This is a genomic window from Streptomyces sp. SAS_272 (assembly GCF_052543235.1).
Genome location: NZ_JBMNDR010000001.1, coordinates 279,472 through 333,472 on the forward strand (window position 1 = coordinate 279,472; position 54,001 = coordinate 333,472).

Sequence of the window (54,001 nt, forward strand, 5' to 3'; positions counted from 1 at the left end):
GTCGTCTTGGGCGGGGGCGGCACAACCGCAGCCAGCCTCCACGCCCTCCCCGCGCACCCGTTCCTCGCGGCGACCGGCCTGTACGCCGCCGCAGTCCTCGCCTGGGTGGCCCGCTGCTACCAAGCCGCCCACCACCGCCAGACCGCCGAGCATGACTGGGAGCGGCGCCGTGTAGACGGCGAGCAGCCTGCGCCGTTGATCCCGTGCTGCATGCTCGCCCGCCGCAGCGACGGTGCAGCGCACGACAGCCGCCGCTGCACGGACACGTTCCACCGCATCACCGCCAGCCTCGACCTCTGGAGCAACCCGTGAGCTATCCAGTCCTCTTCACCACGGCCGGCATGCGCAACTTCGCCGAGCTCGTAGACGCTGAACGACAGCGCCAGATCACCAAGTTCGGCGACCAGCATCATCCGATCGTGCAGGGCATGCACTCCGTCGCCCTGTTCGCGGACCTCGCCCAGGGCCTGCGCGGGCTGAACACCAACCCGAATGAGCGCTGCTGGATGACGATCCTCCTGGAGGAGACGTACGAGGCCGGCGCGGAATCCGACCTCGCGAAGCTCCGTGTCGAGCTGGTGCAGATCGCCGCGGTCTGCCAGGCGATCATCACCGACCTCGACCGCCAGGGGGACAAGCGATGAGCCAGCCCAACGACCGCGTCCGCACGCACATCAAGGCTCTCATGGAGGAGATGAAGCACCAGGCCACGAGTGGTTCCCCACACGTGCAGGCCTTCCTCTCCGGCATGCTGTCGGGCCTCGCGGCCTCCGTGGAGATCCTCGACGGAGGCACCGCGGAGGCCTCACTGGAGCGGATGGTGCAGCGGCTGTCGTCCGCCATCGGCGAGGCGTACCTGGCGGGCAACCTCCCACCCCGGCCGCCCGCCCAGGAGGACGAGGACGCCCGTCGTGCCGGGCGCCGGTCCAACATCCGCGAGCGCCTGGAGCAGCTCGGCCGGCGCGGCATCCTCGGAACCAGCGCGGCCGAACTGCTGCGCAACCAGGTCGAGGCCGAGATGCGCGAGGCCGACACCGCGCGCGCGGTCGCAGCCAGCAACCTGCGGCACGTGAAAACCCTCGTGCCCGAGCTCGAGGCCGCCCAGTCCGCCATCGAGCGGGTGCGCGCCCTGGCAGCTGACATGCACACCTGGTGCAGCCCCCACGGCATCGCCACCGACTACGCGAAGCGTATCGAGATGGCCCTCGACGCCCCCGTCACGACGGCCGTCACCAGCGTCAACGCCGACCTAGGCGGCTCGAAGGCCGCAGACCACGTCGGCCACGGCAGCCCCTGCGAGGAGCAGCCGGACCGCGCCTGCGCTGGCATCGACCCAGCCCAGCAGCTGCGCGACCAGATCGCCGCAGCCCTGTACGAGCGCGAGCGCCCGCCCCGAGACCCCGCCTGGCCCGACGCGTACGCAGCAGATCGCGAGGTGTTCGGAGACATGGCGGACGCCGTCCTGGCCGTCGTCCTGCCGGCCACCAGCTTCCTCGGCGAGCTCCACCCCGCCGCTCTCGTCGCTGACGTGAACCGCGTCATCGACCTGTACGAGCGCTGGTGCAAGGCCGGCCCGCCACCGCTCGGCACCTCGATCTCCCGATGGTGGGACAAACGACTCCTGGAGCTCCGGCACGCCGTGCTCGGCGAGCCCAACGGGGACCCGTCATGACGACCCGTCTGGAAGTCCTCGGCGAGGATGGCGAGTGGCAAGAAGTACCGGGCGTCGTCTCCGTCGAGCTCCACGCCGAGCTGGAGGACGCCGCCGAGCGCCAGGTGCTGAGCCTCGCCGAGGTACAGGAGCAGTACGCCCGGTTCGTTGCGGCGTTCGCTCGCCAGGTCGGCGCCCGGTACGCCCGGTGCGCAGCCCAGATCGTCGACCAGCTGCACGCTGCGACCGCGGCCGGACAGGCCTACGCTGCCGCGCTTCGGCCGACACCCGACCGCCCCGCTTGGCAGTCCCCGTACGGGCCCGCACGAAGGAGACGCTGACCATGGGATTCGGTAGCGCAGGACTCACCTTCTTCAACCCCGTCGCCCGCGCCCTCATCGAGGCCGGCGCACCCGACGAGGTGAAGGAGAAGACGCTCACCAAGCTGATCGCCGACCTCCAGGCCGAGGACTGGGACACCGAACTCGACAGCCTCCAGCTGTTCCTCGACGACCCGGCCATCGTCCGCGCCTTCGCCGCCAACGACATCACCTGGGAGCACTGACCGTGCCTACCCAGCAGTCCATGGACGCCCTGCTCGACGCCTATACCGCGCAGCGCGAGGCCCTCGCCAGGGTCCAGGCTCTCGCCGACGTCGTTCTGAAGGAGCCGCGATCTATCAACCCGGAGGGTCGTCTCGCGCGCGGCCTCGCACACCGCATCAGCGTGGCGATCAAGCCGACCACAGCGGAGCGGCAGTGCAGCTTCAACAAGGAGCACGGCGCCCACACCTGGCCCTACGGCCCTGGCGAGAACGCCGTCTACTGCCCAGGCCTGCCTCGCCCCTGAGCATGCAGAAGGGGCGCGCTTCACGTCTCGCCAGACCAGCGCGCCCCCGGCAGTGATCACCGTACCTCGAACGCCCCAGGAGTCACGATGACCACCGCCACCCACCTCCACACCGTCATCAACCACTGGACCGACCTCCAGGCCAGCCTCGGCACCCAGCAGGCCGACACCTGGCCCCCCGTCATGGGCATCGCCCGACTTCACGAACACCTCAAGGCCGACGACGAGGCCCGCGCACTCCGCGCCCTCGAGCGCTCACCGGACCAGATCGGCACCACCACCGCACCCCTCCGCATCGCCATCCTCGACACCATGACCAGCATCGACGCCTGGCTCATCGACACCACCGACCACATCGCCGGCGCCGTCCAGCGCCCCGCCGTCAGCCGCCCGCCCATCACCAACCGGACCGACACTGTCGGCCTCCAGCTCGCGGCGCTCGCCCTGGCCGACACCGCCGACGCTCGCCGCTGGTCGTACACCGACCCACGCCGGCGCAGCGCCCCGTTCGCCGCGGCCTGGCTCCTTGCCCGGGTTGAGGACGCTCCCGGGCCCTTCCGGATGCTGACCGGCGTCCAGCGCGAGGAGGTCCAGAGTGTGGCCGGCCGCGCCGCCCGCGCAGTCGTCCGTGCGCTCGAGATGGCCCGGCAGACACAGGTCCTTGAGCGGCCGTGTCCCAACTGCCGAGGAGTGCTGCGCATCGAGGGCGGCGACGGCCAGGCCCCTACCGTCCGATGTCGCGGCTGCGGACGAGCCTGGACCGGCGACACGGAGTCATAAAGGCCTGTCGCGCAGCCGAAACCGCCTCCTCGCAGGCGGACATATAACCGCTCTGAACGACGCGAGGTGCCGAGAGTTACCCCCAAAAGCTGCACCGCTGAAAGGCGATCGCGATGGGGTTGTCCCGCGCCGGAAGGACGCGTCCGTTGGTCCGTGTGCCGTCTGATCTGGGGTGTTCCCCGGATGGATGGTCAGGTCGCCTGACGCACCATCAGGAGATGTCCTGAATGCGCGGTTTGGGGAAAGTGTGGGATGAGTCTCAGAAGCCTTGATCGGGTTGGTGTTCGTACCTGCGCCCGCAGGAAGATTCATCCAACCGCAAGGGCCCGTCGGGGAGCTGTGAGAGGTCGCTCCGACGGGCCCTGGTGGGCCACCATCCCTGCAAGAAGACTGGACCCAGAATGGACCCTACACACGCCGCGTCCCAGCCGTCGCCGGTATCTGGCGCGACTCTCGTCACGTTGCTTGGGCTCGCCTCCGGGAACGCTGGCTTCATTGCCGGCCTCTTCGGCGGCATCGCCGGTGACCAGACCCTGTACGCAGCCACCGCAACCGGTTTCGCCGCGGCCGCCGTGTTCTTCACGATGAGCATGTCGATCGCCAAGTTCGTCCGCACTAACCGCACCTGACGCCGAAACCCGGGCTCGATCGACAGTCATCGGGACGAGCCGCCCGTCGCGACATCCCCGCGACGGGCGACTCCGTCGCAGCCGACATGCCTCAGTGCAAGGCGCCGTGACGCCCGTCGACACCCCGTCAGCGCTGGATCGTTGAACCCGTAGAACCACCCGCGCATCGCGCGGTACCGTCAAGGCGGCAGATGCCCCCCGCAGGGCGTCACCTCCAGGAACTAAGCGAGCCCCGGACGCGGAGACTGCAACTCCGGCCGAGGCTCTGACCACCGGAGAGTGACCTCCCATGGCTGAGCTGCACCCTAGTGCGCCCACCCGCCCCCGCACCATCCACCCCCGCGCCGTCGTGTCACTCGCAGTCACCGCCGCGGCCCTGATCTTCCTCCTCACTGGCGTCTCCCTCTGGCTCTCCTACGAGCACCTCCACGACGTCGGCGCCCGCCACGGCTTCGCAGACGACCCGATCCGCGCCTGGGCCTGGCCCGCCACCCTCGACCTGTTCTACGCCGCCGGCGAAGTCCTCATCCTGCGCGCGGCCCTCGCACGCCGCCTCGACTGGTGGGCCATCAGCCTGGTCATCTTCGGCGCCGGCGGATCCATCGCCCTGAACATCGCAGGCGTCGGCGAAGGCGCCCAGGCCCTCGACTACGTCGTCGCGGCCGTCCCGCCTGTGGCCTCTCTCCTGGCGTTCGGCGCGCTGATGAACCAGCTCTACCGCCTGCTCGCTGCTGTCGAGACGCCCGTCACGACGACCGTGACCAGCGTAGACCGGGTGAATGCACCCAACGTGACGGCCCCCGTCACGCCGCCGACCCCGCCCAAGATGCCCGTGCCCGCGGCCCCGCTTACCCCCGCGCTGTCGGCCGCGCGCCTGCCGCAGCCGGTTGTGCCCCGCGGCGCGCGCGTCCTGCCGATCGTGGCCCCGCCCGTCGCCCAGGCCCCGACCGTCCCGCAGCCTCCCGCGCCGATCCGGTACACCGACGCACGCTGCGCCGTGATCCGCGCCCTGTACAACACGGCCCCGCCGTCTCGCCCGGGCACGAAGGCGATGCGCGAGGCCCTCGTCGCGGCCGGCTACGAGGCCCCGTCCGACGGCGCGATCCGCGGCACCCTACGCACCGAGGTCGAGGCCCACGAGCCGCACCTCGCGCAGCTGCCGCCAGCGCCCGTCGCCATCAGCGCCTAGCCGTACGCCGCCGTGACCGCCGTCATCGGCGTGCTCTGCGCTGCGTGCGCACTCCTCGCGCTCGCCGGTCTGGCCCTGGTGGCCCCCAGCGACATCCCGCGGATCAACGGGACGGTCGCGCTCATTCTGACTTTCGCGGCGCTCGGCGTCGCCATGTACCGCTGAGGAATCCCGAATGACCCCGCTCGCCATCCCCGTCTACGGACTCGTCTCCCTCGGCGGCGTCACCGTCGGACTGTCCCTGTTCGCCTGGGACTTCACCCGCTGGTGGACTGCACACAAGAAGCGTCTCTCCCTCAAGGCCGTGCAGGCGCTCCTGCCGCAGCTGCTCTGCCTGGCGTACGGCGCGCTGCTCATCCTGTCCGCCGGCGGCATCATCGGCGGCCTCGCCGACTGGTCCCTCTGGGGCACCAACCAGGTCGGCGACATCGTCCTCGTCTACGGCCTCGGAGCAGCCACGCCGACCGTCACCCGCGCCTCGCACCTGGCCCTCACCCCCGGTGGACACGCGGCCATCATCATCATCACCGTCGTGATCGTCGCCGTGTGCAGCCGTCGCGGCTTCCGCTGGGACTTCGTCCGCCAGATCTTCGCCGGCATCGCTCTCGGCCTCGCCTCGAGCATCGCTGGAGTCGTGGGCTTCCTCGTCGCGCCCTCTTTGTCATGGGCTGGCGACTACGTGACGGGGCTGTTGTGAAGTTCCATGTGGTCGCCGAAGAGCCTGCCGAGCCGTCCGAGGACCCGGCGGGGGAGAGCGACGAACCGAGCCGCAGTTCTTTCGTGGCCCTCGTGGTGGTCGGCTCGGTGACGGCCTGGCGGATCGTCGTCGCCTTCCCCGAGGTGGCCTACGTCGTCGTCGGAGTCCTCGGCACCGTCGCCTGGCAGAAAGCCCGGGCATGGCAGGCCGGTCGCCGCAAGGACGAGAGCGAGGACCAGGAGGAGGCCGAGCAGCCCGACGTCGCCGCCGCCCTTCGCCGCCTCGTCGGCGACGACAAGGGCGTCCTTCTTACCCGCCTCCAGAAGGACCTGGGACTCCCCGACACCAAGGCTGTGAAGGCGCTCCTCAACGAGGCCGGCATCTCCTGGAAGCCTTCGCGCACGCGAGAGGGGAATGGGCCAGCCGTACGTAAGGAGGCCATCCCGCCCGCCCCTTCTCCCGTCGCTGCCGACTCTCACGGTGACGGTTGTTGTTGCAGGTCAGGCGGCAACGGCAACGGCAACAACGGCACCGGAGAGGGGCCAGGAGAGGGGATCCGTGTAGAGCGCACCGACGGCGGTCTCATCATCTACGACCTCGCCGACACCCACCGGCGCACCAGCACCGACAAGGGGGTGTCATGATCCTCCGCCTCATCCGCGCCGTCCACGAGTACTGCGCCAAGTGCGGCTGGTGGACCGAGAACTGCGGCCACTGACCCCCGGCACCCCCGGCCTCGTCGCGGATTCCCTCCCGCGGCGGGGCCGACGTACGCCACCATGGATCCGTGCCGACATCACTCCGGGCCACCGGCGCCGCCAAGGACATGACCCTCGACGAGCTCGCCGCATTCGTCGACGACGCGCGCAAGGCCGGCATCGCCGGCGACCGCAACGTTCGTGCCGAGCTGTCGTACAGCGGGAAGATCAAGGAAGTCGAGATCATCCTCAGCGAGAACGACGACTGAAGGAGTAGCGGTGCACTTCCCCACGACCGCCGAGCTGCGCGCCGCGTCCACCGGGCGTCTCTTCGCCCCGTACACCGCGTGCGTCCAAGCCCTCGCCGATGCCGCCGAACGCGAGGCCTTTGACCTCCAGTACAAGCACCTGGCCCAGGCCTTGCAGATCGACGAGGAGAAGGCGGCCAAGGCCCTGGCGGACGTTCGCGCGGCCGCCGCCGGATGGCTGCTGCCCGAGGCGCACATCTACGAGGAGGCCAGGCGCTGCCTCCACGACCACGTGCACGGCTTGCCCTACATTCCGTTCCTGCCCGTGCCGTCCGGCTTCTTCGCACGTCCGTGATTTCGTCGGGCTGCGCTGCCACACTAGGACTGCGCGACCACGCATCAGGTGCCCCGTGCCGGGCGCTCGGGCCCCATCGTTTCCCTCCGAGGCGATGGGGCCTTCGCACGACCCCGTCATGACGGCGCTGACGGGCGTCACGGCACCGGAGGAACGTCACAGAACCGCCACACCCGCACGACAGCACCACAACTGCCGCCATGATGCCCCTCTCGGACACACCGCCCTAGGGGAACCATGCGCATCCACCACGCCGCCGCTGCCGCAGCCATCGCAGCACTCGCCCTGACCGCCTGCTCCAGCAGCGACAGCAACAAGCCGGCCGACCCGAAGAAGCTCGACACAGAAGCTGGCTTCGCCTGCGACGACTTCGCCCACGGCTACAAGGCCGCCCAGACCACCCAGGCCCGCATCGACCTCGCGAACAAGGTCAACAAGTGGGCCCAGTCCAGCAAGACGAACGGCATCGCCGACAACGCAACCGTCCTCGCCCGAGGCTCCGAAGCCTCAGCCTCCGCCTGGCAGATCGGCGCCGATGCCTTCGCCCAGTCCTGCCTCGACGCCGGCTGGAAGTCCTGAACCGCATGACGTAGTTGCTTTCCAGGACCGAGTGATCCATCCTGGGCGCAAGTCCGGCGTGCCCGGACACTGAAACTTCGCAGCTCGCGCCCCGAGCGCACCACAGGAGGCCCGCCACCGCGCGGGCCTCTGCCATGTCCAGGGGGGTGACCGCCATGGGCGCCGCCAAGCCGGTCACCGACGAAGAGCGCCAGCGCGTACGCGAGCTGCACGCCGAGGGCAAAGGCCGCAACGAGATCGCCGAGATCCTCGGCCGCGGCGGCCGCACCATCAGCACCATCGCCAAGAGCCTCGGCCTCTCCTTCTCCCGGGCCGCCGAAGTCCGGCAGGCCACCGAGATCCGACAGGCCGACCTCGCAGACCGCCGCGCACGCTTCGCCATCGAGCTCCAGGACCTCGCCGAGCGGGAGATCAAGAAGATCAACCAGCCGCACACCTACTGGGACTGGGGCGGCAAAGAGCACGACTTCGACACCCACGACGCCCCAGAGCCCACCCCGGCCGACAAGCGCGCCTACATGGCTATGGTCGCGACCGCCGTGGACCGCTCACTGAAGCTTGCCCCACCCGAGCAGGACGCCGAGGGCCTCGCCGCGGTCGACGCCTGGCTGAAGGGGATGATGGGCGGCAGCTAGGGGGCGAGCATGTACGACGCCCTCGTCGGCAAGCAGCTGCGCTCCACCCAGCTCGCCACCGCCCGCGGAAACCTGTGGGAAGGCGCCGTCCGCTCCTCGAAAACGATCAGCTCGATCATGGTCTGGCTGCGCTACATCCGCACCGGCCCGCCCGGCGCGCTCCTCATGGTCGGCAAGACGGAGCGCACCCTGAAGCGCAACATCATCGACGTCATCGTGCAGATGGTCGGCGTGAAGCGCTGCAAGTTCAGGGCCGGGGCAGGCGAAGTCGTCATCTTCGGCCGCACCATCTATGTGGCCGGCGCCAACGACGAGCGGGCCGCCGACAAGATCAAGGGGCTCACGCTCGCGGGCGCCTACCTGGACGAGGTCACGACGTTCCCCGAGAGCTTCTTCTCGATGCTCGGCACCCGCCTCTCCGTCGAGGGAGCACAGTGGTTCGGCACCACGAACCCTGAAGGCCCGAACCACTGGTTGAAGAAGAAGTTCCTGGACCGCGCCCGCCTCCACGTCCGCCGCGACGGGTCCGAGGTGATGTCCGAGGACCCGAAGGCGCTCGACCTCCACCGGTTCTCCTTCAGCCTGCACGACAACCCCTACCTGCCGCCGGCCTACGTCGCCAACCTCAAGATCGAATATCAGGGTCTCTTCTACCGGCGGTTCGTCCTCGGCGAATGGTGCCTGGCCGAAGGTGTCGTCTACGACATGTTCGACGAGACCAAGCACGTCATCGACGTCGTGCCCGACGTCCGGCACTGGATGTGCGTCGGCCTGGACTACGGCACCATCAACCCCTTCTCCGCGGTGCTCCTGGGCGTCGGGACCGACGACCGGCTGTACGTCGCCTCCGAGTACCGGCACGACTCCCGCGTTGCACGCCGTCAGCTGACCGACGCCCAGTACAGCGTCGCAGTGCGGAAGTGGCTGGCGGAGTTCCAGCACCGCGGTCAGCAGGGCGTCCAGCCGCAATGGATCTTCGTCGACCCAAGCGCCTCCAGCTTCATGACGCAGCTCTGGTCCGACAACGTGCCAGGTGTGGCGAGGGCGAACAACGAGGTCAAGGACGGCATCCGCTCGGTTTCCGTGGCGCTTGGCTCCGACCTCCTGTATGTCCACCGCTCCTGTGCCGGTCTCCTCGCCGAGCTCCCCTCGTACGCCTGGGACGACAAGGCTGCGAAAGCCGGGGACGACGCCCCGCTGAAGGTCGACGACCACTCGGTCGACGCCCTCCGGTACGGGCTGCACTCAACCGCCCATGAGTGGCGGCACCTGGTCCGCGCGAACTTGGAGGTGGCTGCCTGATGGCCGCGGAACTCTCGATCCCCGTCTACCTGTCCCTCGGAAACAACGACCCGGGGCAGATTGGGACGATCGAACTCTCTGCGGATTCGGACGGGAAGATCACGCTAACCACGTCGCACATCGCCGCAGTGCTGCGCGAGGCAGTGGCCGCGATGGAAGCAGCAGCGAGGGAGGACAGCGATGCCGCTCCCAAGTAAGGGCACCCCCTGGCCGCCGATCCACCCCGCGATCCGCTCCGACCTGGAGGACTGGGCCGCCTGGCTCTCCGCCAACCCCGACCGGCTCGCCTACCGCTACCGCAACCGCGGCACCCGCTCGTACGCCACAGGCCAGCCCGGCCAGATCCAGAACCGGCCCTCCCAGTACCGCGGCGGCCTCGTCGGTACCATCGCCCGCTGGTTCTGGGGCGAGCCCACCCCCTACGGCGAGAAGCGCGCCAACCTCCACATGCCGCTCGCCCGCGACGTCGCCCGCACCAGCAGCGACCTCCTGTACTCCGAGCCGCCGGCCCTCAAAGTCAGCGACGGGAACACCACCGCTCAGGAGCGGCTCGAGCAGCTGATGGACCTCGGCCTGAAGCGCACCCTCATCGCCGCTGGCGAGAGCGGGGCCGCTCTCGGTGGCGCGTACCTGCGGATTGTGTGGGACGTCGAGGTCAGCGACCGGCCGTGGATCTCCCTCGTCCACGCCGACGGCGCCGCACCAGAGTTCGCGCACGGCGACGTTCTGAAGGCGGTCACGTTCTGGACCGTCATCGCCTGCGAAGGGCAGCGCGTCGTCCGCCACCTGGAGCGCCACGAGCCCGGGTTCGTGCTGCACGGCGTTTACGACGGCACCGAGGAGAATCTCGGCAAGTCCCGCGGGCTGGAGGAATTCGAGCAGACGAAGGCGTACGCGCCAGTCCGTCAGCTGCCCGCCGGGATGGAGCGGAAGCTCCTCGTCTCGTACATCCCGAACACGATGTTCGCCCCGGACTGGCGCGACATCCCCGGCGCGGCCGGATTGGGTACCAGCGACTACCAGGGTGCGGAGACGTTCCTCAGCTCGGTCGACGAGACGTACACCTCGTGGATGAGGGACATCCGCCTCGCCAAGAGCCGGATCATCGTCCCGGCCGGCTACCTGATGGCCAACGGGCCCGGGCTCGGGGCGGTGTGGGAAGACCGCGAGGTCTACGCGCCGTTGAACGTGCCGCCCAACAGCGAGCAGGCGATCACCCCGAACCAGTTCCTGATTCGCCACGAGGAGCATCGGGCCACGATCGAGGAGCTGGTGGGCAAGGTCGTCCGCAACGCCGGCTACAGCTCTGGCACGTTCGGCGACGACACGTCCGGGCCAGCCACCACGGCCACGGAAATCAAGGCACGCAACGCACGGTCGATGTCGACCCGGGCACGGAAGGCCGAGCTGGCCGTCCCCGGGATCGCGGACATCACCGAGGCGTACCTGATGCTCCTGGCGTCCGGGATGTTCCCAGGCTACGGCGACGTCGAAGTCGAGCGGCCGGACGTGGTCTTCCAGGACTCAGTCCAGGACGACCTGAAGACCCTCGCGGAGACCGCCGCTCTGCTCCAGCAGGCAGAGGCCGCCTCGACAGAGGTCAAGGTCGCGCTCTTGCACCCGGACTGGGACGAGCAGGAGCAGGCGGAGGAAGTCCGCCGGATCCAGAAGGAGACCGGCCGCCTGGTCGAGGACCCGCTCACCTTCGGCGCGGACCGGCCGCAGTTCGGCGAGCAGCCCCCAGACGACGGCGAGCAACCGGCGGAAGCCACCGCGGCGGCGGAGGCCGGTGCCGCGGAGTAGCGGGGAGGCGGCATGCCGGTCAGCCCGGACATGGCAGAGGACCTCGCGGCCGCCGTCTCCAAGCTGTACGAGCAAGCCGAACTCGCGGTGATCGACAAGGTGACGCGAGCTCTCGCTGAAGGTCTCGACTCGCCACTGTGGGCCGAACTCAAGCTCCGAGCTATCGGCCACCTCCGCACAGCGATCGAGGACGTCATCGCCGCCCTGCAGACTGACGCGGCCGGAGCCATCCACACGGCGGTCGCCGAGGCGTACAACCGCGGCACCCAGGCGGCCGTGGTCGAACTGGGCGCTCTCGCCCCGACGGTGGCGGTGATTCCGGCGGGCACCCGCGCGGTCGATCGGTTGGCTTCGGCGCTGGTGCAGGAGACCGGGGCGACGCACGTGCGGATCCTCCGCACGGGGATGGACGTGTACCGGCAGGTCATCGCCGAGGCCACGTCCGCGCCCCTGCTGGGAGCGTCCACGCGCCGCGGGACGGCTGAGCGGGCCCTGAACCGGTTCGCGGACCGCGGGGTGACCGGCTTCGTCGACCGGTCCGGGCGGGCATGGAGCCTCACCTCCTACACGGAGATGGCGACCCGATCCGCCCTCGGCCGCGCCGCCGTGCAGGCGCACACCGACCAGCTCGCCGCGTACGGGGTGGACCTGGTCATCGTTTCCGACGCCCCCGAGGAGTGCCCCCGCTGCAAGCCGTGGGAGGGCAAGATCCTCACCCGAGAAGGGCTTGGCGGGCCGCAGACGATCGAAGCCGAGCACGCCACCGAGGACGACCAGATGGTGTCCGTCCGCGTGGCCGGCAGCCTGCCGGAGGCTCGCGCAGCTGGGCTGTTCCACCCGAACTGCCGTCACAGCGTGGCCAGCTACCTCCCGGGCCTGACCCGCCCGCCGGCGCCGAAGGCTGACCGGACGCGAGCGACGTACGAGCAGTCGCAGCAACAGCGCTACCTCGAGCGCCAGGTCCGTGCCTGGAAGCGACGCGCGGCCGGCGCGGTGGACGACGGCAACAGGGCGAAGGCGAACGCGCGGGTGCGGGACTACCAGAAACGCATTCGTGAGCTGACCGCGGACACCGGCCTGCCGCGCAAGTCGCACCGCGAACAGATCGACGCGGCCGCACGGCCCGCGACAGCCGAGCGACCGGCCCGCCCGGCCCGGCAGGCCGTGCGCTGACACAGACTTCCGGCCGCCGCACGGCGCCCGGGCAACCCGAAACGGGAGAAGATCACCATGCAGGTCCCTTTCACGCGCTCGTCCTTCAGGCACCCGTTGGCGACGCACTCCGCACTGGACGTACTGGGCTACCGCCGCAACGGCGCGCCGATCTACGCCATCGCGGGTGGCAGCAGCGAGGGCGAAGGCGGCTCCGAGTCCGGCGGACAGTCCGGATCCGGTGAGTCTGGCGAGTCCGGGCAGGGCGGATCCGAAGGCGGCAACGCCGCGGCTGGGCAGGGCGGACAGCAGTCCGAACAGGGATCCAGCGAGTCCGGATCCGGTAAGGACGACGACTGGAAGGCACACGCACGCAAGTGGGAAGAGCGCGCCAAGGAGAACAAGGCCGAGGCCGACAAGGGCAAGGCCGCGCTCGCTGAGCTGGAGAAGATCCGGCAGCAGAACCTCAGCGCCCAGGAGAAGGCGGTCGAGGACGCCGAGAAGGCAGGCCGCACGGCCGCCGAGCAGGAGTCCGCGAAGGTCATCGAGACCAAGGACGCGACCATCCGCGACCTCACGGCCCAGCTCGCCGTGTACGGCCGGGCGGAGAAGCAGGGCGTGAAGGTCGCCCCCCTCCTCAACAGCCGCGCCTTCTACGACGCCCTCAGCAAGCTCGACCCGGCCACGTCCGGATTCGGCGACAAGCTCGATGCCCTCATCAAGGCCGAGCTGAAGGACAACCCGTCCATCGCCGTCCAGACCGCCGGCAAGTCCGGCCCCGACCTGTCCGGCGGCACCGGTGAAGGGGCCGCGAAGAAGCGTGGCGGCTCGCTCGCAGGAGCGATCGAGAACCACTACCAGACCTGATCCCGGAGGATCACCATGCCCGTGACGCTCGCTCAGGCGCAGCTCAACACCCAGGCGGACATCGACTTCGCCGTCATCGACAACCTGCGGCGCAACAGCTGGCTGCTCAACAACTTCGTGTGGGACAACACCGTCACCCCCGGTACGGGCGGCGGCTCCCTCACCTACGGCTACACCCGGCTCCTCGCTCCCTCGGCGGCGGCATTCCGTCGGTTCAACGAGGAGTACGTGCCGAACCAGGCCACCCGCGAGCGCAAGAGCGTCGAGCTGCACCCGCTGGGCGGAGCGTTCACGGTCGACCGCAAGCTCGCCCGCCTCGGCCCGGCCGCCTCGAACGAGATCTCGTTCCAGCTGGCGCAGAAGCTCACCTCGGTGCGCACCCGCTTCCAGCAGGAACTCATCCTCGGCGACACCGCCGTCGACGACGCCGGCTTCGACGGCCTGGACAAGGCGCTCGTCGGCCAGTCCACGGAGTACCTGCCACTCACCGAGGGCATCACCTCCGGCTACCTCGACTGGTCCCCGGCGACGGTGACGACCGAGGACATCGCCATGTCGGCGTTCGACGCCCTCGACGACTTCCTGTCCAGGATCATGGGCTCGCAGACCGGATCCGGCGACACCGGCGCCGACGGCTCCGTCCCTGCCGGCGTGAAGGCGATCCTCGGCAACACCAAGAGCATCGCCCGTATCCAGAGCCTCGCGCGGCGCGCCAACCAGTACACCTCCGAGAAGGACCAGTTCGGCAACGTGGTCATGCGGTACGGCAACTGGGTCCTCGTCGACCTCGGCGACCGCGCGGACGGCTCCGCCCCGATCATCCCGATCCGCTCTGCGGACGTCGACGGCGGCGGCGCGGGCGGCGTCATCACGGGCCTGACCGACATCTACGCCGTGAGCCTGGGCCTGGACGCCTTCCACGGCGCGAGCATGGCGGGCACGCCGCTCGTCGAGACGTTCCTGCCGGACTTCACCCAGCCCGGCGCCGTCAAGAGTGGCGAGGTCGAGATGGGCCCGGTCGCAGCCGTCCTGCGGAACACCAAGGCCTGCGGCGTCCTGCGCAACGTGAAGGTGCGGTGACCAGCATGAACAAGTTCCGGATCGAGGCCCCCGTCCGCTCCTACACGGGCGAGTCCGTCGGCGTCTCCTTCAACAAGGGCACCGGCTTCGTGGACGACTCCACCAAGGAGGGCAGGGCCGCGCTGGAGTACTTCCGCCGGCAGGCGTACGGCGTCTTCCCCGCCGACGGCGACACGGAGGAGAGCACCGAGATCGTCTCGCCCGTCGATGCGCTGACCAACCTCGGCCACGGCGCCGCCCCGTCGGTCGGCTTCGGCATGGGCGTCCAGACGGAGCCGGTCACGCCGGTCGACTACGACCCGTCCAAGCGCAGCCAGGACGACGTCATCGCCTACCTCGACCAGGTCAGCGACGAGGAGGTCGCTCGCATCAAGGCCGCCGAGGCCGCGGGCAAGGACCGCAAGCAGATCGCCGCCTACGAGCGGAAGACCACCCCGGTGCCGCAGGCCGGCGGGGACGACACGAAGGGACAGCCGGCATGACGCTGCTCGGCACGTTCAAGGGGAACCCCCGCAACGACCTCGGCTGGCTCAACTCCGCCGGCCGCCCGGACCCGGAGGTCGTCTTCCACCGGGCGAACCTGGCCCGCGTGGGCCTGGACGACGTCCCGGCCGCCGCCACCGGCGTAATGTGCTCGGTCGCCCTGTACCTCCAGGACGGGGACCTGATCTCCAACCTGACGTTCATCTCCGGCGGTACGGCCGCCGGAACGCCGACGAACTACTTCGCGGCGCTCTACAACGGGGCCGGCGCGCTCCTCGCGCAGTCGGCGGACCAGCTCACCGCGGCGTGGGCGGCCGACACCGCGAAGACGCTTGCGATGGCCACCCCGCAGCGGATCACCAAGAGCGGCATCTATTACGCGGCGCTGTCGGTGACGGCGACGACGGTGCCGACCCTGGTGGGGTCGCTCGGCGCGAAGCCGGTCCTCACCGGCGAGGGCAACCTTGCCCAGACATCGGGCTCTGGCCTGACGGCTACCGCCCCGGCGACGATCGCCACGCCCGCCTTCAAGCGGCACGTGCCGCTCGTCATCGCGACCTGAGAGGGGATCGGACATGCCTCTCTCCGGAACGATGCTCGCCGTCAGCGCCTTCGCGGAGCTGACCTCGGCGCTCGACCTGGGCACCGGCAGCGCGAAGCAGTCCCTGTCGCGACAGATGCAGCTCGGCAACGGCACCGCGGCGGGCAAGGCCGACCGCGTGTTCTCCGACCGGCGCACGCTGGCCGCGTCGGGGACCGAGGATCTCGACCTGGCGGGGGTGCTGCTCGACGCGTTCGGCAGCGCGATCACCTTCGCCCGGGTCAAGGGTCTGATCATCGCCGCGGCGGCCGGCAACTCCAACAACGTCGTCGTCGGCGCGGCCTCCGGCAGCCCGTGGGCAGCGTTGCTGAACAGCACGGGCACCCTCACCCTGCGGCCGGGCGCGTTCATGGCGGTCGGCACTGGCCAGGCGGACGCGACCGGCTACGCGGTCACAGCGACCACGGCGGACCTGCTGAAGATCGCCAACTCGGGTGCGGGGACGTCGGTGACGTACGACATCCACATCATCGGCGCGTCCACGTAGTCCGCATCTCTGCGACGAGGGAGGCCCTGGTGGTGGGCCTCCCTCTCGCGTTCCAGACCTACAGGAGGGCGAGAGTAGATGGCAGCGACGGGGTACGTCTCGCCCGACGGTGACGCCCGCAAGGTGAGCAAATCCGGCGACACGATGACTGGCGACCTGGTCCTGCCGGACGACACTCCGGACACCGCGCACTCCGCGGCATCCCGGGCGTACGTCGACGCGCGCACGGGGACGATCGGCGGGGTGACCGTGACGGGCACCCCGTCAGCCGGGCAGGTACCCACAGCCACGTCGGGAAGCGCCGCGTCGTGGCAGACACCAGCCGCAGGCGGGGGCGACCTCGTCACGTCCGTCAACGGGCAGCAGGGCGACGTCGTCCTCACCGCGGCCGCCGTGGGAGCGGACTCAGCGGGAGCAGCAGCAGCCGCACAAACCGCGGCCACATCAGCCGCCGCCACGGACGCCACGAACAAGGTCACCGCCCACGTTGCGGCCAACGACCCACACGGGGACCGCGCAGCCGCGTCGACAGCTCTCACCACGCACGCAGGACTGACAACGTCCGTGCACGGCATCGCGGACACGGCCGTCCTGGAGTCGACCAGCGGCGCGCAGGCGAAGGCTGACGCTGCGCAGTCTGCGGCCGCGAGCGCCGCGGCATCCGACGCCACGGCGAAGGTCTCGGCGCACACCGCGGCGGTGGATCCGCACGGAGACCGTGCATACGCGGACAACAGCAAGCTGGCCAAGGCCTCTAATCTCAGCGACCTCGCCAACGTCGGTACCGCGCGCAGCAACTTGGGCCTCGGTGGGGCTGCGACGCTCAGTGTGGGCACTGGCCCGGGCACGGTCGCCGCTGGCAACGACGGCCGTTTCACGGACGCCCGCACGCCTACCGCACACGCGGCCAGTCACGCCTCAGGCGGAAGCGACGTGGTTAGCCCGGCCAGCATCGGCGCACTCAGCATTGCCTCGTACGGCAACGTATGGGTGCCCTCGGATCACGGGCTGATCAGTTGGGCATTCGACCCGGCGGCCTCGTCGACGTCCGGCACCACCTTGTCCGCCGGGTTCATCTACCTCGTCGAGTTGGTGCTCAGGCAGGCCGCGACGATCAGCAAAGTGCACGCCGTGATCGGCACCGCGGGCGCCACCCTGACCTCGGGCCAGTGCCTGGCCGGGCTGTACGACACATCCGGCGTTCGGCAGGCCATCACCGCAGATCAGTCGACGGTGTGGAACAGCGCGGGCAACAAGGCCATGAACTTGCTGTCCTCGTACTCGGCACCGGCCGGGAAGCTCTACGTGGCGCTGCTGTTCAACGGGACCACATCGCCCACCTTCGCATGCGGGTCCACGCTCGGCGCCGCCTTCACGCCGGGCAACGCGAACTTGGCGAGCGGCTCGTACCGCTTCTGCCGCTCGGCCGCGGGGCAGACGTCCCTGCCCACCAGCGTGACTCTGTCCGGCTACACGCCGGACGCCAACAACGTGTGGGCCGCCGCGAGCTGACGTCACATCCACACAGGCCTCACGGACGGGACACCATGACCAGCATCGTCGCCGGGCAGACCGTGGCCCTGCTCTCCCAGTGGTACGCCTACGAGGGCGGCCCCCTCACCGACCTCGACGCCACGCCGACCATCACCATCACCAGCGTCGCCACCGGCACGACAGTCCTCGCCGCCACCACGGCCGGCGTTACCCACCCTGGCGCGGGCACCTACGGCTACTCGTGGACCCCGTCCACTGGCCTCGCTCCGGGCCCGTACCTCGTCCAGTGGAGCGGCGCCAAGGCAGGCAGCCCGGTCGCAGCGTCCGAGGTCGTCACCGTCACGGCCTCGCTGACGGGCCGGTCCTACGCGACGCCGGAGCAGCTCGCCGCATACCTCCATGCGGACGCCCCGGCGAACGCCGCGAAACTGCTGGAGGACGCCACCCGCGCCCTGGACGACGCACTGCTCACTGCGGTCTACGACGTGGACCCCGGAGGCTCGGCCACCAGCCCCGCCGTGCAAGCGGCGTTCGCTGAGGCGGTGTGCGCAATCGTCGAGTGGTGGGGCGAGACCGGGGACCCCGTCGGCGCGGACGGCGGATGGGACACGGTCTCGGCCGGCCCGGTCAGCCTCGGCCGCTCTGCGGGCAGCCAGGCGGCCACCCCGATCGCGGGTGGCAGCCTGCCACCCCGGGCGCTGTCCGCGCTCCGGCGGCTGGGATTCGACGTGTTCCGGCTCGGGGTGGCGACGTCGTCATGGTGAGGCAGATCCCCGCGTTCCTCCTGATCCACATGGTCACCGTCGAGGCGTACCTCGGCTCGTCCAGCAAGGGCGATCTGTACGGTCCGCCGGAGTTGGTGCGCTGCCTGGTGGACGAGAAGACCCAGCAGGTCACCTCTCCCGGCGGCCAGGAGGTTGCCTCCGGCTCCTCGTACATCACGGTTCCCTCGCACCGGCCGCCGCCCAACAGCCGCGTGACGCTGCCGGACGGGCGGGCAACGACGGTCATCACGATCGCCCGTGCCGACGGCGGCAGCCTGCCGGTCCCCTCCAACACGCAGGTGTTTCTCCAGTAGGGAGGCCCCATGGCGCGCACCTTCCGCCTCACGTGGCACGGCTCGGCCGTCGAACGTCAACTCCGCGAGGGCGCCGCCCGCGGCCTGCTGCTCGCCGCCGAGCACGTGCTGCAGCAGTCGCAGGAAGTCGTCCCGCTGGACGAGAGCCCCCTGATGCAGTCCGGGACTGCGAGCGTCGACGAGCCGTCGCTGACCGCGGCGGTCTCCTACGACACCCCGTACGCGGTCGTCCAGCATGAGCGCCTCGACTACCGGCATGCTCCGGGCCGCACCGCCAAGTACCTGGAGCGGCCGCTCAACGCGAGCCGGACCGAGGTCCTGGCGCTGATCGCCGCGCAGATGAGGCGGGCGATGCGGTGAGCGGATACACCAGCCAGCTGCTCGACGGGATCGCCGGTCTCCTCGCGGAGGCCGGCGTCGGGGTCTTCGACTCGGGCGCTGTCATCTCCGACCCGGACACGGGGATCTTCCGAGGCGTCATGCCCGACACCCCGGAGCGGGCCATCGGGATCACGGCCTACCCGGTCACGGATGACGACACCACGGACGCGGTCACCGGCGTGCAGCTGCGCATGCGGGCGGGCCGGGACCCGGACGCGATCGACGACCTTGCCGACTTGGTGTTCGACGCCCTGCACAACCGCCGCCAGTACCGCATCAACGGCGTGTACGTGGCGCTGTCGTGGCGGCAGTCGCAGGCGTGGATCGGCCAGGACGCCCACGGGCGCATGGAGCTGACCAGCAACTACTACTTCCGGACCGCGCGGTCCGGGACCCACCTGATCGACTAGGAGGACCATATGTCCACCCCCACCCCCGTGACCGCGCTCGCCCGCCGGTGGCGGCTGGAGCTCGACATGTCGGCCGCGAAGGACGGCTCGGACTGGCAACTCGTGGTCGGAGTCACGGACTTCAGCCCTGCCGCGGAGCCCAACATCGAGGACAGCTCGGACTACGACAGCGGCGGCTGGGCGGGCAACACCAAGACCGGCCAGAGCTGGGAACTGGGCGTCACGATCAACCGCAAGATCAACGACCAGGTGAAGGTGTACCACCCTACGCACGAGGTGTTCCGCCTCGCCTCGTACGCCTTCGGCTCCGCCTCTCAGGTCCACGTCCGCTACATGGACCGCGACGGCCTTCCCGAGGCGTACGAGGGCACCGCCATCGTCACGTGGGCGCCGTCCGGCGGCGAGTACACCGCTCTGGACCAGGTTGAGATGACCCTCACCGGCGACGGCCCGCTCGTCCCGATCACGAACCCGCTCAGCTGATGGCGGGCGGATTCGAGGCGCTCGACGACTTCCTCAGCGAGGGACTCGACCTGCCCGTCAAGGGCAAAGACGGCATCACCCGCGAATACCACATCGCCGACCCGTCGGCCGAGGCAGGCATCAAGATCGAGCGGATCACCTCGTTCGCGGCGCGGCTCGCCGCCGGGGGCGCCGCTCCGGACGGGCCCATCCTCGACGACGACGAGGAGCAGGACCTCTACCGACTGTGCCTCGGCGACGCGTACGACCAGCTCAGGGCCGAGACGTCCTGGTCCATGTTCAAGCACGTCAGCCTCACGGTGATGTTCTGGGTCACCACGGACGAAGAGACCGCCCAGAAGTACTGGGCCACCGGCGAGGCCCCGGGAAAAGCGGGACGGAACCGGGCGGAGCGCCGGCAGATGTCGCGCGCCTCCTCGGCAAAGGGTGTGGCGACCGGGACCCGGTCACCGGCCTCTACGAGTGGTACGAGGGCGGGATCCCAGCGTCGAAGCAGGGGCACAGGCGGACGGGGCCCCCGGCCGATCTGAGCTGGACCAGGCTCCTGCAGCAGTGGGTGCTCATCGAGGCCGACCTGCACCAGGTGTACGGCATCGACGTGGAGTCCGGCATCCTCCAGCGCCGCACCTGGCGCTGGCTGCAGCTGCGCATCATCGGCCTGCTCTCCACCGAGTGCCGACTGCAGCGCCACTTCAACCCTCCCGAGGAACCCCGCACCAACACCCGACGGAGGTGAGCTGTGGCGCTGACCGTCGGCGAGCTCAACGGCATCATCAGCATCGACGACCGCGCGGTGAACCCAGCCCTGCGCCGCACAGAGAACGCGCTGCGGGCCGCGGCCAACCAGATGGGCGACGACGCCACCCGTGCGGGCCAGCAGGCCGGGCAGCAGCTCGGCCAGGGCCTCGTGCGCGGCGCCGACGGCCAGTGGCGCAACATGCGCGGCGAGCTGGTCGACGCGGTCACGGCCGCCGCGGCCGAGGCTGAGGCCGCGGCTCACCGCGCCGGCCAGCGCGCCGGGCAGCAGCTCGGCGACGGACTCACCGACGGTGCTACGGCCGGCGCGGACGACGCGGTCGAAGCCACCGAGTCGAAGCTGGACAAGCTGAAGACGGCGGCGCTCGGCGTCGGCCTCGCCGCCGGTGCCGTCCTCGTCGATGCCTTCGGCCAGGCGATGGAGCAGTCCCAGATCACGGGCAAGCTCGGCGCGTCCATGGGGAAGACGCCGGCGGAGGCGCAGCGGTACGGGCAGATCGCGGGCAAGCTGTACGCGGACGCTGTGACCGAGGACTTCCAGGGCGCGGCGGACGTCATCGGCGCGGTCATGGCTGCCGGCCTGGTCCCGCCGGGCGCGACGAACGCGCAGATTCAGTCAATCGCCGCGAACCTGCACGACCTCAGCGACACGTTCGAGCTCGATCTCGGCCAGGCCGCGAACGCGGTCGGCCAGATCATGAAGACCGGCCTCGCGCCGAACGCCAAAACGGCGATGGACGTGATGACGCGCGGTATGCAGGTCATGGGTCCCCGGGCCGACGACCTGGCCGATACGTTCAACGAGTACAGCACCATCTTCCGGCAGCTCGGCATCTCCGCCGGGGACGCAACGGGGATCCTCGCGCAGGGCATGGCGGCCGGCGCGCGGGACACCGACGTCGTCGCCGACTCGCTGAAGGAACTCGTCCTGATCACGCAGAAGGGCGGGAAGGCGACCGACTCCGCGTTCAAGAAGATCGGCCTGTCCGGCAAGGACATGCAGGCCGCGTTCTCCAAGGGCGGCCCTGAGGCGAAGAAGGGCCTCGACCAGATCTTCGACGGGCTCCGCAAGGTGAAGAACCCGGCCGATCGCGCCCAGCTGGCCGTGACCCTCTTCGGCACCAAGGCCGAGGACATGCAGAAGGCCTTGTTCGCGATCGACCCGTCGAAGGCAGTCGACTCCCTAGGCCAGGTCGGCGGCGCCGCTGACCGGATGGGTAATGCGATCCGCGACAACGCAGCCGTGCAGGTTGAGCAGTTCAAGCGGCGCGCGATGCAGAGCATCGTCAACGTCATGGGCACGTACGTGATCCCGGCGCTGTTGAAACTGCCGGGCGTCGCGCAGCAGGTGGGGTCGGCGTTTCAGTCGATGGGCTCATTCATCGCCGACAACAAGGTCACCTTCATCGCGATCGGGTCCGTGATCACGGCGATCCTTCTGCCCTCGCTGGTCAGAATGGCCGCTACCGCCACGACCACGGCCGCAACTACCGTGGCCGCGTGGGCCGCTCAGGGCGTGTCGGCCCTCACCACCGCAGCCACGTACGTCGGCGTGAACGCCTTGATCATCGCGGGTTGGGTCCGGCAAGGCGCAGCGGCGGTACTGGCAGGTGCGCGCGTGGTCGCGACCTGGCTGCTGATGGCGGTCAGCTCGATGGCCAGCGCGGTCCAGATGGCCGCCGCGTGGGTGGTCGCGATGGGCCCGGTCGGCTGGGTCATCGCAGCGATCGTCGGCCTGGCCGCGTTGGTCATCGCCAACTGGGATGCCGTCAAGCGGTACACGGGCATCGCCTGGAACTTCGTGGCGGCGGTGGTCCGGGCCGCGGTCACGGCGACGGTCAGCTGGATCATGGGGCTCGCCGCCATCCCGGGAATGGTCACTGGCTACTTCGGGCGGATGAAGGACGGCGCGATCCGCAAGGCGTACGAACTGGTGGCCTGGGTGCGGGGCCTGCCGGGCCGGATCAACGGGGCCATGAGCGGTATGGGCACGCTGCTGGTGGCAAAGGGCCGCAACGTGGTCGAAGGCCTGTGGGCCGGTATCCAGGGCATGGGCCCGTGGATCTACAGCAAGCTCGTCGGCTGGGCCAAGAGCATGATCCCCGGTCCGATCGCGAAGGCCCTGGGCATCGCTTCGCCGTCGAAGGTCACGAAAGCACAGGGCCGTTGGATCGCCCGCGGTCTGATCGACGGTCTGACCGGCTCGTCGAAGCAGGTCAGGGCGGCGTCGATGAAGCTGGCCGACATCGTCCGTGACTCGGTGAACCCGCGGACGAAGCGGTCGAAGGCCTTGTCGACGATCAGCTCGACCACGAAGAAGCTCGTCAGCTTGGCCTCGGCCCAGCAGCGGGTCGCGACCCGGCTGAAGACCGCGCAGAAGACGCTGTCCACCAAGCTCGCCGCGCGCACCAAGCTCGCAGCCGACGTGTCGAAGGGCGTCCTCGACGCCGCGAACATCACGGCGCAGACCGGCAGCGAGGGCGACTCGGCGGAGTCCATCCTCGACGGGCTCCGATCGAACCGGAAGGCGGCCGAGCGGTTCGCCGCCGACCTGGCAAAGCTGCGGGCGAAGGGCGTCAGCAGCGACCTGATCGCCCAGATCGCACAGGCTGGCGTGGCACAGGGCTCGTCCGCGGCGGCGTCGCTCGCTCGGGCGTCCACCGGGCAGATCAAGCAGATCAACTCCGAGCAGGCCGGGCTCGTGAAGGCCGCCAACGCGGCTGGCTCGACAGCGGGCACGGCCATGTACGGGGCCGGCATCCAGGCGGCTCAGGGCTTGGTGAGGGGTCTGCAGTCGCAGCAGAAGTTGATCGACAGGCAGATGCTGACGATCGCGCGGTCGATGTCGAAGAGCATCCGCAAGGCGCTCGGGATCAAGTCGCCGTCGCGGGTGATGGCCGCGGTGGGCGCGTACACCGCGGAGGGCCTGCGGCAGGGCATCGAGTCGGGCCGCTCGGCGGTTAATCGCTCCATGTCGTCGCTCGTGGAGACGCCGGCGCCCGGTCAGTGGGCGGTGGATGCCCGCGCGCAGGGGACGGGCCGCGGCTTGACGCCCAAGGTCGTCCGGGTCGGCTCGGACGGCACCGCCTTCGGAGACCTGATGGTCAAGCAACTTCGTAAGAAGGTCGACCAGCTGGGCGGCAACGTCCAGTTCGTGCTCGGAAGCGGAAGGGGATAGGGCGTGGCGTTTCCTCAGGACGCGTTGGGGCTTCGCGGCTACCTGCTGATCAATGATCAGTGGGTCCGCGTGTCCCCGTCTCCCTACACACGGGAACCGATCACCCACAAACGAGGCCGTCCGTACCGCGCGAACGCCAGTGATCCCACCGAAGCCAGCGCCCTCTTCCAAAACCGGGACGGCCGGTACTCCCCGCGGAACGCGGAGGGCCCCTACTACGGGGCGCTCTCCAGAAACACGCCGTTCAAGGCGGTCATCCCGAACGCCGACGCGGTGCACCTGGCGCTGACCGGCGGCACCGACCGGGCCACCACGCCCAGCGCCACGGCCCTCAACATCACCGGCAACCTCGACGCGCGGATCGACCTGCGGCTGAACAACTGGCAGATCGCCACCGAGGTCGAGCTGTTCGGCAAGTATCTGACGACCGGCAACCAGCGGTCGTGGCACATGTCGATCAGCCCGTCCGGGTCCCTCGGCCTGCGGGTCAGCACCGACGGCGGCGTCGCCGGCATGTACTTCCCCCTGGTGCCGATCCCCCTCCCGTCATCGGGGCGGCTCACACTGCGAGCCACGCGCGACAACGCCACGGGTGTGGCCATCTTCTACACCGGCGCGTCCGTCAACGGGCCGTGGCGACAGCTCGGTGCCCCGGTCAGCATGCCGACAGGGACGATCTTCGCGTCGACGGCGCCCCTCACGATTGGCGACATCGACACCCTGGTCGCTACCCCAGCAGTGGGCGCCGTGTACGCGGCCCAGCTGCGCAACGGCATCGACGGCACGATCGTGGCGAACGTAGATTTCACCGCGCAGACGCCCGGGGCCGCCAGCTTCACCGACTCCACCGGCCTGGTGTGGACGCTCGCCTCGAGCGCGGCGCTGACGGCCGACGCCGACCGTTTCGAACTGGAAATCGCCGAGTGGCCCCCTGAGTGGTCGGCATCGGAGGCCGACGCGTGGACGTCGATCTCCGCCGCGGGCCTCCTCCGGCGGCTCGGTCAGGGACAGAAGCCGCTGGACTCGACGCTTCGGCGCAGGATTTCGAGCGGCACTCCGCTCGCGTACTGGCCGATGGAGGACGGGCAGAACGCCACCCAGTTCTTCTCGCCCACCACGGGCGTACGGCCGATCGTCACGACCGGCATGTCGATGGCCGCCGACGACTCCTTGGCCGGATCCAGCGCCCTGCCCACCATTCAGGGCGCGGCCACACTGTCCGGTACCGTTCCGGCTCCGGCGAGCCCGGCCGCCGCGTGGCACACCGAGTTCGTGTTCAAGACGCCCAGCAGCACAGGCCCGGCCACAGCCCGCACGCTGATGCAGTGGCAGGGCACCGGCACCGTCCGGCGCTGGCGGCTCATGCTCGTCGCCGGCGGATGCGAGCTCTACGGCTACGACGCCGACGACAGCACCGTCACCTCGAGCGTCCTGAGCCTGTCGACGCAGATCTACGGCGTCTGGTGCCGCTGGCAGCTGTACGCCGTCCAGAACGGGGGCAACGTCGACTGGTCCCATCGCTTTGTGCCCATCGGCGGCAGCGGATCCGGCACCGTAACCACCTCCTACGCGGGCACCCTGGGCCGGATCAACGGCATCTCCAGCCCGCCCGGCGGCTACTCCAGCGACCTCAACGGCACCGCCATCGGCCACGCCGCAGTCTTCCCGTACGCCAACGCCACCATCTACAACAGCGGCGACGTTGCGTTCAACGGCGAAACCGCGGGCGCACGCGTTCAGCGCCTGTGCAGGGAGGAGGGCGTCCCGGTCCTCGTCGTTGGGGACGTGGCCGGCACGCAGCCTGTCGGGCCGCAGCGCCCGGCCGTGCTGCTCGACTTGCTCCGCGAGGCGGCCGAGGCGGACGGCGGGATCTTCGGCGAGTCGAGGAACCGCGGTCTGATGTTCCGCACGCGGGCAAGCTTGTACAACCAGGAGCCCGCGCTCACCCTGGACTATGCGGCGAAGCAGATCGCGCCCCCGCTGCGGCCGGTGGAAGACGACCAGGTCCGCAACGAGTGGACGATCACCAGGGACGGCGGCTCGTCCGCGGTGGCTCAGCTGGCGACCGGCCCGTTGTCGATCGAAGACGTGGGCTTCTACCCGGACTCCAAGACCTTGTCGCTGTACTCGGACAGTCAGACCGACCACCGTGCGGGCTGGGAGCTGCACCTGTCGACGTGGGACGAGGCCATGTACCCCACGGTCACTCTCCGCCTGCACCGGCACCCGGAGTTCATCCCGGCCGTGATGGCCCTCGACGTCGGCGACAAGATCCGTCTCACGAACCTGCCGAAGCGCTTCGCGGGCGGCGGCACGGTCGAGCTGCTGGTCGACTCGTGGGAGGAGACGCTCCTCCCCAGGACGTGGGAGGTCACGTTCAACTGCTCGCCCGCCGGGCCCTGGTCCGTCGCGGAGCTGGCGGTCGTCGAGGACTTCGAGGACACCACCTACGAAGCCGCGTGGACGGACGGCGGCAACCTGCCGTGGGCGCGGTCGTCGGCGCAGGCGCACACGGGCACGTGGTCGCTGAAGTCGGGGGCGATCACCAACAACCAGACCTCCGACGCGGTCTTTCCGGTACCGGCCGGGAAGACGGAGCTGCGGTTCTGGTATTGGGCCTCGTCGGAGGCGGCTGGGTCGGGCTTCGAGGGCGATCGACTCCTCGTTCTCGTCGACGGCGTGCAGGTCCTGCGCGCGCAGGGCACGATCCCGTGGACGCAGGCCATCATCGACGTGACGGGGAAGTCGTTCGTCACCTTCCGCTACGCGAAGGACGCCAGCACGGCGGTCGGCTCCGACTCCGTTCACATCGACAACCTCAGCTACACCGGGCGCGGCCCGACCCGCCTGAACACCGACGGCTCCACGCTCCTCACGGCCGCGACAGCCACCGGGACGCAGCTGCTCGTCGGCTCCGCGCCAGGCCCGGAGTGGACCCGAAACCCCGTGCAGTTCCCCTTCAACGTGACGGCCGCCGGCGAGGAGATGCGGGCCACCGCTGTCGCATCGTGGGCCAAGGACGCATTCGGCCGCACCGTCTCAGGCGGCTGGGGGTCCGCGGACACAGGGCAGGTGTGGACCGCGTCCGGCGGCACCGTCGGCACCGACTACGCGGTGGGCTCCGGCTACGGCCAGCACATCCTGACCACCACCAACGCCTCACGCCGCTCGGGCGTCCCCCACACCTTCCCAGACGTCGACGTCATCGTGTCCATGACGACGTCGGCCGCAGCGACGGGCGCCAGCCTCTACGGGGGCCCCATCGTCCGGTATGTCGATGCTGACAACCTGTACATGCTGCGAGTCGAGGTCACGACCGGCAACGCGATCCTCCTGGACGTCAGGAAGCGGGTCGCCGCGGTCGAGACGTCGATCGGCACCTACACCACCAGCCTCACCCACGTGGCCGGGACGTTCCTGCGCTGCCGGTTGCAGGCCATTGGGAGTCGCATTCGGGCGAAGGTGTGGCCGGCCTCGGGAGCGGAGCCGATCGACTGGCAGGTGACCGTCACCGACTTCGACATCACGACCAGCGCCTACGTCGGCGCGAGGTCCATTGCGGCGCCGGGCAACACGAACGTCAGCCCGACCGTCCGCTTCGATGACTTCGAGGTTCTCAACCCCCAGCTGATGACGGTGGTGCGATCGGTCAACGGCGTCGTGAAGCCAGTCCCTGCCGACACACCCATCAGGCTGGCGCAGCCCGCCTATCTGGCGCTCTGAGATTGGAGATCGCATGGCGTTCCTTGCTGGTGAGATGGCTACAGCGGGCCGAATCAACCGGCTGCAGTCGGCGTCGTATGGCGCGATCGGGTCCGGGGTGGTGAGCGCGTCGAGCACGAACGTGGACGTGCCGTCGGCGACGGTCACGGTCACCACGGAGACCGCGGGCGCCCGGTACGTGGCCACGTGTGTGTGGGACTACAACACGCTCGGCATTCCGGGCGCATCGTCGACGGCCCGTATGGCGCTCGACGGGGTCGGGCAGAGCCCCTTGGCGACGTTCCGCGGTGACGCTGCGAGCGAGCGCGGCACGATCACCCAGACCTACCGAGGAACCCTCGGTGCAGCCGGGAGCTACACCTTCAAGCTCATCGCCAGCACGGCCACCAACACGGAAGTGCAGGGCGTCAACTGCTCTATCACCGTCGAGATCACAGAGGTCGCCTGACATGCCCTACCTGACCACGACCGGCATGCGGACGTGCTGCGAGAACGCCACCGACCCCTTCCAGCCCCCTGCCCCACCGCTGCTCCTCGGGGCACTTGAGACCAACGCGATCCCCGTTGACCTGTCCACGGCGAGGCCCGCGTCACCAACGACGTGGGCTACCCCTCCGGCACGAGGTACACGGTCGGCGTCGGCTGGCACCTGTGGATCTACGACTACACCAATCCGCTGAAGACGAACGGACCGTGGTGGCGGATCTCCCAATTGCGCGGCCAGAACGTCACCGTGGACATGCACCACATGACCCTCGCCGTCACCACCCTGGCAGACATCCCCGACGACTGGACCGACGGGCATCGCCCGGTCGTCGTCCTGCGTGCCGACGCCCACTCCACCGCCTGGCAGTCCAACGGCGGCGCGGACACCCTCACCGTGGACGCCGGCTACGGGCAGCTCATCGCCGAGCACCTCATCCCTGACGCCTGACCTCGCCTTACCTCGCCCGCCCGCCCGCCCGCCCCGCCCCGCCCCGCGCCGACCGGCCGGGGCTTTTCTCATTCTCTGGAGAGATCATGGCCGTGGAGATTCATCCCGCCACCGCGCAGCTGCTCGCCAACTTCCGGTACGACCACCTCCCCGCTGGCCTCCAGGCGGTGAGCAAGCCGTTCCATGACCTCGCGCACCGCATCGCCGAGACCCTCACGGGACCGGAGGTGACGCGCGCCCTGGGCGATCTGTGGGACGCGAAGAACTGGGCGGTCGTCGCCGCGAGCAACGCGGCCCTCGAGGGAACTCCGCCCGCGGCCGCCGCGCCGGAGATCGGGACCGTCGTCCTCTACCGGCTCACCGAGGGGGACGCCGCGCACATCAACCCCTGGCGCAAGGACTTCCACGACAGCGGTTCCGCCGACAGCCGCACGGGCTTCATCGGCCACATCGGCAACTGGGTCCAGGCGGGCGACGTCTTCCCCGCGGTCGTCGTCCGGGTGCACGCCGAGAGCACGGTCACCTGCAACCTGCGGGTTCTGCTCGACGGATCGGACGCGTACTGGGCAACATCGCGTGCCGAGGGCGAGGGCCTGGGCCAGTGGTCCCAGAAGGACGGCGCGCGATGAAGCTCGTCAGTAGATCCGCCTGGGGCGCGAGGCCGCCCAGGTACGACCTGGCGTACATCTCGTCCACGCTCGGCGTGAAGGTGCACTACGAGGGCACCTACGTCCCGAAGTCGCTGGCGGCTCCAGACGCGCACGGCTCCTGTGCCGGCCGGATGCGCGATCTCCAGGCCAGCCACATGGCGAACGCCAAGGAGAACTACTCCGACATCGCCTACTCCGCGGTCGTCTGCCCGCACGGCTGCGTGTTCGAGGGCCGTGGCCTGCATCGCCGGACCGGCGCGAACGGCAACCAGACGCTGAACGCCCAGGACTACGCGGTGTGCGCGATGCTCGGCGACTCCGGCCTCGTCCTACCGACGGACGCCCAGCTCGACGGCATCGTCGACGCCATCCAGTGGCTGCGCAACGGCGGCGACGCGGGGGACAGGGTGCGGGGCCACCGAGACGGCTACGCCACCTCGTGCCCGGGTGAGCCGTTGTACGCCTGGGTGCAGGCCGGCGCACACCGGCCGAGCGGTGAAGCACCGCAGGGGGGCAGCGGCGGCGAGGCCACCGGCGGGACGGTCGCCCGGTACCAGGTCGAGATCAACGGACTGAAGTACGGCTACGGGGCCACCGGCGCCCACATCACGGCCGTCGGTGAGACTCTCGTAGCGCGCGGCTTCGGCAAGCACTACCGCGTGGGCCCGGGTCCGACGTGGAGCGACGCGGACACAGAGAACTTCTCCGACTTCCAGCAGGCGCTGGGCTACAGGGGCACGGCTCCGCACCAGGACGCCGATGGCGTCCCGGGCCCGGTCAGCCTGCACCAGCTCCTCGGCAGCCTCCCCGGCAAGCAGCTGCCCTCGAGCACGCTGCCCCCGTTCCCGGGACGGAGCGCGTTCATCGTCGGCAAGACCAACCCGGCGGTGACGGTCCTCGACCGTGGCCTCATCCGCAAGGGCTTCGCCAAGTTCCACGACGGCAACGGCTACCAGCCTGGCCCGAAGTTCACCGAGTTCACCCGGCGGAACGTCCAGGCCTTCCAGCGATCGGTGCCCGCCCTCGCGGGCGGCGCCGACGGTTTCCCCGGCCCCGAGACCTGGCGCCGACTGCTCTCGTAGCCAGCGCCAGACCACCCCAGTCCTGATCATCGATCGCTTCGAGAGGAACCGACATGGCATCTCCGTCCGCCCCCATCGAGAAGAAGGTCAAGGCCTCGTCCGCGCTCGCTTACCTGGCGAGTCTCGCCGGGCTCGCCATCCTGGGCGGCGTTACCAACGACCCATCCCTGATCTCCGGCATGCCGGACGCGCTGGAGCCCTTCGTCCTGGCGCTCGTGCCGGCCGCCGCGGCCTGGGTCGCCGGGTGGGCGGCGCCGCACACTCCGCGCTCGGACGTCTGATGTGGGGCGCGGAGGCGCGGCAGGCGTTCTCGCACCGCCGCGCCTTCCTCTTCGTCATCGGCCTGGGCTGGGCCGGGTACGGCGGACTCGGCATCGTCGGCAACCCCCGCTACGGCAGCGCCCGCGGCCTGGCCGACCTCACCCAGCACATCCCCCTCGACGCCCTCGGCTGGATGTGGGTCGCCTGCGGCACCTTCGCCGCGCTGGCAGGCCTGCTCGTCAACTGTCCCCGGGCGCAGGCCCTCGGCTTCACTGCGCTCGGCGTCCCGGCCGGTCTGTGGGCTGGCGTCTTCACGGTGGCCGCCGCCGGTCCGTTCCCGCCGGCGGTCGGCTCGGCGTGCGGCTGGGGGGCGTACACCATCGGCGTGGTGCTGGTGTCCGGCATGGACGATCCGCCCCCGCCGTACCTGAGAAAGGGCAGGCGCTGATGGATGTGGGGGCACTGGTCGGCGGCGCGGTCGCGCTGGTGGTGGGGATGCTGTCGTGGACGCAGTCGCGGGCGGCCAACCGCCGCGCGGACTTTTCTGTGATCACGGAGCGGCTGGATCGGGAAGTGAAGGAGGAACGCACGCAGCGCAAGCTGTTGACCCGCGCCTATCTGGATCTGCACCAGTGGGCTCGCCGTGTCGGCCCTGGCACCCCGGCTGGTCCCGCGCCCGAGCCGCCTGCCGATCTCGACCTCACGCCCTGGCGGAACTGATTGTCCTGGCCCCCATCGCCTTCGGGCGGTGGGGGCCCTTTCGTCATGCCCGGGGGTTCACGGACCGCTGGGCGCGGGTGATGAGGGCCTGGGCGTCGCCTCCGTAGACGGCGGACTCCCGAAGGGTGGACCAAGCGCGTTCGTATGTGGACACGCTGTCGGCGTCGTCAAGCCAGATCTCCGCGTGCCAGTCCTCTGCGATGACCAGGCGGCTGTCGAGGATCCAGAAACCGTTGGCGGGCGGGATGCGCAGGCTGGCGGATAGCGGGATGATTCCGAGCTGCACAGTGTCCATCCCGATCATGCCTGCGAGACGGTCCAGTTGGGCAATGAGGACGGACGGGGCGCAGATCAGGGCGTGCAGCGCAGCTTCCCAGATCAGGGCGTGGAAGGTGTGGCCGCTCTGGTGGAGCCACTGCTGGCGCAGTATGCGGGTGCGGACGGCCTCGTCGGTGTCGCGCACGGAACCGTAAAGGTCGGCGTAGCGGAGGAAGATGGCGCGGGCGTAGTCGGCGGTCTGGAGCATGCCCGGGATGACCGCTTCTTCCCAGGCGTGGATCACCGTGGAGCGGTCGACTTCGATGTTCCAGACGTCCTGGACGGGGCGGTGGCCGGCGGCGAGCTGTCGGCGCCAGGAGCGGATGTGGGACTCGAAGCCCTTTAGCCGGGCGAGGAGTTCATCGGTGGCGTCCGGCTGGCGAACGGCTTCGGCCCACGCTCGCAGGTCGTCGGGAGCGGCGGTCTGGCGGCCGCCTTCCAGCTTGTATACCTTCGAGTGTGGCCACCCGAGTCGGGCGGCGAGCTGGGGGCCGGTGAGCCGGCCGACGGGCCCTGTGAGGCGGAGCTCGCGGAGGCGCGCTCCGAGTGCCTCCCGGGCCTGCTGGTAGTCCGTGCTCACCGGCGTTGCGCTACAGGGTGATGCCGAGCTGGGCGGCGAACTCTCGGCACGGCACGGCACCGTGCGTTGCCGCGTCCCGGAGCTGGCAGTGCCGCAGGACCTCGGCCGGTTCGGTGATGATCTCGACGTCATGGAAGACGTCGGCGTCATCGAAGCGCAGTCGGGCGATCAGGCGGCTGTCGAAGATCCAGAAGTCTTCGTCGCCCAGGAGGCGGGTCTCGGCCTCGCTGCGTGGCAGGCAGCGGATGTCCTCGCCGGCCGCGGTGCCGCGCGGGGAGTCGGCGAGGAGGAACAGCTGGCCCTCGGTCGGCGGCTCGTCGACGATCCGGACGCGTCCGATCTCCTTGCCGGCGATGACCTGGCGGCGGATGTTGCGTGACCAGTCGTCGTCGTAGTTGAGGGTGAGGGAGCCGGTCTCGATGAACTCGCTGTAGGTCTCGTCCTCGCGGTCGGAGGCGTAGCCGCGGCGGGTCTCCAGCCGCCAGGCCGTGTGCTCGAAGGTCTCGAAGAGGCGACCGAACTCCTCCAGCCCGATCAGCTTGGGCACGCGTTCCATCTCCTTGGGGCCGTGGTTGACGAGGAGCTCGCGCGGGACGACGACGGCTGCGTCGTCTGGGCCGAAGTGGCGGAGGCGCGCGAGGTCTTCGGGGTCCGTGAGCGGCGTCCCCTGCACGATCACGTCGCCGGATTCGGTGTCGGTGTGGACTGCCGGGCAGCCGCCGTTCTTGCTGTCCGTGCCGTTGAAGATGAGCCGTCGTGCCACGGTGCCTCCTTGGTGTGGGGCTGGTTGTCACCAGCATCACCGGGCGTGTGGTGCCGATCTACAGCGTCCGCGCCTTCGCGCGAGACCATGCGAGAACATCCAACAAGTCTGCGAGAACATTCGAGACCATCGCCTGTTCTGAGTCAACAGGGCCTCTCTACGTTGCTGTTCATGGCCACAGCCCCTGCACCGCACGCCACAGACGACGTTGATGCCTTCGCCGCCGTGGAGTCGCTTCGCGCGGCGCTCGACCAGGCCGGGATCGTGCTGCCGTCTCTTGCAGTGGATCCGGGCTCACCCGTGCTGCGCCTCGTCGATCTCGGACGGATCCGCGCGGACGTGGCATTACGACTCGCACACGCACTCCGGCGAGGGGAGCCCGCAGCATGAGCAGTTCCAAGCAGGCCGAGCAGGGCACGCCCACTACGGGCATCGTGACCATCCTGCCTGTGCCCCGGCAGAGCGGCCTCACCCCGGAGCAGGTTCGGGGTGCGTGCTGCGTGTGGTGCAGCGCGGACCTCACGGCCGCCGCGGTCGACCTCGGACGCCGATACGGGAGTTTCATGGGTGTTCGGGGGCCTTGGTTCCCCCGGGCCTGTGACTCCTGCACGCGGGCCCAGGCGCGCCGCGTCCACGACATCCACGTCGGCACGTGCGACCGCTGCTCGGGGCGGTCACACGTCCTCTGCCCGGACGGTCAGTCCCTGTACCGTCTGGCGCGCGAGGAGCAGGGATGAGCGAGAAGACCCGCAAGACGCCGGTGTCGCAGCCGCGGGTACCGAACGGGCACGGCTACTGCTGGAACGAGCACACCAGCGGCGTCCGCTGCTGCAAACCAGGCGGGCACAGCGGTCGGCACGAGTATCCCTACGAGCCGCGCACTACCTGGTGAGACCCCCGGTGCCGGCGACGGCGAGCAGTTCCGCCGGCACCGGGTCAGACGGCGGCCGTCCCTGCCACCCCCGTCGGGGGCGGCCGTCTGGGCCTCGACCGCTCCTGAAGGAGAGACCTCATTGACGTCGGACCGCCAGCGCGCTTGGGCGTACTCAGGCTTCACGCCGACCCGACGGGCCAAGGTCACTGCCCGGGAGCGCGATGACATCCGCTGCCGCGTAGCTGCTGGTGAAGGCGTGGCGGCGCCAGCCCTTGAGTACGGCGTCACTGCTGGCACCATCCGGCAGTACTCCGCGGGGACGCGTCCGCCTACCGAACGAGGTCGGCGAGCGGAACCCCGATGACGGCAGCGATGTCCAGGAGGGTGTTGAGGGTCGGGTTGGCTCGGCCGGCCTCGATGGCTTGGTAGTAGCTGCGGTTCATCGGGATCGCCAGAATGACGGCCTCTTGGGTGAGGTTGTGGCGTATGCGCGCGTCTCGGATCCGGTTGCCGATGCGCAGGCGCTCTTGGGGCCACGGGTCGTCTGGCGGGTCGCTGAGCACTCGACAAACGCTCTGGTGGGCTTGATCATAAGTCAGCCTGGTGACAACAGGCTTTTTAGGATCTTGCAATGGGGGCACGCGAGCCTACAGGTCCGCTCGGTCCCGCTTAGCCCTGCTGCGGTTGGCATATGCCGCAGGGCTCAAGGTACTGTCGCTAATCGAACGCGTGTTCACTCTTATGGGCGACTGACGGCTGTCGTCCGACAAGGGTTAGATGCAGGTAAGCCCTTGCTGTAAAGGCGTGTCGGGCCGTCTGATGTGGTGCCCCCTCGACGGTCCGACACTTGGGCGGCTCCTGCGCTCTGGCCGGTGGCGGCGCGGGAGCCGCCCGTCATTTGCCTCGCCCTGACCTGCACAGACGCCATGATCGTTTAGGTGATTTTTAGGGGACGGGCACGCGTAGTGAGGGTGTATTGAGACTGCGCATGGTGGTAGCAAGAGTGCAGCCATGAGATGCGGTCGGACGGAGAAGCGCGTTGTGGCCTGGCCTTCGGTGCGTCGACCTCGCGTTATCGATCAAGCCCGAGGCCGCGACACCCGCTCTTACAAGCAGGATGTCGGCGGTTCGAAACCGTCCGCGCCCACCAAGGACGACGTCCCGATCCTCGGGGTGTCGCCACCGAAGGCCCTCCGTTTCCCGGGGGGCCTTCGTCGTGTCCGGTCAGGTCTGCCCGGCGGCGGGGTCGGGGGGTGGGGCGGGGGCGTGCTTGAGCGTCATACGGGCCTCGACGCGGTCGGCCGCGGCGACCTCCGCCCAGAAGCGGTGGCAGGTCACGAACACCGCGAGCTCGTGCTCCCGCCGCCGCAGTTTCTCCACCTCGGCCTGCTCGTCCGCCGTCCAGCCGGGCGAGGCGGGCCGCTCGGCCTTGCGCCAGCCACCGGTGTCGCCGTAGCCGTCCAGGGGCTCCACCGACCAGGGAAGCCGCTTCAGCAGGGCCGACAGCTCGGCCCGGACCTGATGCAGCTCCTCCTGACCGGCGCGCAGGTCGCTGGGAAAGTCATAGGTCGTAGCCACACGCCAATGGTACGCCTGTTCGATTTTGAGTAGCGAGCTCCTTCGGGGTGTTCGTGTGAACGAGTGTTCGAATTACTTCGGTCGGCGGTCCTGTCCGAGCAGCGCGACGCCCGGCTGGTCCGTCTCCTCCGGTTCCGCGCCAGACGGTGGACGACCGCCCGGCAAGGCGCGGCGGGCCGTCGTGGGTAAGCACACACGCCGGAACGCGGCGGCTCACGAGCGACGTCGTCGCCCCCGACACTGCGCCGAGGGCGGAGGAGGGCGTGAATCTTCTGCCGTCGGTCGCGAACGGGGCGACGGCGGGACCGAGTTCGCCCCGGGACCTCATGATCGTACGTTCGACTTCGCCGTCCGCCTGCCGTGTCGTACCCCGGCCCTAGGATGACGGCCATGGACGACACGCGGGCGGAACAGGTACGGCTGGAGTCCTGGTCGCAGGGCGACTTCTGGCTGCTGCGGCGGACCAACAGCCCGGAGATGACCGACCACCTGGGCGGACCGGAGAGCGAGGAACAGCTCGCCGACCGGCACCGGCGATACCTGGAACTGCCCGCCGGGCGCATGTACCGGGTCGTGTCGGCGGCAGGCGGCGAGAGCGTCGGCTCGATCGGCTACTGGGCGCGCGAGTGGCGGGGCGAAGCGGTGTGGGAGACGGGCTGGGCGATCCTCCCCGAGTTCCAGGGCAGAGGGCTCGCCGCACAGGCCGCCCGGGCCCTGGTGGACGCCGTGCGGCAGGCCGACGGCGGCCGCCCGGCCCTGCACGCCTATCCCTCCGTGGACCATGCCGCGTCCAACAGGGTCTGCCGCAGAGCCGGGTTCACGCTGCTCGGGGAGGTCGAGTTCGAGTACCCGAAGGGGAACCGGATCACGTCCAACGACTGGTACGTCGATCTGCGCCGCCCCGCTCCTACCGAGGGTCGCCGGGCCGAATGACGTCCGGTCGGGCCGCGGCCGCTGTGTGCGCGTCCGTCAACTCCCGCACCAGGCGGGCCGTCACCGGCGTCGGCACCCCGTGCCGCTCGGCCGCACGCAGCAACGCCCCGCCGATCGCGTCGAGTTCGAGAGGCCGGCCGGCCTCGGCGTCGCGCTGCATGGAGGACTTCATGGCGGGGGCGAAGGCGTCGTAGCGTGCGAGGGCCGCGGCCGGGTCGACGGGTGCGCCGCAGGCGGTGCTGACGGCGGCGGTCTCCTCGACCAGCGCGGTGAGCTCCTCGCGATGCCGGGTGCGCACCTCGCCCAGGGGCAGCCCGTGGCGGGTGGTGAGCAGCGCGAAGGGCGCGAGGAACGACATCTTCGCCCACAGGGCGACGGTCTCGTCCGACAGGACGCGGACCGTCGGGCCGGCCGCCGTCAGCGTCCGTGCGAGCGCGTCGAGGCGTGGGCGCGGGACCGCGTCGCCGGTCAGGTCGATCTCCGCGAACGAACTCGCGTGCTCGATCACGCCCGGGGCGACCCGGGTCGACTCGACGCGGATGACGGCGGGGGCGACCCCGTCCGGGCGATGGTGCGCGCGCAGGGCGGCCGGGTGCTCGACGCCGTTCAGGAACGGTACGAGCAGGGCGCCCTCGCCGAGCGCCGGGGCGGGGATCCGGGCCAGGGCCGCGTCGAGCGCCGTGTGCTTGACGGCGATCAGGACCGCGTCGACCGGAGCACGCAGCTCGGTGTCCGCGTCGACGGGGGCGGTGAACTCGCCGAACGTGGCGCTGCGGACGCGGATGCCCTGCGCGCGGAGAGCCTTCGCGGTGTCCTCGCCGGCCAGGCACGTCACCCGCAGCCCCGCGCGGGACAGCAGGGCGGCCAGCAGTCCGCCCACCCCGCCGGGGCCGAGAACGGCGACGGTGCGTATGTCATGAGGCATGGTGCTGTCGTTCCTTTCGTCGGTCGGCCCCGCTGGAACGGTGGCCGCCACAGAGATGATCGTGGCACAGGAGGGGGAGGCGGGGGCAGACTGTGAGCATGTGCCGGAGTATCAAGACGTTGCGTCCGCCCGCGTTGCCCGAGGAGGCGACCGAGGACGAGGTGCGCGCCGCAGCCCTGCAGTACGTCCGCAAGGTGTCCGGTTTCCGGGCCCCGGCCGAGCACAACCGGGAGGTGTTCGAGCGGGCGGTGGAGGCCGTCGCGGCAGCCACGGCGGAACTCCTGGACGGCCTCGAGGTGCGCGGCGCGTCCCGCGGCGCCGCCGCCGCGCGGGCGTAGCCGGACCCTGGGCCGACCAAGCCGTCGGCCGTCCGCCGTCGCCCTCGGCTCTCGGCCGTCGGGCCCGGAGCGGGGCCGTTGGTGCGCCAGGTCGGCGTCGGCGTCGGCTTCGCGGTGCCCGGAGCCGGGGCGTCATGCCGGCTGGCGGCGCATGACGAAGGCGGGGGTGTTGCGTGTGCCCGGTCGGCTTCGGCTTCGCGGTGCCCGGGGCCGGGGCGTTATGCCGGTCGGCGGCGCATGACGAAGGCGGGGGTGTTGCGTGCGCCCGGTCGGCTTCGGCTTCGCGGTGCCCGGAGCCGGGGCGTCATGCCGGCTGGCGGCGCATGACGAAGGCTGCGGCGGCGCCCGCGCCGAACAGGGCGAGGACCGACACCCCCGTCGCCAGCCAGGTCGTGCCGAGCCAGTGAGCGCCGTAGTAGCCGAGGGCGGCGCTGTAGCCCGCCCACGAGAGGCCGGCCAGCGCGGACCACGGGAGGAACTCGCGCGGGCGGCGGTGCGCGGCGCCCGCGATCAGCGAGACGACGGAGCGGCCGGCCGGGGCGAAGCGGGCCAGCACCACCAGCGCGCCGCCGCCCCGGGCCAGTGCCGCGCCGAGACGTTCCTGCGCGGTGGTCAGCCGGCGGGAGCGGGAGATCGCCCGGTCCAGGCGCTCGCCGCCGCGCCAGGCGAGCCGGTAGGCCACCAGGTCGCCCAGCACCGAGGCGGTCGTCGCGGAGAGGATCAGGACCATGATGTCCGGCACGTCGTGCGGGACCTGTCCGGTCGCCGCGCCCGAGCCCGCCGCGGCGGCCGTGGCCGCCGTGATGACGAGCACCCCACTGGGCAGCACCGGCAGGAACACGTCGAGGAGGACCGACAGGCCCACCACCGCGTAGATCCAGGGGCTGCCGAGCAACGCCCCCACACTCTCGAACACCGCGAACTCCCCGTGTCTCCCCCGTGACGACCGACCGTGCCGCTGTGTCGCGGGGGAGCGGCAGGTGCGGCCAATGACAGCCATACAGCGTACGCCCGGGGTGTGACAGCGGATTCACGGGGGGCTCGTGGGTTCGGCGCAGCACGTTCACCCGCGGGATGCCCATGACCGCCCGGCGGACGTGCGACCGGGCGGTCATCGGAGGGGCGGTGTGCTCCTGGGGCGGGGCGGGCCGGTCGGGTCAGACGGAGACCGTGGCCTGCTGCGTCGAGGGCTCCCGCTTCGTGGCCGTGCGGCCCGCGACCAGGCGGTCCAGGCCCAGGGCGCCGGAACCGGTGAACACCAGCAGCAGGAAGGCCCAGCAGAACATCGCGGACGCCTCGCCGCCGTTCTCCATCGGCCACAGGGCGTTGGGCTGGTGCACCTTGAAGTACGCGTACGCCATGGAGCCCGAGGCGAGCAGGGCGGCGGGCCGGGTGCCGAGGCCGACCAGCACCAGGCTGCCGCAGACGAGCTGGATCACGGCCGCGTACCAGCCGGGCCAGGCGCCGGCGTCGACGGTGCGGCCGGCGGCCTCGGCGCCGAGGACGCCGAAGAGCGAGGCCGCGCCGTGGCAGGTGAAGAGCAGGCCGACGACGATGCGGTAGAGGCCGACCGCGTACGGCTGTGCGGTGTCGAGACGAGCGGACATGGTGGGGGGTGCTCCTTCGGTGTCGGGCGGGCCGGTCCTGAAAGGGGAGTGGACCGGACCCGTCGTCGGGGGGCGGCGGTACCGAACGAGCCGTCAACGCTAGGGGGGCCGATGGATGCTTGCTAGTTCAACTTCAGCCATCGCTGACGCATAAGGATGGCAACCACCTTACGGATTACCCTTTTTGACGGTTAATCAGGTGACTGTTCGTCACAAGCCGGCCTCATCAGGTGAGGTCGGATTCCTCCACCGTGGCGAGCGCCCCGTCCTTCTGCGCCTGCTCCAGCCGCAACCGGGCGGAACGACCGCGCAGGGTCAGCGACATGAGCTGGTTGCCGAACCACGGCCCGCCCTTCTTGCGCCAGCTGACGGGGAGCTGGGGGCAGCGGCCGTGCCGGCGCAGGCGCCTGCCGAGCGCGCGGGCCGGGGCGCTCCAGCCGAAGCGGAAACCCACCCGGATCGACAGGGGGACGGAGTTGTGGACGGGGGAGCAGGTGAGCTGCAGCACCCGCGCGTCCGGCCCGGGCGCGTCCCGCCAGCGCGCCTCGGCCACGTAGGCGTGGTGCACGTCCCCGGAGAGCACCAGCACACTCGCCGGCGCGTCCCTTCCCGCCCCCGTGTCGGCGATCAGCTCCGCCAGCTCGGCGAAGGACTCGGGGAAGGCCGCCCAGTGCTCCAGGTCCGCGCCGCGCCGCAGTCTCTCCCCGAAGCGGGCCCAGCGCGCACCGCGCTCGCCCCCGCACAGGGCCGCGTCCCACTCCTCTGCGTCGTGCACCAGATGCGGCAGCAGCCAGGGCAGCGAGGAGCCGATGAGGAGATGGTCGTAGGAGCCGGGACGGTCGAGTACCTGGGCGCGCAGCCACGCCCGCTCGCCTTCGTCGAGCATGGCGCGCCGGTCCTCGTCGAGGACCCGCGCCGCCCGGCTGTCGACGATCAGCAGCCGCACCCGTCCGAAGTCGCGCCGGTAGCTCCACCGCACCGACGCCGGGTCCGTGTCCGCCCGGTCGGCGAAGGCGCGCAGCACGTCGGTGCCGTCGGGCGCATCGCGTACGGCCGCGTAGAGCGGGTCGGCGGCCAGCTCGGCCGGGGACAGGTTCCCGAGGTGCTGGTGCACCCAGTACGACATCAGTCCGCTCAGCACCCGCTCGCGCCACCAGGCGGTGGCCCGCATGTCGGCCAGCCAGGCCGCGGAGGTGTTCCAGTCGTCGATCACGTCGTGGTCGTCGAAGACCATGCACGTCGGCACGGTGGACAGCAGCCAGCGCACGCCGGGGTCGCGCCAGGACTCGTAGTAGAGCCAGGTGTACTCCTCGTAGTCCGCGACCTCGGCGCCCGGCGGATCGGTCAGGCCGCGGCGGGCGTCGATCCGCTTCCGGGTCGCGTCGGAGACCTCGTCGGCGTACACCTGGTCGCCCAACAGCAGCAGGACGTCCGGGCGTTCGGCGGTCGGGTCGGCGGCGAGCCGCGCCGCCAGGCCGTCCAGGGCGTCGGGGCCGACCGGGTCGTTCCCGCCGGCCGGGGGCGCCGCCCAGCGGCAGGAGCCGAACGCCACCCGGACGGCGTCGCCGCCCCGCGCGCCGCTGACCACGTTCCCGTCGCCGTCGCCGTCGCCGTCGCCGTCGCCGCCGCCGTCGCTGCTGTCGCCGTTCCCGTCGCGTTCGGCGGCGGGGGAGTGGATCTCGGAGGGCGGGAAGGGGGAGTCGGGCGGCGGCCACACGCGCGCCCCGTCGAGGAAGACCTCGTAGGCCGTCGAGGTGCCCGCCGTCAGGCCGGTCACCTCGACCAGCGCGTAGTGGTGGCCCGCCACCTGGAAGGTGCGGGCGGCGCCGCCCGCACCGTCGGCGCAGCGCACCTCGGCGGCGCACGGACGGCTCGCCTCGACCCATACGGTCGCGGACGAGCCGTCGGCGTATCTCAGCAGTGGTCCCAGCCGCAGTCCGGCCACGTGATCGCCCTCCTCCGTCGCACCGTACGGTACGGAACGACGAGGGTCCTCGGGGAGTGCCGGGCGGCTACGGACCGGTCAGCAGCCGGCGAGGTAGCTCGTCAGCGCGCTCTTCTCGGCGGAGTCCACCGAGAGGTCGTAGTAGTACTTCACCTGTACCCAGGCGCGGACGTAGGTGCAGCGGTACGAGGTGACCGACGGCATCCACTCGGCCGGGTCCTGGTCGCTCTTGGACTGGTTCACGTTGTCCGTGACGGCGATGAGCTGCGGCCGGGTCACGTCGTTGGCGAAGGACTGGCGCCGGGCGGTGGTCCAGGCGCTCGCCCCGGAGTCCCAGGCCTCGGCGAGCGGGACCAGGTGGTCGATGTCGAGGTCGGAGGCGGCGGTCCAGGTGGCGCCGTCGTAGGGGGAGTACCAGCTGCCGCTGGTGGCGGTGCAGGCGGAGTTGGTGACGACGTTCGTGCCGTCCCGCTTGAGGATGTACTCACGCGTGTTGCAGGTGCCGCTGATGGTGATCCAGGTGGGGAACAGATCGCGGTCGTAGCCGGTGCGGTTCTCGGCCTTCACGGTGAGCGAGGCGAGGTAGGTGCGGGCGGTGGCGGCGGAGACCGGGGTGGGGAGGGCGGCGGAGGCGGTCGGGGACTGGAAGAGCCCGACCGAGGCTATGAGGGCGGTGAGGACGGCTGTTGCGCTCAGCCGTCCACGCGCGTAGAACTTCGACATGCGAACTCCGTTGGGGAGGCGGGGTGTTGCAGCACGGGCGTGGGAATGCTCGCGCCGCCGTGTTGCGGGGAGATGTGCGTCCGATGAGAAGCTAGTGACGAGTGCATGACACGACAAGGTCTACGGCGGAACGATCTCGTACACTGGACGGCGCAGAAGGGGAGTAGCTCTTCGCCGGACCGTCGACATACTGCTCAGCTCGTCTGAGCCGGCGCCCGGAGGCGAGTCCGTGAAGGCGGGCCCGCCAGCGAGACCTTCGGCAAGCAGTGCACATCCGTGCCGCACGGCACGGATGACGTGTGCTGCCGTGCCGAGGCGTCTTCGTGAGGATCTTCGCAAGGACTGCAGCACTCTCGGCGGGGCAGCCCCGACCGATAGAGGAACCTTGATCAGCATCACCGTGACGGCGCTCGTCTTCGGCGTCGTCTTCCTGGCCGAGTTGCCGGACAAGACCGCCCTGGCCGGACTCGTCCTCGGCACCCGCTACCGCGCCTCGTACGTCTTCGCCGGCATCGCCGCCGCCTTCGCCCTGCATGTCACGCTCGCCGTCGCGGCGGGCAGCGTGCTCACCCTGCTGCCGCAGCAGATCGTGCACGCGCTGACCGGCGTCCTCTTCCTCGGCGGCGCGGCCGTGCTGCTGCTGAAGAAGGACGAGGACGACGAAGAGGTCCGGCGGCCGGAGGACCAGTCCTTCTGGAAGGTGGCCGGCGCGGGCTTCATGCTGATCCTCGTCGCCGAGTTCGGCGACCTCACCCAGATCATGACGGCCAACCTGGCCGCCCGCTACGACGACCCGCTCTCCGTGGGCCTGGGAGCGGTGCTGGCGCTGTGGGCGGTGGCCGGCCTCGGCATCGTCGGCGGAAAGGCCCTGATGAAGCGGGTGCCGCTGACGCTCATCACCCGCATCGCGGCCCTGCTGATGCTGCTGCTTGGCGTGTGGAGCCTCTGGGAGGCGATCACCGGCTGAGGCCGAGGCCGAGGCCGAGGCTGAGGCCGAAGCTGAGGCTGAGGCCGAAGCTGAGGCGGGGTGCGGGGTGCGGGGTGCGGGGTGGGGGGTGCAGGCGCTGAGCGCAGGGCGACGAGCGCCGGCCCTGCGGGCGTGGGGCGCCGGGTGCGGGGGGTCGGGTGCGGCCGGGGTGGCGCTGGGGGGCGATTGTTTTGTACCGTGGGGGAACAAAGTGGCTCCCGCTCGTTTTCCCTGACCGGCGGGCGGGGCCGCCTTGTCCTTACGTCTCTGGAGCTGCTGATGCCGGCCTTCACCGCCCACGCCCTCCTGCTCGACATGGACGGCACCCTCGTGAACTCCGACGCAGTGGTGGAACGGATCTGGCGGCGCTGGGCCGACGAACACGGACTCGACGGCGACGAGGTCATGAAGGTCGTCCACGGCCGGCAGGGGCATGCCTCGATGGCCGTGCTGCTGCCCGGCCGGCCCATGCGTCTGAACCTCGAGGACAACGCCCGGATGCTGGCGGCGGAGACCGCCGACCTGGACGGCGTCGTCCCGGTGCCCGGCGCCCCCGAGTTCCTCGCCTCCCTGCGCGGCGTCCCGCACGCGCTGGTCACCTCGGCGGACGTCCCGCTGTCGACGGCCCGGATGGCCGCGGCGGGGCTGGAACTTCCCGAGGTGCGGGTGACCGCGGAGTCGGTGGGCGCGAGCAAGCCCGACCCCGAAGGCTTCTTGAAGGGCGCGGCGGAGCTCGGCGTCGACCCGGCGCAGTGCGTCGTCTTCGAGGACTCCGGGGCGGGTATCGCGGCGGGGCGCGCCGCCGGGATGCGGGTCGTCGGCGTCGGTCCGCGAGCGGCGGCACACGGGCCGGACGCGGTCGTGCGGGATCTCCGCGAGGTGCAGGTGGAGGTCGTGCCGGAGGCGGGAGGCGCGAGGGCGGCGGTGCGCATCCGGATCGGCTGAGCCCGTACGGTCCTCGGCCGGCCTTCGGGCGTCCTCCGCTTCCGGCCGGTGGCTACGGCTCCTTCGTCTCTGATTCCAGGCGGGCCCGGGTCACCGGGCCGTACACGCCCAGGCCGTCCTCCGTCGTTCCCCGGGACCACTGGTAGTTGCGCAGGGCGTCCTCGACCTCGCCGCTGAAGGAGCCGTCGGCCGCGCCGTCGTAGAAGAACGCCGCCTTCAGGCGCAGTTGCAGTTCGGTCACCTCGGGACCCTGGTCGCCGCGCCGCAGGGAGACGACGCCGACGGAACCGTTCTGTACCGCGTCGGCCGCCTTGTCGGGGCCCGAGGCGCGGGAGGCGTCGGCGGACGGAGTCACGGGGCTCGCCTCGGCCGACGGGGACGCTGACGGCGAGGCGCTCTCCGGTGTCGCGGACGGCGACGGGCGCTCGCTCTCGGGGGGCGGCGGCGGGGCATGGGAAGCGGACGGCGACGCGGAGCGGCTCGCCGACGGTGACGCGGAGGCCTTGCTGACGCTCGGGACGGGCACGGCGGCGCGCACGTCCTCGGGGGCGGCGCTCTCGCGGGTCGGCTTCTCGTACGAGAACAGTCCGGCGGCGAACCCGGCAGCCGTCACCACGGCGACGACGGCGCCGGTCGTCGCGACCAGCAGGACCCGGCGGCGGCGCGGACGGGGGCGCGCTTCCTCGTCGCCCGGGTGGGCCGCGCCGATGTACGCCGTCTCGAACAGCCGTAGATCGGTCGTGCTGGGCTCGGAGCCCGGGGGTGTGAGCGGAGTGGGCAGCGCCGTCGTGGCGCCCGGCGGCGGAACGACGGGGTCGACACGGCGCAGGGGCATGGTCGCGTCGGCCGGGACCGCCGCCATCGGCATCGTCACGTCGGTCGGACGGACCGCACCGGTCGCACGGGGTGGACCGGTCGGGCGGGGCGCATCGGTCGGACGGGGCGCGTGGGTCGCACCGCTCGTGTCCGGCGCGATCGTTGCGTCCGGTTCCGCTTCGTCGAGTTCCACGTATGGCCGTATGCGCAACGGATCGAAGTCCTCCGCGGCGGCCGCCTCGGCCGTGCGCGTCTCGCGCAGGGCGTCGGAGGCCCGCCGGGCGCAGGCGCAGGACGGGGTGTTGTCGGGCGCGCGGAGCGCTCCGCACTCCGGGCACGGCAGTCCCGGCCGTCCCGGCTGCCTCTGCCGCCCCGTCGGATCGATCACGTGTTCGGCCCTCCCCTTCCAAACTCCAGAGATTATGCAGATCCTCCACACAACCGGTCACCCACGGCCCCCGGAACGTCGAATTCCGTTAGGACTCGGGAGGACTCAAGAGGCCATAACGGGTCACACCGATCACGATGGAAAGGGTCACCGAGCCTCAGGAGGCATCCATGGCGTTGGACGCGCACAGCCGTACGGCGGATCCGCGTCAGGAACACGTGTCCGGAAACGTTCTCGTCTCGATCGGCGCCCTGCTGCTCGGCATGCTCCTCGCCGCCCTCGACCAGACGATCGTGTCGACCGCCCTGCCGACGATCGTCAGCGACCTCGGTGGTATGGAGCATCTGTCCTGGGTGGTCACCGCGTATCTGCTCGCGTCGACGGCCGCGACCCCGTTGTGGGGCAAACTCGGCGACCAGTACGGGCGCAAGCGGCTGTTCGAGGCGGCGATCGTCCTCTTCCTGATCGGTTCGGCGCTGTGCGGAATGGCGCAAAACATGCCGCAGTTGATCGCCTTCCGCGCGCTCCAGGGCTTGGGCGGCGGTGGCTTGATGGTGCTGTCGATGGCGATCGTCGGCGACATCGTGCCGCCACGCGATCGCGGTCGCTACCAGGGCCTGTTCGGCGCGGTGTTCGGCGCGACGAGCGTCCTCGGCCCGCTGCTGGGCGGCCTGTTCACCGAGCACCTGAGCTGGCGCTGGGTGTTCTACGTCAACCTGCCCGTCGGCGTCGTGGCCCTGGCCGTCATCGCGGCCGTGCTGCGCATCCCGCGCAGATCGACGAAACACGTCATCGACTACCTGGGCACGTTCCTCATCGCCTCCGTCGCCACCTGTCTGGTGCTGGTGGCCTCGCTCGGCGGCACCACCTGGGACTGGGGCTCGCCGCAGATCGTCGCGCTGGCGCTGCTGGGGGCCCTGCTGGCGGTCGCGTTCGTGGCCGTGGAGCGGCGGGCGGCCGAACCGGTGCTGCCGCTCAAACTGTTCCGCGTCCGCACCTTCACCCTCTCCGCCGTGATCAGCTTCATCATCGGCTTCGCGATGTTCGGCGCGATGACCTACCTGCCGACCTTCCTGCAGGTGGTGCACGGCGTCTCGCCGACCATGTCGGGCGTGCACATGCTGCCGATGGTGGTCGGCATGCTGCTGTCCTCCACGGGTTCCGGCCAGATCGTCAGCCGCACCGGCCGCTGGAAGGTGTTCCCCGTCGCCGGCACCGCCGTCACGTCGATCGGCCTGCTCCTGCTGCACCGGCTCGACGAGCACAGCTCCACGTTCGAGATGAGCGTCTGCTTCTTCGTCTTCGGCCTGGGCCTCGGCCTGGTCATGCAGGTGCTGGTGCTGATCGTGCAGAACGCGGTCCCCTACGAGGACCTCGGCGTCGCCACCTCCGGCGCGACCTTCTTCCGCTCCATCGGAGCCTCGTTCGGCGTCGCGATCTTCGGCACGGTCTTCGCGGCCCGCCTCGGCGACAAACTCGCGGCCGCCTTCGCGGGCGTCCGCCTCCCGCCCGGGGTGTCGGCCGACGCGCTCGAGTCCGACCCGCGCGGCATCGCAGGCCTGCCGTCCGACCTGCGTCCGAGCGTCCTGGACGCGTACGCCTCCGCGATCACCGACGTCTTCCTGTACGCCGCGCCCGTCGCCGTCGTCGGCTTCGTCCTGGCCTGGTTCCTGCGGGAGGACCCGCTGCGCGCCTCGGTCACCGCCCCCGACGTCACCGAGACCCTCGCCAGCAACCCGGTGGAACGCTCCTCGTACGACGAGGTGTGCCGGGCGCTGTCCGTCCTCGGCACCAGGGAGGGCCGCCGCGAGATCTACCGGACGATCACCGAGCGCGCCGGCTACGACCTCGTCCCCGCCGCGAGCTGGCTGCTGCTGCGCATCAAGCGGTACGGCAGCGTCGAGCCGTCGATGGTGGCCGAACGCAGTTCCGTCCCGCTGTCGGTGGTCGTCGAGGCGGCCCGGCAGATCGAGGGACGGGGTCTCGTCGTCCGCCGGGGCCTGGACATGGTGCTGACCGACGAGGGCCGGGTGACCGCCGAACGGCTCGCCGCGGCCCGTGAGGATTCGCTGGCCGAGCTGCTCGGCGACTGGTGGGGACCGGACCGCCCCACCGACCTGGTCCAGCTGGTCAGGGAGCTGACCGGCGAGCTGTGCGGCTCGGACCGGGAGCAGCCGCACGACGAACGGCCGGTGAACAGGGTCAAGTGAGCTGCGGGGAAAGGGACTTCTCGAACCAGTGGTCGGCGTAGGGGTCGTCGTTGTACGGCTCGGTCTCGGCGTATCCCAGCCGGGCGTACAGGGCGCGGGCCTCGACCAGGTCGCCGCGGGTGTCGAGCACCATCCGGTCGGCGCCGAGCGCGCGGGCGGCGTCCTCGGCGGCCCTGACGAGCAGCGGGGCGCCGCCCCTGCCGCGCAGACCCTCCCGCACGAAGACCCGGGTGAGCTCGGCCGTCGACGCGTCCAGCAGCCGTACGCCCGCGGTGCCCGCCGGTTCACCAGCGTACCGGCCGATCAGCAACTGCCCACCGGGCGGGGAGAGTTCGGCGCCGGAGTGGGCGGCGACCTCCCGGTCCAGCTCGTCGAGTCCGGTGCGGCGCCCCTCGTGCAACAGGTAGTAGCGGTCGCTGACTTCGGTGTAGTACGCCCGCCAGAGCGCCACGGCGTCGGGTGAGTCGAAGGGCTCGGGGGCGACGGTCCACGGCGTCGGCGTAGGCGTCGGGGACGCCGTCGACGTCAGGGACGGGGACGGGGTGAGGGTCGGAGCCGGGCCGGGGGTGGAGGTCGGGGCGGGGGTCGGGGTCGTCATGCGGACATTGTCGGGAGGCGGTCCTGCCTCCCCGCAAACGGTTTTCCCCGGCCTGAGCAGCAGCCTGACCGGCTGTCGGAGGTCCGTTCGGAAGACCGTAGGGGCCCGCGCGGAGCCCGTTCCCGGGCCCGTCCCAGGCCCGCTCCCCGGTCCCGCGTCGTTTGGGAGGGGCCGTCCGGGCAACCCGAGTCTGGAACCGGCCCGTGGGGCCGACACACCGGAAGGCAAGGCATGTCCACAGGAGTGATCATCGCTCTGATCGTGGTCGTGGCGGCCGTAGTCGCCGTCGCGGCCGTCCTGGCCGTGCGGGCCCGCGGCTCGCACGGCGGACGCAGCCTGAAGCACCGCTTCGGGCCCGAGTACGACCGGGCGGTGGCCCGGCACGACGGAGACGTCAAGGCCGCGGAGCGGGAGCTTGACGCTCTCGTGGAACGGCACGGCGGGCTGCGTGAGCGTCCGCTGGAGGCCGCCGAACGCGAGCGCTTCGAGGCCCGTTGGACGACCGCCCAGGAGCGGTTCGTCGACTCGCCCCGGGAAGCGGTCGCCGAGGCGGACCGGCTGATCGCGGAGGTCGCCGGCGCCCGTGGCTTCCCGGACGGAGGCCAGTACGAGGAGCAGCTCGCCGCGCTCTCCGTCCACCACGCACACCGCGTCGACGGCTACCGCCGCGTCCACCGCGTCGCCCAGTTCTCCGCAGGCGGCGACGGCACGCGTCACCCCGGCTCGGCCGACGTCCCGGGGACGGCCGGGCAGGCGCCCGGCACCGAGGACATGCGGACCGCGATGGTCGAGGCCCGCGCCCTCTTCGACGACCTGGTCGGCCCGGCCCGCCACCACACCGGCCACGACCGCGCGGCACAGCCCGCGACCCGGGAGCGCTCCGGCTCCGGCCATCACCAGCCGTGGGGCTTCCACCGCCACCAGACCAAGGAGGGCTGACCGTCATGCCGGACATGACACCGAGCACGGGCACCGGCCCGGAGAACCGCGGCCCGGCCGACGACCGCCGGTCCGCCACCCGGCGCGGCGACACCCTGCCGACTCCCGAGACGGCCCCGCCGGGCGAGACGAACCGGCCCGACGGAGCCGTACCCCCGAACGAGACGGCCCTGCCGAACGAGACGGCCCTGCCGGGCGAGACGGGCAGGCTGCCGAGGAAGACGACGCAGGACCGCGGTCAGGCGGCGACGACGGCCCCCGCCGCACCCCACCCGACAGCACCACCCGCCTCGCCCGGCACGACCGCCTCGTCCGGCACCACCAGCACGCCGGGCACGGTCGGCGCCGGCGGCGCGTCCGGAGTGACGGCGGGTGCGGCGGCCGTGGAGCCGAAGCCGCTTCGCCCCGACCCGGGTGCGTCCGCGAACGGCGCGGACGGAACGGGCGTCGCCCGCGGTACGGGTACCGGCGGTACGGGTACCGTCGGGTCGGCGGCCGGGACCGGTGAGCGGACGGCCGTCCCCGGTCACGACGACGGCTCCACCGCCTCGTCCCTCCTCCCGGACGAGGAGTGCGACCGGATCGCCACGCGTCTGCGGCATGCAGTCGTCGGGTTCGTCGACGGCCCCCGGGACGCCGTGGTGGAGGCCGACGAGGTGCTGGAGGAGCTCGCCGGACGCCTCACCGAGGCCGTGGACCGCCGCCGCCGTACCCTGCGCGGCTCATGGCAGCAGGAGGGCGGCGGGAAGACGGGCGGCGGCAAGGAGCGCGGGCCGGCGGCCGCCACGGCCGTCGACACCGAGCAACTGAGGCTGGCCCTGCGTGACTACCGTGAACTCACGGAGCGGCTGCTCCACCTCTGACCGCTCCTGCGCTGCTGCCGCTCAGTCCCGCGGCACGTCCCCGGCCGCCGCCCGGCGCTCCCGCCACTCCTGTACGACCGCTTCGACGTCGTACGGTTTCATGCCCAGCGGGGGGCCGGGCGGCGGCTTGAACATCATGTCGCGCAGTTTCACGTTGACGTCCGTGACGATCTTCCGGACGAGGCGTTCCGACGGCGCCGCGTACGCCGCCGCGAGCGCGTCCTCCGCCTCCTTGCGCAGGGCGAGGGTCGGCGGCAGCACGGAAAGGCCCTCGCGGGCCATCTTCCTTTTGATCCACCACAGTTCGTCGTACGAGGTGTCGGTGACGGCCGGCAACGGCTTTCCCGCGCCCGGCAGTCGGTCGAACTCGCCGTGCCGCTCGGCGTCGCGGATCTGCTTTTCGACCCAGGACTCGAACGGGACACCCGGTGGCTTTCGCTCGGTCATGCGTCCATTGTGCCGGACGTGGTGGGCCCGGGCGATTTATCATGCGGCGGCTGTACACGCACACTTAGGACACAGGACGCCGACAGGCATGCCGAAGACATCTCAAGGGGAGCGCACGTGCTCGAACTGACCATGGCCACCGTCTCCGGGACGGAAGAGGGCGCCACGGCCGGCATGCTGATGGCCGACTCGCCGAGCGACCCCGGCGCCGTGCTGCGGGTGGGCCGGGACAGGTCCGTGTGCCGTCTCGCGACCCCCGACGACTGGCTGTTCGTCTCCCGGGTGCACCTGGAGTTCCTGTGCGGCCCCGACGGCGCCTGGCAGGTGTCGTGGCTGCGCGGCTCGCAGGACGAGCCCTCCTCCGAGGTGCGGCTGGTGATCGGGCAGTACACCCAGTCGCTCGTGTACGGCGGGACACTGCCGCTGGCGGGATCCGGCGAGATCATCGTGTACGACCGGACCGGGCCGCGCAGCGTCAACGTGGGCTTCTATCACGAGGGTTGAGCCGCCGCCCCCGCCGTCGCACCACCCGGCAGGGGTCGCGGAGCGGCCGCGGAAGGGCTACGCCAGGACGCGCGCCAGCGCGAAACCGTCGTAGCCCTTGGCCCCCACCGTCTGGATCGCCGTGCCGCTCAGCCTCGGATGCGAGCCGATCAGCTCGATCGCGCCGCGGGTGCCGCGCACGTCCTCGGCGTCGCTGTCCGCGTCGGCGACCCGGCCGCCGCGGACGACGTTGTCGACGACGATCAGACTGCCCGCGCTCGTGAGTCTCAGCGCCCACTCCAGATAGTGGACGTTGTTGGCCTTGTCGGCGTCGATGAAGACCAGGTCGAACGGGGGCGGGTTCTCGTCCGCCAGTCGCGGCAGCAACTCCAGGGCCGCGCCGACCCGCACCTCGACCGCCTTGTCGAGGCCCGCGCGGGCGATGTTGCGGACGGCGACCTCCGCGTGCCGGGCGTCGTACTCCAGGGAGACAAGCCGGCCGTCGGCGGGCAGCGCGCGGGCCAGCCAGATCGTGCTGTAGCCGCCGAGTGTGCCGATCTCCAGGATCTGCCGGGCCCCCTGGACCTCGGCGAGCAGCTGCAGCAATTTGCCCTGGTTCGCCGTCACGCTGATGTGCGGCAGTCCTGCGGCGTCGCTGTCCCGCAGCGCGGCCGCCATCACCTCGTCGTCGGGGGCGAGACGGCCGGTGAAGTAGGCGTCCACGGCGTCCCAGACCTGCGACTCGCTCATGCGCTCAGCCTCTCGTGTGCCTGACGTGCCGGGAGGCATGTCGGTGACAAATGGTTAGACGCGCTAACAAGCCGTGTCAACGACGCCCGCCGCGGACGACGTCCTTCCGCCCGCGCCGCACGGCTCCACACGGCTGAATTCACCCCTTCGGAGCAGGGGGCGCGGCCGGCTGCCCGCCGGTCTGCCCCGGGGGTCGCCCGAGGTGCCGCCCGGGGTGCTGTGAGGCGCCGCCCGAGGCGCTGCGGGCTGCCGCCCGAGATGCGGCGAGGTGCTTGCCGGTGCCGCCCGGGGTCGCCGCCCGCGTGCGGTCGCGGCACGAGACGCGGGGGAAGCGCCGCCGTAAACACACCGCACCTCGCATCACCCCAGCACTCTCCGTACCCCTCACGACACATGAGGTGCCACGAAGGTACGGCGTGCGGCCCCTTTCCGTCCGCGCGGTGATCCGGATCCCGCCCCTCGCGGAGGCGACCGGTCCGGTGGACGCACTATCCTCTACCGGGCAAAAGGAGAGAAATCGTCGGAAGAACAGGGGGCCGACGTCTTCGTGTCTGCGGGGGGAGACGTGCGCCTCAGGAGAGGCGCCGGACGATCCCGCGCAGCGCGCGTGGACGAACGGGCGGGAGGCCACAGAGCGTGGCGAATGCGGAACACAGCGGGCGGACGGCGGATCCCTTCGAACCGGCGGCCGGCAGCACCGACCCGGCCGGGACGCGTCTGCGTGCCGCCCGCCTCGGCCTCTGGCTGGTGGCGGCCCTCCTCGCCGTACGCCAGGCGGCCGTCGTCCTCGGCACCCCACGCGGACAACGGCTGACGGACCTGGAGGCCTGGGTCGGACCCGACGGCGTGCTGCACGCCGACGGCTCGCTCTACGGCTCCACGCGCTTCACCGGCACCCCCTTCGGCGGGCTGGTCCTCAAACCCCTCACCCGGGCGGCCGAACAGGCTCTCGGCTGGGGCTGGACCTTCGGCACGCTGCTGCTGGTCGCCGCCCTCGGCGTGATCGCCGCCCGCAACCTGCCCCGGCCGCTCGGCAGACGGACCTCGCTGCTCGCCGCCCCGGCCGCGACCAGCCTGCTCATGCTGTCGCTGCCCGTGCGCAACGCGTTCTGGCTCGGCCAGACCAGCATCGTCCCGGTCCTGCTCGTCGTCCTCGGCTGCTTCGTCGCACGGGACCGGCGGGCCACCGGCGCCCTGATCGGCGTGGCCGCCGCCCTCCAGCCCGCGGTCCTGCTCTTCGCCGCCCTGCTCTGGTTCACCGGCCGCCGCCGCGCCGCGGCCGCCTCCGTGGCCGCCTTCACCGCCGTCACGCTGCTCACCTGGGCTGCCATGCCGCACGACTCGTACGTCTACTGGGTGCACCACATGGCGGGCACCGGCCTCGGCGGCGAGGCGGACGGCCTCGGCAACCAGTCCCTGCACGGCGCCCTGCTGCGCCTCGGCCTCTCCGGGCCGCTCGAGATCGGCCTGTTCCTGTCGCTCGGCGCGGCCGTCGCCGTCCTCGGCGTGCGCCGGGCCGTCCGCTACGCACGCGACGGCCAGCTGCTGCTCGCGGTCGCCGTGACCGGCTGTGCGGCGATCGCCGTCTCGCCCACCACCTGGCAGCACCAGCTGCTGTGGGTGCTGCCGGCGGTGGTCGGCAGGGTCGGCCGACGCGCCTGCGACCGCCATGTCTGGCCGGTGGCGGTCATCGTGGTCATGACGCTCCCGGGGGACATGCTGCTGCCCCACACGGCGGCCCTGCACCCGCTGCGCGACAACGCGGTGCTGCTGGCCGCGGTCGCCGCCGCCACCGTCGTCCCGTTCCTGCCGCGGACGTCCCCCTTCCACCGGACGCCCGTTCCGGCGGGGCACGTCCCGTCGGTTCCCGCGCGCTGGGCGCACGTGCCGCTGCTGCCGTTCCTCAAACGCCTCCCGACCCGCCCCAATCTGCTGCTGGAGCTGCTGCTGCTCCGTGTCACGTACGCCGCCTACCAGCAGGTCCGGCTCGCGGCGACCGGCGGCACGAACTCGGGCGGACGGGCGCGCGCGGAGACGCACGGACAGCAGATCCTCGACAGCGAGCGGTTCCTGCACCTCGACGTGGAGCGCGCCGTCAACCACTGGGTGACGGGCGTCGACCGGCTGCGGGACTTCTTCGACTTCTACTACACGTCCTTCCACTTCGCCGTCCCGCTGACGGTCCTCGCGGTGCTGTACGTGCGCCGCCCGGCCGACTACCGCTGGGCCCGAGCGTCCCTCGGCTTCGCGACCCTGCTGGCCCTGGTCGGCTTCTGGCTCTACCCGTTGGCCCCGCCCCGCCTGATGCCCGGCCTGGGCGTCGTCGACACGGTGCACGGCGTCCAGGACTTCTCCAAACCGGACTACGGCACCCTCACCGCGCTGACCAACCAGTACGCGGCGATGCCGTCCCTGCACTTCGGCTGGTCCCTGTGGTGCGGGCTGGTCATCGCGATCGTCGCCCGCAGACGGTGGGTGAAGGCCCTCGGCCTGCTGCACCCGCTCCTCACCGTCGCGTCCATCGTGGCCACCGGCAACCACTGGGTGCTGGACGCGGCCGGCGGCGCGGCGGTGGTGCTGGCCGGCTTCGGCCTGTCCTACCTGCTGATGGGCCCCCGGGCGCAGTCCGCGACGGCGGCTGCGACGACGGCGGCCACGGCGGGGTCGGCAGCGGGGGCAGCGCCGAAGGGAGCGCTGGAGGCGTGGCCGGCGGCTACGACGGCTGCGGCTGCGGCGGCGGCGGCGGTGAAGGCGAAGTCAAAGGTCGGGTCGGAGG

The 54,001-nt window shown here is 70.9% G+C and carries 66 protein-coding genes and 1 pseudogene (1 of these 67 cut by a window edge); 54 read left to right on the forward strand and 13 right to left on the reverse strand.

The window, feature by feature from the left end; all coding sequences use genetic code 11:
- The 42 genes and pseudogenes from ACN6LD_RS01255 to ACN6LD_RS01460 all read left to right on the forward strand — a co-directional run.
- Positions 1–312, forward strand: a pseudogene (locus ACN6LD_RS01255) (hypothetical protein); the annotation flags it as partial.
- Complete coding sequence (locus ACN6LD_RS01260) at positions 309–644, forward strand: hypothetical protein (RefSeq protein WP_445042239.1); 336 nt, start codon at positions 309–311, stop codon at positions 642–644. The pseudogene ACN6LD_RS01255 and the gene ACN6LD_RS01260, both read left to right, overlap by 4 nt.
- The gene (locus ACN6LD_RS01265) at positions 641–1,672 is read left to right on the forward strand and encodes a hypothetical protein (protein ID WP_445042240.1); all 1,032 of its coding nucleotides are present in this window, start codon (positions 641–643) and stop codon (positions 1,670–1,672) included. The genes ACN6LD_RS01260 and ACN6LD_RS01265 overlap by 4 nt, the downstream gene beginning before the upstream one ends.
- The gene (locus ACN6LD_RS01270) at positions 1,669–1,992 is read left to right on the forward strand and encodes a hypothetical protein (RefSeq protein ID WP_445042241.1); all 324 of its coding nucleotides are present in this window, start codon (positions 1,669–1,671) and stop codon (positions 1,990–1,992) included. Before ACN6LD_RS01265 ends, ACN6LD_RS01270 begins: the two co-directional genes overlap by 4 nt.
- A gap of 2 nt (positions 1,993–1,994) precedes the next feature.
- Complete coding sequence (locus ACN6LD_RS01275; RefSeq protein ID WP_445042242.1) at positions 1,995–2,216, forward strand: hypothetical protein; 222 nt, start codon at positions 1,995–1,997, stop codon at positions 2,214–2,216.
- Positions 2,217–2,236: 20 nt separating this feature from the next.
- Entirely contained in the window at positions 2,237–2,500 is a 264-nt protein-coding gene (locus tag ACN6LD_RS01280; protein WP_445042243.1) for a hypothetical protein, read from the forward strand.
- A gap of 87 nt (positions 2,501–2,587) precedes the next feature.
- The gene (locus ACN6LD_RS01285; RefSeq protein ID WP_445042244.1) at positions 2,588–3,280 is read left to right on the forward strand and encodes a hypothetical protein; all 693 of its coding nucleotides are present in this window, start codon (positions 2,588–2,590) and stop codon (positions 3,278–3,280) included.
- Between the two features lie 461 nt (positions 3,281–3,741).
- Positions 3,742–3,909, forward strand: a complete 168-nt coding sequence (locus ACN6LD_RS01290) for a hypothetical protein (RefSeq protein ID WP_445042245.1) — start codon at positions 3,742–3,744, stop codon at positions 3,907–3,909.
- A gap of 289 nt (positions 3,910–4,198) precedes the next feature.
- The gene (locus tag ACN6LD_RS01295; protein WP_445042246.1) at positions 4,199–5,098 is read left to right on the forward strand and encodes a DUF2637 domain-containing protein; all 900 of its coding nucleotides are present in this window, start codon (positions 4,199–4,201) and stop codon (positions 5,096–5,098) included.
- Positions 5,099–5,110: 12 nt separating this feature from the next.
- A complete protein-coding gene (locus ACN6LD_RS01300; protein ID WP_445042247.1) occupies positions 5,111–5,263 on the forward strand; it encodes a hypothetical protein in 153 nt (50 codons plus the stop codon).
- 10 nt (positions 5,264–5,273) lie between these two features.
- The gene (locus ACN6LD_RS01305) at positions 5,274–5,795 is read left to right on the forward strand and encodes a hypothetical protein (RefSeq protein ID WP_445042248.1); all 522 of its coding nucleotides are present in this window, start codon (positions 5,274–5,276) and stop codon (positions 5,793–5,795) included.
- Positions 5,792–6,439 carry a hypothetical protein gene (locus tag ACN6LD_RS01310; RefSeq protein WP_445042249.1) on the forward strand — a complete coding sequence of 216 codons (648 nt, stop codon included), beginning with the start codon at positions 5,792–5,794 and terminating at the stop codon, positions 6,437–6,439. Before ACN6LD_RS01305 ends, ACN6LD_RS01310 begins: the two co-directional genes overlap by 4 nt.
- 143 nt (positions 6,440–6,582) lie before the next feature.
- Entirely contained in the window at positions 6,583–6,762 is a 180-nt protein-coding gene (locus tag ACN6LD_RS01315) for a hypothetical protein (RefSeq protein WP_445042250.1), read from the forward strand.
- Between the two features lie 10 nt (positions 6,763–6,772).
- Entirely contained in the window at positions 6,773–7,096 is a 324-nt protein-coding gene (locus ACN6LD_RS01320; RefSeq protein ID WP_445042251.1) for a hypothetical protein, read from the forward strand.
- A 237-nt stretch (positions 7,097–7,333) separates the two neighbouring features.
- The gene (locus ACN6LD_RS01325) at positions 7,334–7,675 is read left to right on the forward strand and encodes a hypothetical protein (protein WP_445042252.1); all 342 of its coding nucleotides are present in this window, start codon (positions 7,334–7,336) and stop codon (positions 7,673–7,675) included.
- Positions 7,676–7,830: 155 nt separating this feature from the next.
- The gene (locus tag ACN6LD_RS01330; RefSeq protein WP_445042253.1) at positions 7,831–8,310 is read left to right on the forward strand and encodes a helix-turn-helix domain-containing protein; all 480 of its coding nucleotides are present in this window, start codon (positions 7,831–7,833) and stop codon (positions 8,308–8,310) included.
- Positions 8,311–8,319: 9 nt separating this feature from the next.
- Complete coding sequence (locus ACN6LD_RS01335; RefSeq protein ID WP_445042254.1) at positions 8,320–9,612, forward strand: PBSX family phage terminase large subunit; 1,293 nt, start codon at positions 8,320–8,322, stop codon at positions 9,610–9,612.
- The gene (locus ACN6LD_RS01340; RefSeq protein ID WP_445042255.1) at positions 9,612–9,809 is read left to right on the forward strand and encodes a hypothetical protein; all 198 of its coding nucleotides are present in this window, start codon (positions 9,612–9,614) and stop codon (positions 9,807–9,809) included. The genes ACN6LD_RS01335 and ACN6LD_RS01340 overlap by 1 nt, the downstream gene beginning before the upstream one ends.
- Entirely contained in the window at positions 9,793–11,415 is a 1,623-nt protein-coding gene (locus ACN6LD_RS01345) for a phage portal protein (protein WP_445042256.1), read from the forward strand. The genes ACN6LD_RS01340 and ACN6LD_RS01345 overlap by 17 nt, the downstream gene beginning before the upstream one ends.
- Positions 11,416–11,427: 12 nt before the next feature.
- Positions 11,428–12,588 (forward strand): phage minor capsid protein, encoded by a 1,161-nt coding sequence (locus ACN6LD_RS01350; RefSeq protein ID WP_445042257.1) that lies wholly within the window; start codon positions 11,428–11,430, stop codon positions 12,586–12,588.
- Between the two features lie 57 nt (positions 12,589–12,645).
- The gene (locus ACN6LD_RS01355; protein WP_445042258.1) at positions 12,646–13,434 is read left to right on the forward strand and encodes a hypothetical protein; all 789 of its coding nucleotides are present in this window, start codon (positions 12,646–12,648) and stop codon (positions 13,432–13,434) included.
- Positions 13,435–13,449: 15 nt separating this feature from the next.
- Positions 13,450–14,514, forward strand: coding sequence for a major capsid protein (locus ACN6LD_RS01360; RefSeq protein WP_445042259.1), 1,065 nt, complete (start codon positions 13,450–13,452; stop codon positions 14,512–14,514).
- Between the two features lie 5 nt (positions 14,515–14,519).
- Complete coding sequence (locus ACN6LD_RS01365) at positions 14,520–14,996, forward strand: hypothetical protein (protein ID WP_445042260.1); 477 nt, start codon at positions 14,520–14,522, stop codon at positions 14,994–14,996.
- On the forward strand, positions 14,993–15,559 hold the full coding sequence (locus ACN6LD_RS01370) for a hypothetical protein (RefSeq protein WP_445042261.1): 567 nt from the start codon (positions 14,993–14,995) through the stop codon (positions 15,557–15,559). The genes ACN6LD_RS01365 and ACN6LD_RS01370 overlap by 4 nt, the downstream gene beginning before the upstream one ends.
- A 13-nt stretch (positions 15,560–15,572) precedes the next feature.
- A complete protein-coding gene (locus ACN6LD_RS01375; protein WP_445042262.1) occupies positions 15,573–16,085 on the forward strand; it encodes a hypothetical protein in 513 nt (170 codons plus the stop codon).
- 78 nt (positions 16,086–16,163) lie between these two features.
- On the forward strand, positions 16,164–17,597 hold the full coding sequence (locus ACN6LD_RS01380) for a hypothetical protein (protein WP_445042263.1): 1,434 nt from the start codon (positions 16,164–16,166) through the stop codon (positions 17,595–17,597).
- 35 nt (positions 17,598–17,632) lie between these two features.
- Positions 17,633–18,343 (forward strand): hypothetical protein, encoded by a 711-nt coding sequence (locus tag ACN6LD_RS01385; protein ID WP_445042264.1) that lies wholly within the window; start codon positions 17,633–17,635, stop codon positions 18,341–18,343.
- Positions 18,337–18,657: a hypothetical protein gene (locus ACN6LD_RS01390; protein ID WP_445042265.1), complete on the forward strand. Its 321-nt coding sequence runs from the start codon at positions 18,337–18,339 to the stop codon at positions 18,655–18,657. Before ACN6LD_RS01385 ends, ACN6LD_RS01390 begins: the two co-directional genes overlap by 7 nt.
- 9 nt (positions 18,658–18,666) lie before the next feature.
- Complete coding sequence (locus ACN6LD_RS01395; protein WP_445042266.1) at positions 18,667–19,017, forward strand: hypothetical protein; 351 nt, start codon at positions 18,667–18,669, stop codon at positions 19,015–19,017.
- Positions 19,014–19,448, forward strand: a complete 435-nt coding sequence (locus ACN6LD_RS01400; RefSeq protein WP_445042267.1) for a minor capsid protein — start codon at positions 19,014–19,016, stop codon at positions 19,446–19,448. The genes ACN6LD_RS01395 and ACN6LD_RS01400 overlap by 4 nt, the downstream gene beginning before the upstream one ends.
- Before the next feature lie 9 nt (positions 19,449–19,457).
- On the forward strand, positions 19,458–19,931 hold the full coding sequence (locus ACN6LD_RS01405; protein WP_445042268.1) for a phage tail tube protein: 474 nt from the start codon (positions 19,458–19,460) through the stop codon (positions 19,929–19,931).
- A complete protein-coding gene (locus ACN6LD_RS01410) occupies positions 19,931–20,461 on the forward strand; it encodes a DUF7426 family protein (RefSeq protein ID WP_445042269.1) in 531 nt (176 codons plus the stop codon). Before ACN6LD_RS01405 ends, ACN6LD_RS01410 begins: the two co-directional genes overlap by 1 nt.
- 26 nt (positions 20,462–20,487) lie before the next feature.
- Positions 20,488–20,667 carry a hypothetical protein gene (locus ACN6LD_RS01415; RefSeq protein WP_445042270.1) on the forward strand — a complete coding sequence of 60 codons (180 nt, stop codon included), beginning with the start codon at positions 20,488–20,490 and terminating at the stop codon, positions 20,665–20,667.
- 3 nt (positions 20,668–20,670) lie between these two features.
- Positions 20,671–23,865 carry a phage tail tape measure protein gene (locus ACN6LD_RS01420; RefSeq protein WP_445042271.1) on the forward strand — a complete coding sequence of 1,065 codons (3,195 nt, stop codon included), beginning with the start codon at positions 20,671–20,673 and terminating at the stop codon, positions 23,863–23,865.
- Positions 23,866–23,868: 3 nt separating this feature from the next.
- Positions 23,869–27,588 carry a hypothetical protein gene (locus ACN6LD_RS01425; protein ID WP_445042272.1) on the forward strand — a complete coding sequence of 1,240 codons (3,720 nt, stop codon included), beginning with the start codon at positions 23,869–23,871 and terminating at the stop codon, positions 27,586–27,588.
- Between the two features lie 13 nt (positions 27,589–27,601).
- Positions 27,602–28,036: a hypothetical protein gene (locus ACN6LD_RS01430; protein WP_445042273.1), complete on the forward strand. Its 435-nt coding sequence runs from the start codon at positions 27,602–27,604 to the stop codon at positions 28,034–28,036.
- A gap of 153 nt (positions 28,037–28,189) precedes the next feature.
- Positions 28,190–28,522 (forward strand): hypothetical protein, encoded by a 333-nt coding sequence (locus ACN6LD_RS01435; RefSeq protein ID WP_445042274.1) that lies wholly within the window; start codon positions 28,190–28,192, stop codon positions 28,520–28,522.
- Positions 28,523–28,608: 86 nt separating this feature from the next.
- A complete protein-coding gene (locus tag ACN6LD_RS01440) occupies positions 28,609–29,151 on the forward strand; it encodes a hypothetical protein (protein WP_445042275.1) in 543 nt (180 codons plus the stop codon).
- Positions 29,148–30,254, forward strand: a complete 1,107-nt coding sequence (locus tag ACN6LD_RS01445) for a peptidoglycan-binding protein (RefSeq protein WP_445042276.1) — start codon at positions 29,148–29,150, stop codon at positions 30,252–30,254. Before ACN6LD_RS01440 ends, ACN6LD_RS01445 begins: the two co-directional genes overlap by 4 nt.
- A gap of 53 nt (positions 30,255–30,307) precedes the next feature.
- Positions 30,308–30,535, forward strand: coding sequence for a holin (locus tag ACN6LD_RS01450; RefSeq protein WP_445042277.1), 228 nt, complete (start codon positions 30,308–30,310; stop codon positions 30,533–30,535).
- Positions 30,499–30,963, forward strand: coding sequence for a hypothetical protein (locus ACN6LD_RS01455; protein ID WP_445042278.1), 465 nt, complete (start codon positions 30,499–30,501; stop codon positions 30,961–30,963). Before ACN6LD_RS01450 ends, ACN6LD_RS01455 begins: the two co-directional genes overlap by 37 nt.
- Positions 30,963–31,235, forward strand: a complete 273-nt coding sequence (locus tag ACN6LD_RS01460) for a hypothetical protein (RefSeq protein ID WP_445042279.1) — start codon at positions 30,963–30,965, stop codon at positions 31,233–31,235. The genes ACN6LD_RS01455 and ACN6LD_RS01460 overlap by 1 nt, the downstream gene beginning before the upstream one ends.
- A gap of 43 nt (positions 31,236–31,278) precedes the next feature.
- Here ACN6LD_RS01460 and ACN6LD_RS01465 read toward each other — a convergent pair whose 3' ends face one another.
- The gene (locus tag ACN6LD_RS01465) at positions 31,279–32,133 is read right to left on the reverse strand and encodes a helix-turn-helix domain-containing protein (RefSeq protein WP_445042280.1); all 855 of its coding nucleotides are present in this window, start codon (positions 32,131–32,133) and stop codon (positions 31,279–31,281) included.
- 10 nt (positions 32,134–32,143) lie between these two features.
- Positions 32,144–32,896, reverse strand: coding sequence for a DUF6879 family protein (locus ACN6LD_RS01470; RefSeq protein ID WP_445042281.1), 753 nt, complete (start codon positions 32,894–32,896; stop codon positions 32,144–32,146).
- Positions 32,897–33,067: 171 nt separating this feature from the next.
- Here ACN6LD_RS01470 and ACN6LD_RS01475 point away from each other — a divergent pair, with 171 nt between their 5' ends.
- The 3 genes from ACN6LD_RS01475 to ACN6LD_RS01485 are packed head-to-tail and all read left to right on the forward strand — an operon-like array spanning position 33,068 to position 33,788.
- Entirely contained in the window at positions 33,068–33,286 is a 219-nt protein-coding gene (locus tag ACN6LD_RS01475; RefSeq protein ID WP_445042282.1) for a hypothetical protein, read from the forward strand.
- The gene (locus ACN6LD_RS01480) at positions 33,283–33,633 is read left to right on the forward strand and encodes a hypothetical protein (protein WP_445042283.1); all 351 of its coding nucleotides are present in this window, start codon (positions 33,283–33,285) and stop codon (positions 33,631–33,633) included. The genes ACN6LD_RS01475 and ACN6LD_RS01480 overlap by 4 nt, the downstream gene beginning before the upstream one ends.
- Positions 33,630–33,788, forward strand: a complete 159-nt coding sequence (locus tag ACN6LD_RS01485) for a hypothetical protein (protein ID WP_445042284.1) — start codon at positions 33,630–33,632, stop codon at positions 33,786–33,788. Before ACN6LD_RS01480 ends, ACN6LD_RS01485 begins: the two co-directional genes overlap by 4 nt.
- Before the next feature lie 311 nt (positions 33,789–34,099).
- Here the strand turns inward: ACN6LD_RS01485 and ACN6LD_RS01490 are convergent, their stop codons facing one another.
- Together ACN6LD_RS01490 and ACN6LD_RS01495 are read right to left on the reverse strand one after the other, a co-directional pair.
- Complete coding sequence (locus tag ACN6LD_RS01490; protein ID WP_445042285.1) at positions 34,100–34,333, reverse strand: helix-turn-helix transcriptional regulator; 234 nt, start codon at positions 34,331–34,333, stop codon at positions 34,100–34,102.
- 661 nt (positions 34,334–34,994) lie between these two features.
- Positions 34,995–35,348 (reverse strand): hypothetical protein, encoded by a 354-nt coding sequence (locus ACN6LD_RS01495; RefSeq protein ID WP_319187624.1) that lies wholly within the window; start codon positions 35,346–35,348, stop codon positions 34,995–34,997.
- A 390-nt stretch (positions 35,349–35,738) separates the two neighbouring features.
- Here ACN6LD_RS01495 and ACN6LD_RS01500 point away from each other — a divergent pair, with 390 nt between their 5' ends.
- A complete protein-coding gene (locus tag ACN6LD_RS01500; protein ID WP_319187625.1) occupies positions 35,739–36,281 on the forward strand; it encodes a GNAT family N-acetyltransferase in 543 nt (180 codons plus the stop codon).
- On the opposite strand, the gene ACN6LD_RS01505 is transcribed toward ACN6LD_RS01500, so the two are convergent.
- Positions 36,256–37,206, reverse strand: coding sequence for a ketopantoate reductase family protein (locus ACN6LD_RS01505; protein WP_445042286.1), 951 nt, complete (start codon positions 37,204–37,206; stop codon positions 36,256–36,258). The genes ACN6LD_RS01500 and ACN6LD_RS01505 overlap by 26 nt on opposite strands.
- 98 nt (positions 37,207–37,304) lie before the next feature.
- Between ACN6LD_RS01505 and ACN6LD_RS01510 the strand changes: the two genes are divergently transcribed.
- Positions 37,305–37,544, forward strand: coding sequence for a DUF2277 domain-containing protein (locus tag ACN6LD_RS01510; protein ID WP_057583068.1), 240 nt, complete (start codon positions 37,305–37,307; stop codon positions 37,542–37,544).
- A 304-nt stretch (positions 37,545–37,848) separates the two neighbouring features.
- On the opposite strand, the gene ACN6LD_RS01515 is transcribed toward ACN6LD_RS01510, so the two are convergent.
- The 4 genes from ACN6LD_RS01515 to ACN6LD_RS01530 all read right to left on the reverse strand — a co-directional run bounded on the left by ACN6LD_RS01515 (position 37,849) and on the right by ACN6LD_RS01530 (position 41,819).
- Entirely contained in the window at positions 37,849–38,460 is a 612-nt protein-coding gene (locus tag ACN6LD_RS01515; protein WP_319187630.1) for a DedA family protein, read from the reverse strand.
- Between the two features lie 241 nt (positions 38,461–38,701).
- Positions 38,702–39,151 (reverse strand): DoxX family protein, encoded by a 450-nt coding sequence (locus ACN6LD_RS01520; RefSeq protein WP_319187631.1) that lies wholly within the window; start codon positions 39,149–39,151, stop codon positions 38,702–38,704.
- A 226-nt stretch (positions 39,152–39,377) separates the two neighbouring features.
- Positions 39,378–41,096 carry an alkaline phosphatase D family protein gene (locus tag ACN6LD_RS01525; RefSeq protein WP_445042287.1) on the reverse strand — a complete coding sequence of 573 codons (1,719 nt, stop codon included), beginning with the start codon at positions 41,094–41,096 and terminating at the stop codon, positions 39,378–39,380.
- Between the two features lie 78 nt (positions 41,097–41,174).
- Positions 41,175–41,819: an HNH endonuclease family protein gene (locus ACN6LD_RS01530; protein ID WP_445042288.1), complete on the reverse strand. Its 645-nt coding sequence runs from the start codon at positions 41,817–41,819 to the stop codon at positions 41,175–41,177.
- Between the two features lie 385 nt (positions 41,820–42,204).
- Between ACN6LD_RS01530 and ACN6LD_RS01535 the strand changes: the two genes are divergently transcribed.
- The gene (locus tag ACN6LD_RS01535; RefSeq protein WP_307042417.1) at positions 42,205–42,786 is read left to right on the forward strand and encodes a TMEM165/GDT1 family protein; all 582 of its coding nucleotides are present in this window, start codon (positions 42,205–42,207) and stop codon (positions 42,784–42,786) included.
- Positions 42,787–43,065: 279 nt separating this feature from the next.
- Entirely contained in the window at positions 43,066–43,731 is a 666-nt protein-coding gene (locus ACN6LD_RS01540; RefSeq protein ID WP_445042289.1) for an HAD-IA family hydrolase, read from the forward strand.
- A 52-nt stretch (positions 43,732–43,783) separates the two neighbouring features.
- Here ACN6LD_RS01540 and ACN6LD_RS01545 read toward each other — a convergent pair whose 3' ends face one another.
- Positions 43,784–44,935, reverse strand: a complete 1,152-nt coding sequence (locus ACN6LD_RS01545) for a peptidoglycan-binding protein (RefSeq protein ID WP_445042290.1) — start codon at positions 44,933–44,935, stop codon at positions 43,784–43,786.
- Between the two features lie 170 nt (positions 44,936–45,105).
- Between ACN6LD_RS01545 and ACN6LD_RS01550 the strand changes: the two genes are divergently transcribed.
- Positions 45,106–47,145, forward strand: coding sequence for an MFS transporter (locus tag ACN6LD_RS01550; RefSeq protein WP_319197873.1), 2,040 nt, complete (start codon positions 45,106–45,108; stop codon positions 47,143–47,145).
- Here ACN6LD_RS01550 and ACN6LD_RS01555 read toward each other — a convergent pair.
- Positions 47,138–47,743: a GNAT family N-acetyltransferase gene (locus ACN6LD_RS01555; RefSeq protein WP_445042291.1), complete on the reverse strand. Its 606-nt coding sequence runs from the start codon at positions 47,741–47,743 to the stop codon at positions 47,138–47,140. The two genes, ACN6LD_RS01550 and ACN6LD_RS01555, sit on opposite strands and share 8 nt — an antisense overlap.
- A gap of 231 nt (positions 47,744–47,974) precedes the next feature.
- On the opposite strand from ACN6LD_RS01555, the gene ACN6LD_RS01560 reads away from it, so the two are divergent.
- Both ACN6LD_RS01560 and ACN6LD_RS01565 read left to right on the forward strand, forming a co-directional pair.
- A complete protein-coding gene (locus tag ACN6LD_RS01560; RefSeq protein WP_319198261.1) occupies positions 47,975–48,682 on the forward strand; it encodes a hypothetical protein in 708 nt (235 codons plus the stop codon).
- Between the two features lie 5 nt (positions 48,683–48,687).
- Positions 48,688–49,545, forward strand: coding sequence for a hypothetical protein (locus ACN6LD_RS01565; RefSeq protein ID WP_445042292.1), 858 nt, complete (start codon positions 48,688–48,690; stop codon positions 49,543–49,545).
- Between the two features lie 21 nt (positions 49,546–49,566).
- Here the strand turns inward: ACN6LD_RS01565 and ACN6LD_RS01570 are convergent, their stop codons facing one another.
- Entirely contained in the window at positions 49,567–49,992 is a 426-nt protein-coding gene (locus ACN6LD_RS01570; protein WP_445042293.1) for a DnaJ family domain-containing protein, read from the reverse strand.
- Between the two features lie 117 nt (positions 49,993–50,109).
- Here ACN6LD_RS01570 and ACN6LD_RS01575 point away from each other — a divergent pair, with 117 nt between their 5' ends.
- Entirely contained in the window at positions 50,110–50,496 is a 387-nt protein-coding gene (locus ACN6LD_RS01575) for a hypothetical protein (RefSeq protein ID WP_307042404.1), read from the forward strand.
- Between the two features lie 57 nt (positions 50,497–50,553).
- Here the strand turns inward: ACN6LD_RS01575 and ACN6LD_RS01580 are convergent, their stop codons facing one another.
- Positions 50,554–51,225: an O-methyltransferase gene (locus tag ACN6LD_RS01580; protein ID WP_319192099.1), complete on the reverse strand. Its 672-nt coding sequence runs from the start codon at positions 51,223–51,225 to the stop codon at positions 50,554–50,556.
- 636 nt (positions 51,226–51,861) lie between these two features.
- Here ACN6LD_RS01580 and ACN6LD_RS01585 point away from each other — a divergent pair.
- Positions 51,862–54,001, forward strand: the 5' portion of a protein-coding gene (locus tag ACN6LD_RS01585; RefSeq protein WP_445042294.1) for a bifunctional glycosyltransferase 87/phosphatase PAP2 family protein. The gene runs 86 nt beyond the window's last position; 2,140 of the gene's 2,226 nt are visible here — the first part of the coding sequence; the start codon lies at positions 51,862–51,864; the stop codon falls past the right edge of the window.

Excerpts from the sequence above, each read along its gene's own strand:
- ACN6LD_RS01265 (WP_445042240.1), top strand. The coding sequence starts at position 641 with ATGAGCCAGCCCAACGACCGCGTCCGCACGCACATCAAGGCTCTCATG.
- ACN6LD_RS01270 (WP_445042241.1), top strand. The coding sequence starts at position 1,669 with ATGACGACCCGTCTGGAAGTCCTCGGCGAGGATGGCGAGTGGCAAGAA.
- ACN6LD_RS01275 (WP_445042242.1), top strand. The coding sequence starts at position 1,995 with ATGGGATTCGGTAGCGCAGGACTCACCTTCTTCAACCCCGTCGCCCGC.
- ACN6LD_RS01280 (WP_445042243.1), top strand. The coding sequence starts at position 2,237 with ATGGACGCCCTGCTCGACGCCTATACCGCGCAGCGCGAGGCCCTCGCC.
- ACN6LD_RS01285 (WP_445042244.1), top strand. The coding sequence starts at position 2,588 with ATGACCACCGCCACCCACCTCCACACCGTCATCAACCACTGGACCGAC.
- ACN6LD_RS01295 (WP_445042246.1), top strand. The coding sequence starts at position 4,199 with ATGGCTGAGCTGCACCCTAGTGCGCCCACCCGCCCCCGCACCATCCAC.
- ACN6LD_RS01305 (WP_445042248.1), top strand. The coding sequence starts at position 5,274 with ATGACCCCGCTCGCCATCCCCGTCTACGGACTCGTCTCCCTCGGCGGC.
- ACN6LD_RS01325 (WP_445042252.1), top strand. The coding sequence starts at position 7,334 with ATGCGCATCCACCACGCCGCCGCTGCCGCAGCCATCGCAGCACTCGCC.
- ACN6LD_RS01330 (WP_445042253.1), top strand. The coding sequence starts at position 7,831 with ATGGGCGCCGCCAAGCCGGTCACCGACGAAGAGCGCCAGCGCGTACGC.
- ACN6LD_RS01335 (WP_445042254.1), top strand. The coding sequence starts at position 8,320 with ATGTACGACGCCCTCGTCGGCAAGCAGCTGCGCTCCACCCAGCTCGCC.
- ACN6LD_RS01340 (WP_445042255.1), top strand. The coding sequence starts at position 9,612 with ATGGCCGCGGAACTCTCGATCCCCGTCTACCTGTCCCTCGGAAACAAC.
- ACN6LD_RS01345 (WP_445042256.1), top strand. The coding sequence starts at position 9,793 with ATGCCGCTCCCAAGTAAGGGCACCCCCTGGCCGCCGATCCACCCCGCG.
- ACN6LD_RS01350 (WP_445042257.1), top strand. The coding sequence starts at position 11,428 with ATGCCGGTCAGCCCGGACATGGCAGAGGACCTCGCGGCCGCCGTCTCC.
- ACN6LD_RS01355 (WP_445042258.1), top strand. The coding sequence starts at position 12,646 with ATGCAGGTCCCTTTCACGCGCTCGTCCTTCAGGCACCCGTTGGCGACG.
- ACN6LD_RS01360 (WP_445042259.1), top strand. The coding sequence starts at position 13,450 with ATGCCCGTGACGCTCGCTCAGGCGCAGCTCAACACCCAGGCGGACATC.
- ACN6LD_RS01365 (WP_445042260.1), top strand. The coding sequence starts at position 14,520 with ATGAACAAGTTCCGGATCGAGGCCCCCGTCCGCTCCTACACGGGCGAG.
- ACN6LD_RS01370 (WP_445042261.1), top strand. The coding sequence starts at position 14,993 with ATGACGCTGCTCGGCACGTTCAAGGGGAACCCCCGCAACGACCTCGGC.
- ACN6LD_RS01375 (WP_445042262.1), top strand. The coding sequence starts at position 15,573 with ATGCCTCTCTCCGGAACGATGCTCGCCGTCAGCGCCTTCGCGGAGCTG.
- ACN6LD_RS01380 (WP_445042263.1), top strand. The coding sequence starts at position 16,164 with ATGGCAGCGACGGGGTACGTCTCGCCCGACGGTGACGCCCGCAAGGTG.
- ACN6LD_RS01385 (WP_445042264.1), top strand. The coding sequence starts at position 17,633 with ATGACCAGCATCGTCGCCGGGCAGACCGTGGCCCTGCTCTCCCAGTGG.
- ACN6LD_RS01390 (WP_445042265.1), top strand. The coding sequence starts at position 18,337 with ATGGTGAGGCAGATCCCCGCGTTCCTCCTGATCCACATGGTCACCGTC.
- ACN6LD_RS01395 (WP_445042266.1), top strand. The coding sequence starts at position 18,667 with ATGGCGCGCACCTTCCGCCTCACGTGGCACGGCTCGGCCGTCGAACGT.
- ACN6LD_RS01405 (WP_445042268.1), top strand. The coding sequence starts at position 19,458 with ATGTCCACCCCCACCCCCGTGACCGCGCTCGCCCGCCGGTGGCGGCTG.
- ACN6LD_RS01410 (WP_445042269.1), top strand. The coding sequence starts at position 19,931 with ATGGCGGGCGGATTCGAGGCGCTCGACGACTTCCTCAGCGAGGGACTC.
- ACN6LD_RS01430 (WP_445042273.1), top strand. The coding sequence starts at position 27,602 with ATGGCGTTCCTTGCTGGTGAGATGGCTACAGCGGGCCGAATCAACCGG.
- ACN6LD_RS01440 (WP_445042275.1), top strand. The coding sequence starts at position 28,609 with ATGGCCGTGGAGATTCATCCCGCCACCGCGCAGCTGCTCGCCAACTTC.
- ACN6LD_RS01445 (WP_445042276.1), top strand. The coding sequence starts at position 29,148 with ATGAAGCTCGTCAGTAGATCCGCCTGGGGCGCGAGGCCGCCCAGGTAC.
- ACN6LD_RS01450 (WP_445042277.1), top strand. The coding sequence starts at position 30,308 with ATGGCATCTCCGTCCGCCCCCATCGAGAAGAAGGTCAAGGCCTCGTCC.
- ACN6LD_RS01460 (WP_445042279.1), top strand. The coding sequence starts at position 30,963 with ATGGATGTGGGGGCACTGGTCGGCGGCGCGGTCGCGCTGGTGGTGGGG.
- ACN6LD_RS01475 (WP_445042282.1), top strand. The coding sequence starts at position 33,068 with ATGGCCACAGCCCCTGCACCGCACGCCACAGACGACGTTGATGCCTTC.
- ACN6LD_RS01480 (WP_445042283.1), top strand. The coding sequence starts at position 33,283 with ATGAGCAGTTCCAAGCAGGCCGAGCAGGGCACGCCCACTACGGGCATC.
- ACN6LD_RS01485 (WP_445042284.1), top strand. The coding sequence starts at position 33,630 with ATGAGCGAGAAGACCCGCAAGACGCCGGTGTCGCAGCCGCGGGTACCG.
- ACN6LD_RS01500 (WP_319187625.1), top strand. The coding sequence starts at position 35,739 with ATGGACGACACGCGGGCGGAACAGGTACGGCTGGAGTCCTGGTCGCAG.
- ACN6LD_RS01505 (WP_445042286.1), bottom strand. The coding sequence starts at position 37,206 with ATGCCTCATGACATACGCACCGTCGCCGTTCTCGGCCCCGGCGGGGTG.
- ACN6LD_RS01510 (WP_057583068.1), top strand. The coding sequence starts at position 37,305 with ATGTGCCGGAGTATCAAGACGTTGCGTCCGCCCGCGTTGCCCGAGGAG.
- ACN6LD_RS01520 (WP_319187631.1), bottom strand. The coding sequence starts at position 39,151 with ATGTCCGCTCGTCTCGACACCGCACAGCCGTACGCGGTCGGCCTCTAC.
- ACN6LD_RS01530 (WP_445042288.1), bottom strand. The coding sequence starts at position 41,819 with ATGTCGAAGTTCTACGCGCGTGGACGGCTGAGCGCAACAGCCGTCCTC.
- ACN6LD_RS01540 (WP_445042289.1), top strand. The coding sequence starts at position 43,066 with ATGCCGGCCTTCACCGCCCACGCCCTCCTGCTCGACATGGACGGCACC.
- ACN6LD_RS01550 (WP_319197873.1), top strand. The coding sequence starts at position 45,106 with ATGGCGTTGGACGCGCACAGCCGTACGGCGGATCCGCGTCAGGAACAC.
- ACN6LD_RS01555 (WP_445042291.1), bottom strand. The coding sequence starts at position 47,743 with ATGACGACCCCGACCCCCGCCCCGACCTCCACCCCCGGCCCGGCTCCG.
- ACN6LD_RS01560 (WP_319198261.1), top strand. The coding sequence starts at position 47,975 with ATGTCCACAGGAGTGATCATCGCTCTGATCGTGGTCGTGGCGGCCGTA.
- ACN6LD_RS01565 (WP_445042292.1), top strand. The coding sequence starts at position 48,688 with ATGCCGGACATGACACCGAGCACGGGCACCGGCCCGGAGAACCGCGGC.
- ACN6LD_RS01570 (WP_445042293.1), bottom strand. The coding sequence starts at position 49,992 with ATGACCGAGCGAAAGCCACCGGGTGTCCCGTTCGAGTCCTGGGTCGAA.
- ACN6LD_RS01580 (WP_319192099.1), bottom strand. The coding sequence starts at position 51,225 with ATGAGCGAGTCGCAGGTCTGGGACGCCGTGGACGCCTACTTCACCGGC.